We start from the raw sequence: 57,671 nt of genomic DNA, 5'->3' as shown, positions 1-57,671 counted from the left end.
AGTACGCCCCGGCTCCGCATGTGCTGCCGTTCGCCGTGGAAGTCGTACTGCTGGTACCGGCCGCAGCGGCGCTGGTCGCGCTGCCGGCCACACGCCCCGCAATGCGGTGGCGGCCCCGCCGTCCCGAGATCCCCGTTGCCATGCGCGCCACGTTCGCCACCAGTGGGACGGCCGGCTTCCTCGCCTTCGCCGTCATCGGCCTGTTCCTCACGCTCATCCCTCCCTACGTGGCCACGTTGGCGAACAGCAAGAACCTATTGCTGGGCGGTGCCACCGTGGCGCTGATGCTGGCCTGTTCCGTACTCGCCCAGCTCGTCGGCTACGGGAAGCCGGCCCGAAGCCTGGAGCTGACGGGGCTTCCGCTGCTGGCTGCCGGCCTCGCGCTGCTGGCCCTGGCCGGCGGACTGTCCTCGCTGACAGTACTGTTCGCCGCGACCGTGATCGCAGGAGTCGGCCAAGGTCTGGCGTTCCTCGGTGGCCTCACCGCGGTCAGCCAAGCTGCCCCGGCCGACCGGCACGCTGACGTGCTTTCCAGCTTCTACGTGATCCTCTACCTCGGGGTCGGCCTGCCGGTCATCGGAGTCGGTTTCCTCGCCACCATTGTCGGCCTGCTGCCCGCAGTGCAGTACTTCGCCGGCGCCGCCGCCGTACTGTGCACCACCGTGCTGATCGCCCTCGCCCGAGCGCGGCACCGCGCCGTCGTCTCCACCCCCACCGGCCCACACGGCCCCGTCAAAGGAGAGTGACAGCATCACCGGAACTCACCGGGCCGGGCACCAGCACCGTGGCCAGGGCATCGAGCCGGGAGTGATGCGCCTTCGCGATGGCTCGCAGTATCAGCGGGGAGTGCGGCAGATCCCGCTGGGCCTGATTGGTCATCACGCATCGCTCGCTGGAGCGCACGAACTCCACGCACAGGGTGCGCCCGATCCGTGCCGTGCATCCGAACCAGTCGTCCTCGGCGAACGGACGGGTACCCGGTGGGGTGCGTATCAGGAGATTCGGTCGGAAGCGCCGCTCGTCGACCGGGACACCGGGAACGGCCGCGCGCACCCAGTCGAGGGTGGCGGTGCTGAGAACACTGAGGGGAAGCTGATCGAAGTGGGAGATCTCCCGCTCACGGGCCAGTTCGACATCGTCCCGGCCAAGGTAGCGGCGAAGGAAGGCGGTTGGGTCCGCAACGACCGCGCCGTGTAGATCCAGCAGCTCGGGCCGCTCCGTCCCGTCCGGGTAGCGGGAACGCAACTCCAGTAGGCCAGGCATCCTGCGGAATCGCCGGGTGTTCTTCCCCGAGCCGAATTTGCCCTCGCCATCGCGCACCGCGAACAGCCGGTCCCCGGCGAGGCCCCGGGCGATAACCTCTGCCTGCTCCAGCCGCTCACCCCCCGTCGACTTGATCGGATAGCGCCATATGCGCTCCACCGTTCCCACCGTGTACGTCATTCACTGGATGCTACAAGAGCCTCCTGCCCGAATTCGGGCAGGAAGTGGGTAGTTGGCGACTCTGGCAGTACAGTGGCCGCTCAGTCGTTCCGCAACCGGATCCGGGCGGCGAGCTGAGAGCGCAACACCAGGTCATCCATGGTGTCCATGAGGCAGAGCTCGGACAGCGACAAGTGCACCGCGATGCTGCTCTGGTGGGTGGCGACGATGTCGCGGAGCTGCCGGTAGGAGTCGCCGGTGACATCGTCGGTGAGCTGCAGATAGCCGGCCAGGAGTGGACGATGGTCCGCGTGGGTCCGTAGGCGCAACTGCGCGAGCGCGGTCGCGGATTCCACGTCGGCCGCCTGTACCGGAAGGTAGATCCTTCCGGTATTGAATCGTCCGATCCATGGCCCGCGGACCCTCACTGCGATGCGTTGGGTCAGTTGAGCGGGGACTTCCGCGCCCTTTTCGAGTCCTCCGACGAGGGTGGCGTGCATGCGGTCGGCCCGCAGGGCAAGTCCCGGCCACCAAACCAGTGATGCTACGTCGCTACGGCGGAGATCGTCGACGAAGGCGGTGACGCCGGGATCGGCAGCCAACCGCCGGCTGTCGATCGGGATCACCGCTGAGCGGATCGGCGGCCAGTACTCAGCCGCGCCGATTTCGGGCCCGAGAGGCGCTCTGGCCCGGTTGTTGAGAAGTGGCAGTTGGCGCTCCCGATAGCGCGGGTCCAAGGTCAGTGCCTCGTTGGCCGCCCAGTCGTACGCGGCGGCTTGTCGGGACAGCTCCGCGAGGGGATCCAGCAGGGGCGTGATTGCTTCTCTCATCGACGGCCTCCGTGATCCGTAGTCAACCATCCCACCCGGAACGCCCCCTCCGTATAGCCGGATTGTCCCCGCGGGCGGCCTGAAGGCAGTGGGCCCCGGCGCCGGTGCGCCCTTCGCTTGTCTGCCCTTCACCCCGCACCCGGACGACTGGTTCGCGGAGTACGTCGAGCCCGCCGTACACGCCATGCTCGAACGCCCCCGTGTCTCCCCATTCCCCATCGCCTGGGTCACCACTGATTACGCCTTCGGGAAGGACGCGCGCCCTCTCCCGATTCGCGGGGATCGCAGACGTCAATCTAGTATCGCCCCTGCTCAGGCCATGTGACTACTGTCGTACCGAGCTGCCTGGCCCGGCACTCTCTGAAGTCGTGGCAGGTCGACACAAGCAGGGGTGCAGAGCTCAGCCGCCCCAAGGATGGACCCGATGAGTGGATACCTGGTCCCCGACCGTTTCGAAGTCCTCGCCTTCAACGGCGCCCAGCAGGCCGACACCGTCCTGCGCTGGGAGGGCGAGAACCACGATTTCACCGTGATCGCCGACGGCCCTTGGGGGCATGCCACCGGCAGAGCAGATGACTGCTTCGAGGCGCTCACCCGCATCCGCGAGCAGATCGAACCCCAGGGGTGGCTCCTGGGCGTCAACGGCTCGCGTCGCGACACCTGGCCCTCCGGGATGTGCCGTGGGCACGGGGGTTTCCTCGTCTACCGCCTCAGGCCCGGCCTTCGCCCCACCGGCGCCGATCGCATCCAGACATTCCAACCCGCACCCCACGAGACGCTGGCCACTGTCGCCGAGCAGATCGCCTTCGAAGAGCAGTGGAGCCAGTCGCTGTGACCACCCCGACCAACCCTGCCCCCGCCGTTCCCCCGGTCACCCAGGCTCTGCGCGCCCAGGCCGCACAGCAGCGCGGCGGCTACGTGTACGCGATCGACCCGTACTTCGACCGCGGCGAGGCCAGGATTTAAGGGTCAACGCCCATCGCCTGCTCCCAGCACTGTCGGCCACTGCCCGTGGAGCACGCGGATCGCAGCGCCCCTTTGTGCTGCCTGGTCGGTACCTCCGGCGTCGAACGCCTCCAGCAGTTCGCACAGACAGGCGGCGGACCGACTTCGTCACGGGCGTGCTTTCCGCCGAGTCGCAGCGGCGCGCGAGTGTCGCCGTTCGACGATCTCCAAGCCGCGAGCACCCTGGTCGTCGGCACCCTGGTGGCCAGCCGCGCCGAACTCACCGGGCCGACCGGCGGCCGGATCAGCGACGTCAACTGCGGCCAGGCGGCGAGGAGATGGGTATGACCGCTCAGGTTTCCGGTATGACCATCGAGCGGTACCCAGGCTCGAATAGGTGGTTACCGGCCCTCCAGGTCGTCGGCCGCCCGCTCGGTGGCCTCCTCCTCGGGGGCGCAGGGCGGGCGCGGCACAGTGATTGTCGCGCCCGCCCCGCGTAAGTACGTCGCCGTCTACGCGGCTGGTATGAGTTCGGCCCGGCCGAACAGCAGGGCGTAGCCGGTGGGGAGTTGTTGGAGGATGCGGGTGGTCAGGTCGGGGCCGGCGTAGGCGGCGACGGCGGAGAAGACGGAGCCGGTGTCCCAGCGGGTGGTGGCCAGGGAGGCGTCGCTGCGGGCGGCGAGGTCCTTGACGAAGGCCCAGCCGGTCAGCGGCTGGGGCGCGGGAATCTGCGCGGTCAGCACGCGGGCTGCTTGCGGGGGTAGGCAGCCGGCCAGTTCGACGCGTTCGTCGCCGGTCAGCTGGCGGCCCAGTCCGGCAAGAACCAGGCGGACGGCTTCGTCGGCTCTCTCACGGGTGGGGTAGGCGCCCTCATAGCGGACCTTCTCCAGCATCTGCTTGTATGCCGTCCCATACGGCTGCTGGGGCGGTGCGTGCCGGTCGGAGCTCACGGGGGTGGTTGCCCTTTCTTGCTGTGGCCGGTGCGCGGGCACCGGCGTGCGGGATGGTCAGGTGGGCTGGGGGCGGCCGAAGAGCAGGTCGTAGCCAGCGGGGAGCTGGAGCAGGATCTGGCCCAGCAGGTCCTCTCCGGCGGCGTCGGCGACGGTGGACAGCACGGCGCTGACGTCCCAGGAGGCGGTCTGCTCGGTGGCGCCCTCGATCCACGCCGCGGTTGCGCGGACGAACCGCTCCGGGGACAGCGGCTCGGCACTGGTCAGCGGGTTGAGCAGAATCAGGGCGTACGTCTCCGGCAGGCGCGCCGCCAGCTGGGCGCGGACGCCGCCGACCAGGTGCGCTCCGAGGAGGGCGAGCACCACACGGGCCGCGCGCTCGGCTTCCTCCAGAGTGTCGTACTCGCCGCGTTCCTTCACGTGGCCGAGGAACGCTTCGCGTCGCAGAGTCATCGCAGCCGCCACCCCTCCTTCTTCGGACTGCCCAGGGGTGCGGAGGGCGGGGTGAGGTGAGATCAGGTGCCCGCCCTGCGCACCCGTCCGGCCGGTGTCAGCCGGAGATCTCCTTGTGGCCGGATCCGACGCCGATGGAGATCTTGCGGGGCTTGGCGCGCTCGGCGATCGGGATGCGCAGGGTGAGCACGCCTGCGTCGCAGTCGGCCTGGATGTGCTCGGTGTCGAGGGTGTCGGCGAGCACGATCTGGCGAGAGAAGATGCCCAGCGGCCGCTCGGACAGCTCCATCTGCACGTCGTCGGCCTTCGTCACCGGCCGCCGCTCGGCCTTGACGGTGAGCATGTTCCGCTCGACGTCGATGTCGATCGCGTCCGCAGGGACGCCCGGAAGGTCGAAGGCCACCACATACTCGTCGCCCTCGCGGTAAGCGTCCATCGGCATCGCCGACGGCTTCGACCAGGTACCAGGGCCCACCAGCTGCTGCGCCAGCCGGTCCAGCTCACGGAAGGGGTCAGTGCGCATCAACATCGTGAAAACACCTCCAGCGGGTTCAGGCAGTTGCTGCCAATGCGCTTCACTGACACCGTTGTAACATGTCATCCAATGGATGACAAACACGATGTCGTCTACATGATGACAACGAGAGGGAGGTGCCCGTGACCGCAGCCGACCAGCCGTCCACGACCAGCACGAATACCCACAGCCCGGCGTCGTTCCTGGCCGCCGCGGCGGCCCTGCACGCCATAGACGACGCCCTCCGCGACGCTCGGCGAGAGACCCCGGACACCCCGGATGCGCCCGGCCACGGTCCGGAGCAGGCGCTGGCCTCCCTGCTGCTGCTGCGGCAGGTGCGCGAGCAGCTCGCCGGATGGGAGACCGGCCTGATCGAAACCGCCCGCGACGCGGGAGCGAGCTGGGCCGACCTCGCCCACCCCCTCGGCGTCGCCAGCCGCCAGGCCGCCGAACGCCGCTACCTGCGCGGCCGCCCCGGCCCCGCCGGAACCACCGGCGAACAACGCGTCCGGGCCACCCGCGAACGCCGTGCCACCGAACGCACCACCGCCACGTGGGCCCGCCACAACGCAGCCGACCTGCGCCGCGTCGCCGGTCAGATCACCGCCCTCACCGACCTGCCCCCCACGGCTCGCCTCCCCCTCAGCCAGCTCCATGCGGCCCTTGCCCACGACGACCCCGCCGAACTCATCCGCCCCCTCCACGACACCCGCCCCCACCTGACCGCCACCCACCCCGACCTCGCTGCACAAATCGACACCCTCACGCGCCCCTGAACCCACCCGTTCCGGCCCTCTGCTCCGTTCGGTGCTCGGGCCCCGGGGCGTGGGGGCACGCCAGGTCAACACTGACTGCCAGAACCTCAGGGCGAGGTCGATGCCTTAACGGCCGGTTCCGATGAGCCGGCAGGAGTGCCCCGCGTGGCCGAGGACCCTATCGCCCACAACGAGCTCGATGCGCCAACCCTCCGTGTCGAGGCGGTCGAAGATCGCGTCAACACGGCGGGTATAGGCAGGTCGGCAACTTCGCGGCCGTGACGCTGACTGACATACGCCTGCGCGCTCTCAGGGCCGGCCGGTCCCCTGCGCCGTACGGCTACATCAGGACAACGAGGGAGCTGCGGCTGCCGTGGAGGGTGGCGACGAACTCGACGTCTGTCGCGGACAGCGGTGCTCGGCCATCAGAACGCCGGTGAACACCGTGGGCCTTCCCTCGGCGCACCCCGGACCGGTGCGGACGGTGACAGCTACACCGGCTGTTCGTGTATCCGGCGCCGGCCGGCGGCCGTCGATGTCCTCTCGGTGTCGGCGGCCGACGCGCCATCGGCCGTCGCGGCCGGTGTGCGCGGCGTCCGCGACGGGCGCATGCGCCCCGGACGTCCGCCTCCTGCTGCGGTCGAAGTGGTGGGTGTTGACCGCGAGTCCGTTGGCGGAAATCACCTGCTCACCCACCGTCCCGACCAGGCATTGCTGTACGGTCCGTCACTGATCGGGTGCGTTCCGTAACGGGCCTGTGTGGGGTATCGATGGCTGCTTCAAGTGAGGCGAGTAGCTGGTCTGTTCTTTCCTTCTGCTGCGGTTCGGAGGCTGGGGCTCTGTGTCAGTACGTGTGGGTGACATCCGGGAAATCCTTGAGCAGGCGGCACCGGGGGGAGCGGTCGAGATCCCCGTATCCGTACTGGATGGCCACGTGCCCGATGTGGGCCTGGTCTTCCGTGGCGGCCGGATGCGGGTCGAGGGCGCGGTGTGTGATCTGACGGAGTTGCGGATCACCGGGCAGGCCGCGACGACCGCTTCTGCGTCTCCGGTGCCGGTGCGCATTGCCTTCACGGGCGATGGTGATCGGGTGACCGATACGGTGGCCGCCGCCGATCTCGGTGCGGGGCGCCGGCTGCTGCTGGTCGATGGCGCTGCGGCAGATGCGGAACTGCCGCCCGGGGCCTGGGTGGTGGTGGACGGTCGGGCCATGCGGCTGACCGTACGGGGCCGTGCGGCACATACCGATCCGGGCCGGCTGGACGGCCTGGGCCGCCCCCTGCCCCCGGCGCGCGTCCGGACTGCCGCCGAACGTGCACAGGAGCGCAGGCCGCAGGCGCTGGTCACCGAGCGCGGCATCTTCGTACCCCGGCCGACGGCGTACCGGCAGCAAGGGGTGCGGGTACTTGAGTCGCCGATGGTGCGTGGTTGGCAGCCGGTCGAAACCCCCATTGGCGGCGGCGGCATCAGCGTGGAGTACGAGAAGTCGCCGGTGCGGGTCGCGGGGGCGTTTACTGCGATGCCGATCCTGGCGGAGGACGGGCCTTTCAAGGATTACGAGGCAGCGTTCGGCGGGGCGCTGCTCTTTGACACCGGGAAATTCAACGGGTCTCTGATGGGCGCGTACCTCGAGCCCCGCACCAGCAGTGTTCGGCCGTCGTTGTTCGCCTACGGTTCGCTGGGCAGCAGTGTCACTCCGCCCCCCTTTGTCGTGCGGGGCGTCGCCCTCGGCGGCGGCTGGAACAGCCGGGTGCGGGTGCCGAGGGCGGAAGACCTGGGCGCCTTCCCGTTCCTCATGGCCCTGGACAACCCCGGTGCGATCGGAGCGGACGGCCCCTCGGTCGATCCCCTGAAGGTGCTGACCAGTCTGATCGGCCCGCCCAGACCGTGGGTGATTCCGCAGGAGGGCGACCTGTGGTTCGCCGCCGGTCTGGCCTTTGACTGCTTCAAGACAGTGCGCGGGCGCGCGATGGCTCTGGTGCAGACGGGATCGGAACTGACGATCAGCCTGCTCGGGGCGGGCGGCGCACAGCTGCCGACGCAGAGTGAGAAGAAGATCGCCCGGCTGGAGATCGGCTTCGAGGTGACGGTCAAGCCGGTTGTCGGGGAACTGAGCATCAGCGCCGGCTTCACCGAGAAGACCTTCCTCATCGACGAGAACTGCAAATTGCGCGGCGGCGTCGGGCTGAAGTTCTGGTTCGGCGAGCATCCCCAGGCGGGGGACTTCGCTCTGATCCTCGGGGCCCTCCCGCGGGCCCGCGAACTGCCGGGCCACTACCCGAAGTCGGAACCCGCCGGTCTGGAGTGGGGGATCGGCAACACGATCAAAATCAGCGGCACTGCCTATGCCGCTATGACGCCCAAGTCGCTGATGGCCGGCGGGAGTCTGGAAATCGTCTTTCAGGCCGGGATGGTGCGAGCCTGGCTCACTGCCAAGCTGGATGTCCTGGTGGAGTGGAACCCCTTCTACTTCGATGTGGGCATCGGGGTGCGGATCGGGGTCTCCGCCACCATCAAGGTGTGGTTCTTCCGGCTCACGATCTCCATCGAGATCGGGGCCAGTGTGCGGGTCTGGGGCCCGGCAGTGGGCGGCGAGGCCACCGTCCACCTGTGGTTCATCTCCTTCACCTTCGGGTTCGGCGCTGAGCGCCGCAGCGAGAAGCCTGCCTTGGGCTGGGGCGGCTTCCAGGGCATGCTGCCGCAGCCCAAGCACATCATCCGTACCGTCCCTGGTCCCGGGTACGCCGGCGAGAGCACCCCTGATGCTGCCGCCGACAGTGACGCCAAGCCGTGGCTGGTCAACAGCGGCGGCTTCACCTTCACCACCGACACCCAGGCCCCCGTCAGCACGCTGTACCTGGATCGCGACAGCACCACACCGGTCGACACCGGCACGGCAGTGGACATTCTGCCCATGCACGTGCAGGGCAAGGAGAGCGAACTGCGCGTGTGGTTCGACCGCGAGGGCCGTGACGAAACCCTGAGGCACTGGAAGCACACGCCGATCCGCGGAAACGTCGTCAACGCTCTGTGGGGCACGAGCCCGGACGGCGGTGGTGGTGACGGGCTGCTCCGTGAACGGATCATCGGAGTCCAACTCGTGTCGCCGCCGGTGAACTACGGGACCTCCACCGGGTTCATCGACGAGAAGGGGATCTCTTTCGATCCGATCGCGCCGGACGGCCGCCAGCCGCTGTCCGCGGACGAAGACTCCGTCGGCGCCGAACCGCGGCGGCCCGGCGGGGTGATCGAGAAGATCCACGACGGTATCGACGCGGCCGGCACCCGCAGCAACCGTTCCGCTCTCGTCGGCGCACTGGGACGTCTCGGTGTGGAACTCGGCCCGGTCGATACCGACTTGAGCGGTTATGCGGGTGCTGCGGGCACCGCCTTCACTGCGAGCCCGATGCTCGTTGCCGCCGGCTGATTCCCCCTGGTCCGTGAACGACTACGGGCCGAGCCTGCTCATCCCCTGCCGGCGTTCGTAGCTCCCTTGTCGAAAGGCACGCTCGTGACCACCACACCCGCCTCGGGGCCCCGGCCTTTCACCGTGCCCACGGCCAAACACCGCACCCGGTTCTTCGACTACCGCATTCCCTCGCTGTACGCCGGCCGCTACGAAATCCACGACCGGCAGATCCTCAAGGACGTCGACGGCGGCGACCGTGTCATTGACGCCACACCGCAGCCGTTCGACGTCATCGAGCCGCGGTTCAGCATCGACCCGGGCGGGATCAACGCCCGCTTCCCGGCGCCTGATGCCGTCGGCACCTACAGCCAGACCCTTCCGCACATCAACCTCGACGCCCCCGGCCTGCCCTGGAACCGGCCGCTCGGCCCGGAATATCCGAAACCTGCACCTCCGGAGCCCGGGGATCCACACCCCGAACCTCCCAAAGCGGTGCCGTGGATGGCCCTGCTGCTGTTCCGGGAGGACGAGCTGCCCGAGGACCCCGACGCGGTCGGCTCGGTCACCGCCGGCACGGTCCGCGAGCTCCTCTGCTCGCGACTGGGCCCCGGGCGTCCACCCGCCCTGCCGTCGGAGAGCCTGCGGGAGGAGGAGTACGAGGAGCGTTGTGCGACGGTTCTGGTCCCCGCCGACCTGTTCGACAAGGTCAAGCCCCTGCCCGTGGAGATGGGCTACTTCGCCCACGTCCGCGAGGGCGGTCGGCCTGATGCCACGGTGGCCGGGTCCGACCCGGCGCCGGACGAGAAGCAGCTCAACGGCGTCGTGATCGCCAACCGCTTCCCCGCCGCCGCGGGCGGCCGGCATGTGGTCCACCTCGTCTCCCTGGAAGGCTTCGACCAGAACCTGACCGCCCCCGCCCCCGCCGAGGGCGTGCGCCTGGTCTCGCTCACCTCCTGGACGTTCACCACCGAGCCTGACTCCGGTATCGGCTTCGGTGACCTGGCCCAGCACCTGGCCACCACCGACGGTGTCACCCCGCGCGACACCGAAGAACTGCGGCTGCGCCTGCCGGTCACCGCCCCGGCCGACCCGTCCGCCCCTCAGCGCGAGGCCCTCGACCGCATGGCGGGCGGCGCCGTCGCCCTGCCGCAGCGCCTGGAGACGGGCGAGCGCACCATCGCATTCCACCGCGGACCGCTCACCGCCCGGCCCGCCCGCGAGCTGCCCCCACCCGGCCCCGATGCCGTCCGGCTGGAATCGTCCGGCGAGGCGTTGATCTACCTGGAGAAGTACGGCGTCTTCGACACCGCCTACGGTGGCGCCTTCACCGCCGGGCGCCTGCTGGCCCTGTCCGACGCCGAGTTCCGCGCCGGTCTGCTTGAGTTCCGGTCCGCCGCCCGTTCCGCGGTGCGCCGTCTGGCTTCCCACCCCCAGCCGGCCGGCACCGTGGTCACGGCCCGGCAGCTCACCGCACCGCTGGCCTTCGAAGCCTTCGACCACCTGCTCCTCGACGAGGACGCCACCCGCTTCACCCGCGCCGTGGACCGGGCCGGCCCACAGCTGCGTGCCGGCCTGCGCCGTACTGCCAGCACCAGCGCCCGGCCGCCATGCACCGCGGCCGACCTGCGGGCCCTGGTAGGTCAGCCGGGCATCGCCAACCTCCTCGCCCAGGCCGCCGGCGACCGGTTGAGTACCGTGACCGGCTGGCTGGACCGGCTGCGACGCCTGGAAATGCTGGGCTTCGAGCACCTGGTACCGGACAGCCGGATGCTCCCGGAGGAGTCCATCCGCTTCGCCTACGTAGACCCCGAGTGGGTCCGCGCCGCCGTGGACGGTGCCCTCAGCGTCGGCGTCGGCCACGCCCTGGACGCCGACCTCAACAACCTGGCCACCAGCGGCGGACCGGTACCGGCCTGCGCCGTACTGATCCGCTCCGCCCTGGTACCCCAGTGGCCCCAGGCCGTCATCACCGCCTATCGGGGCGCCGGCGTCGTCGAACCGCTGCGCAGCGCCGTCTACGGCACCGACATCCGGCTGCTGCTCTACCCGCAGGTGATCGACCGGTTCGAACTGTGCGAGCCGCCGCGCGGCATCTGCTTCGGCATCGGCGATGTCGGCACGATCGAACTGCGCGAGATCAGCGGTGACCGCATCGGCTACCCCAAGGGCGAGTTCCCGCAGCCGGCCGGCTTCAGCCGCTTTCTGCGCCCCGGCGATGCGGACGTCCTCAACGCGTACGGCGACGGGGACGCACTGGTCCCCGCCCTGGCCGACGCGCACGGCGTCGAGGTCGAAGAGTTCTCCTCCGCGTACTTCGCCCTGCAGATGATCAACGCCCCGCAGGCACAGACCTTCTCCTACCGGCCCTGACCGGCACCCGCCACACCCACCCCCACACCGCAGCCACGCCGCGCCGCGCCGTTCATGAAAGGACCGACGGCCCATGTCCGTGGACAACACCCTGGTCGTGCCGGTCGAGGTGGCCGCCCTCGCCGTCAACCGGCAGACCCGCGACACCGGAAGCCATCACGTCATCCAGCGCTGGAACACCAACTTCAAAGGCATCGGGCAGGGCGTGGAGCCGGAGCCGAGGCCCTTTGACCACCTTGAGACGTGGACCGGCCGCGATGACCGCCTCGGCGTCTATCTCCAGTGGGAACTGCCCGCCGCGCTCACCCGCGGCCGGCACGACGACGAGGAAGGCGTCGGTGGCTTTCCCCTCGTCCCCAACCGCTGGCTGGTCGTCCGTCACGCGCACCTCGCCCGCACACTCAAAGCCTGGATCGTCGAAAGCGACTACCTGCACGAGAAGGACGGCACCGTGTCCTTCCAGGATCCGCACAGCGACGAGCCGAAGGCGACCCTCATCGGCAAGTGCCACGAGCTGTCCGGACCCTGGCGGAATCCCGACCACCCGCGGACACCGTTCCTGACCGCGATCGGGCCCGGCCTGCTCACCTTCTCCGTCTTCCAGCCCTACAACACCAACGTCTTCTCCCTGCACGACACCCTGGACGACCTCGCCGCCGAGCAGGAACAGCTGAGCTACTTCGTCGCCGGCTGGTACTCCGACCCGGCGAGCGACATCCTCGCCGGCCCCGAGGGGCTCCCCGAGCACCTCGCCCCACTCCTGCGGCGGCTGGAATGGACCCAGCCCGTCGGCTCCGGCAGCCGGATCCGCACCTCCGTCTACACCGGCACCGTCCTCGGCCTGGACTGGAACCTGACCGGCCCGGTCCCCGACTCCCCCTGCCCCCGCCGCGAGGACGTCACCGTGATGGTCGCCAACACCATGGCCGAGGCCGCCGCCGAACTCGGAACCCAGGCCGACGGCGAAGGGGCCTTCTCCGCAGCCGAAGCCGACCTCTTCCGCGCCTTCCTGCTCGGCGGCGTCGAGGGACTGGAAGAACGCGACCGTCCCGAAGCGGACATCCTCACCGACCGCCGCGCCCACGACACCGCCTTCGGCCCGGTCCCCGGAGGCTACCGCTGGTTCATCGGCGAACGCGGCGACGACCCCGGCCACATCCCCGCACCCGACGTCGCCGCCGCCCGCCGCTCCGCCCGCGTCGCCGAGGCCGACACCGTTGCCGAACTCAACCGCAGGCAGGCCGAACACGACGCCACCGAAGCCGAATTCGACGCCGCCCGCGAACGCCTCTACCACCTGTGGTGGCTCAGCCACCGCGAAGACCAGTCCGAGGAGTTCCGCGAACGCGTCCCCGGAACAGACGAAGGTGAACTCGACCTCAACAATCCCGACGGTGCGGCCGGCCAGGTCATCGCCCTCGCCCAGCGCCTGGCCGAGCAGCGCCGCGCCCTGCCCTGGGGCAAGACCGAAGCGGAGCTGGCCGCCAGTATCGATGCCCACTACTCCCCCTACGGCTCACGCGCCGACCGGCGGCTGATCCGCGTACCCGCCCAGGACTACGAATACTCCGCAGACCCCGTGCTCGCCCTGCAAGGCGCTCATCTGCACGCCCCGCTCACCCGCGACACCCCGCTGCCCTGCCGCACCCCCGACCGGCTGGTCACCCGCGCATCCGGCATCACCACCAGCGACGTCTCCGACCTCGTCGCCCAGGTGAACCTCAGCCACCTGCCCCCCTGCTTCCACACGCTGCTGACCGAATTCCTCATCCTCGACCGCGCCCTGGCCACCACCGGCCACATCCGCGACGTCACCGGCACGCTGCCCGAGTACGGCACCGACGCTTGGGAGATGCCCTGGCAGCCGCTGTATCTGATGTGGAAGGCCGAGTACTTTCCCCTGCCGTTCCGCGACGGCACCACCGCACACTGGGAGTTCATCGAGCGCTCCCGCTACCAGTGGCAGGGCACCGGCACCCCCGGCACACCACTGACGATCTCCGGACGGCAGATCCTCACCCCCGCCGCCGGACACGCTCTCGACGGCGCCCTCACCGCCTATGCCCGCGTGCGCGACCAGCTCCCGGCCGACAGCATCCAGCACCTGCACGCCAAGGTGCGCAGCACCGACCTGCTCTCACAGACCCTCGACGGCTTCGGCGCCGCCATCGCCCAACGCCGGCCCGACTCCGGTCTGCAACCCGCCGGCCCCCTCGCCGACCTCGTCGGCAACGGCAACTACCCCCCGCCGGACCCCGGCGGCCTCCCCTCCAGCGACTGGGATCCATGGCCCGAATCGACCTTCCAGGAACTGCGCGCCGGACAACTCGCCTTCCACGCACTGTCCGTCGTCGACCGCTTCGGCCGCGCCGTCAACCTCATCGGCGAGGCCGGCCACTTCCGGCCCGAAATGCCCCGCACCATGCGGCCCGCCCACCCCGTCAGCGGCCACGACAGCGAACGCCTCGTCGAACTCTCCCCCCGCCTCCTCCAGCCGGCCCGGCTCAACTTCTCCTTCCTCTCCGCCACCGACGACGACATCGACCTCATCCCCGGCGCCAACCCGGTCTGCGCCTGGCTGCTGCACAACCGCCTCGACCGCTCCCTCGTCGTCCACGCCCCCGACGGCACCTCGCTCGGCGAACTACGCGTCACCCTCACCACCGACGACCAGCGCACAGTCTCCTGGAGCGCACTGCCCGGCTCTGAGCTCCCTGACTTCGACCAGCTGGAAGGCTTCTCCCCGCACACCTACCGTCTGCTCAGCGCCGTCAAGTCCCGTGGCCCGCAGACCTTCGACGCCTTCCGCGCCACCGTCGACCGGGCCCTGCACACCATCGACCCCGACGGACCGGCCGACCCCGGACTCGGCTTCCTCCTCGGACGGCCCCTCGCCCTGGTCCGCACCCGCCTCACCCTGCAACTGCACGGCCCCCTGCGCACCGACGTCAGCTGGCAGAACCTCTTCGACCCACCCGAGCCGGGGCTACCCCGATACCCCTGGACGATCCGCCTCGGCGAAGCCCAGCAGACCGACGACGGCCTGGTCGGTTACGTCCTCGCCGGCGACTACGACCACTTCGAAACCGCCATCGACCCCGTCGCAGGCAGCGACGGCTACCTGCGACCGATCGGCGACAAACCCAGCCTGGAACTGGACTTCGGCGACCACAACACCACCGTCGCCACCGTCCTGTGCGACCCACGCGCCGCAGTCCACGCCACGACCGACATCCTCGCCACCAAACGCGTCTACGTCCCCCAGGAATTCACCGACCAAGCCATCGCCCGCATGACCGTGAACTTCCGCACCGGCCCCCTCCTGGCCGGCACCACCGAACTACTGGGCGCCCAGGACCAGGTCCGGGAGACCGTGCTCATGCCCGCACCGACCGGCATCACCGGCACCTGGACCTGGACCGAGAAGCGCGGCACCACCTGGGAGAACCTGCCCATCCTCACCCAGGATCCGCACGATCTGCCCCTCGCCGGATCCGAAATCCGCTCCGGCTACCTCACCCTCGGCAACGCCGCCGCCCCTACCGCCGAGAGCTGACCCCACCGCCGGACCCCATGCCGCGCCGGCAGCCGACCCCGGCGCGGCACACCCCCCTCGACCCGAGGAGCATCCTCATGGCTCTGGTCTCCCCCACCCGCACCACGGACGCCCCCGACCGTGAACCCCTGCTGTCCTACGGCCTCACCACCGACCCCGACCCGCTCAAGGCGTCCGAGGAAAACCCCTCGACGCCGGAGGAGAGGGGTGAGCTGATCATCGTCGGCTCACGGCGCCATCGCGACCCGGCCGATGTGGAACGGATCAAGGTGAAAGTGCCGGCCGGGACGTTGTCACCGGACCTGGCCGCAAACCTGTCCAGCGCCACCGCACGGATCAGCCTCGACCGCTGGACCGGCACACTGAACGAGTCATCGGACGAGTTCGTCTTCACCCCGGCAGGAAGCTACGAAACGATCGGGCCCGACACCGGATTCACCATCCAGCTGTCCCAGATCCCGATCAGCCGCAAGGTCGGCACCGCACCGGTCACCGTAACCGAATACTCGCGCACCAGCGGGAACGCCTTCCCTGCCCGCTCCACCACATTCGACGTCGGCAAATTCCCGGCCGACTTCTACATGCGCGACTTCATCGCCGATTCACTCGTCATCGACAACGGCGGCGAGGTCACCCTGACCTGGAAACGCTCCACCAACGCCACATACGAACTGCTCTACGGGGACACCAGCCTCAACGTCACCAACGAAACCACCCGCACCATCACCAACGTCACATCCGACACCACCTTCTACCTGCGCGGCACCACCAGCAGCGACCCCACCAACCCCGTCACCCGCATCCTCACCACCCAGGTCACCGTCCGCAAACCCGACCTCGACGTCGGCAACCTCACCGTCCATGGTGAAACCCTCTTCAACAACATTGTCCGCGCAATCTCCGACGTGACGGTCACCGGCGGCATGACCATCGGCGGTGCACTCACCGCCAACGGCGCACTCACCGCCAACGGCGACGTCAACGCCGTCGTGGTCGGCAAGAGCGTCCGAGTCGCCGACCTCCGTGGCCCCGCCGGCACACCCCTCAAGATCAGCAGTCACGTCAACGTCCCGACCGGCAACAACGTCACCATCGGTGGCGCACTCACTGCCAACGGGACACTCACCGCCAACGGCGACGTCAACGCCGTCGCGCCCGGCAAGACCATCCGAGTCGCCGACCTCCGTGGCCCCGCCGGCACACCCCTCAAGATCAACAGTCACGTCCACGTCCTGCCCGGCAACAACGTCACCCTCGGCGGCAGCGCGACAGTCGCTGGCACTCTGGTCGCCGGAGGAGCTGTGCAGTTCGCGACCGCCCTGTTCAGCGCGCGGCCCACGAGGACGAACTACCCGAAGGGAACAATCAAGCCCGGCGAAGGCAACAAATGGACCATGACCGCCGCCAAGGATGGCTTCCTTGTGGTCGAGGCCGCGAGTCATCAGTGGTTCACCGACGACGAGATGCACGGGCGCAAGCACCGGATCTTTGTCAGCACTCCGGGGATCACGTACTACTTCGACCTCGTCGCACAGGGAAAGAAGACCCAGCAGGCTTCGCAGGGAATCTGGGGAAACACGTCGGTCCCGCTGGCGAAAGGCTCCAACGTCTCCGTATGGATCGCCGACGTCGACAATGCGGGAAGCACGAAGGACTGGGTGGCGATGAACATCTGCTGGTACACACTCGGCGCGTGACACCGGCAGGGTCAGGTCACAAACGCGATGGAGGTCTTCCGAAGTCCGCACAAGCCCTGACCAGGCTGGAGTCTTCAGGCCGGCCAGTTGCTCCCACAGATCCGGATCGGCGGTGACCAGGAGTCCTGTTCGTCACCCGCTGTGCTCTGCTGTACTGCCCTGCGGCTAATTTGTGTGCAGGACAGGTACGCAGGCCCGTGGTGGCAGAGGTGCACGAGGGACCGGAGGTCGGGAAGAGTGTCGCTGCGCGCAGGTGATCCAGCCGAGATCGGCGGTTATCCGCTGGAGGCGCGACTCGGCTCGGGTGGCATGGGCACGGTCTTTCTGGCCCGTACGAGTTCGGGTCGTCCTGTCGCGATCAAACTGATCCACCCGCAGTTCGCGGCAGACGACGAGTTCCGCATCCGCTTCCGGCAGGAGGTGGCGGCGGCAAGGCGAGTGAGCGGCGCGTTCACCGCCGCCGTGGTCGACGCTGCCACTGAGGCCGAGCAGCCGTGGATGGCGACGACCTACATCCAGGGGCACACGCTCGCCCGGCGCATCGCCATGAAAGGCCCGCTGAGCGGAGCGGAGCTGCGGAGGCTCGCCATCGGGCTGGCGGAGGCGCTGCGGGACATCCACCGGGTGGGGGTCGTCCACCGTGACCTGAAGCCCTCGAACGTGGTGCTCTCGCCCGAGGGCCCACGCGTCATCGACTTCGGCATTTCGCGCGCCGTGGACCAGCAGACGCTGACGATTACAGGGCGGGTCATCGGTACGCCGCCCTTCATGTCGCCGGAGCAGTTGCAGGCGCCGCGCGACGTGGGACCGCGGTCCGATGTCTTCTCGCTGGGGACGCTGCTGGCGTACGCAGCGACGGGCCACGGGCCCTTCGACGCGGACAGCCCATACATCGTTGCGTATCAGGTGGTGCACGGGGAGCCGTCGCTGGAGGATGTGCCGGTGGCCTTGCGCACGGTCGCCGAGTCGTGCCTGGCCAAGGAGCCCAACGGGCGCCCCTCGGCGGACGAACTCCTCGTACTGCTCCGGGACCTGCCGACCGACCTCGACCAGATCGACGCGAGGGGAGCCGGCGCGGGCCGCACCCGCGACATGGTCACCGCGCATCACTTCGCGCCGCCGGCCACCCCGCGGCCGGCCACCCCGACACCGGCCACCCCGACGCCAGCCACCCCCACGTCGGCCACCCCGACGCCAGCCACCCCCACGTCGGCCACCCCCACGCCGGCCACCCCGACGCCAGCCACCCCGACACCGGCAGCCCCGACCACCACCCCGGCCGGTCCCGAGACGGGGAGCGCCGACACCTCCATCGGCCGTCGGTCGCGCCCCCGATGGCGTCCCGTGTTCGCGGCCGCGGTCGCGGTCACGGTGGCAGCGATCGGTGGCGGAGTCGCCGCCCTGACGGCGAACGGCTTCGGGGGGAACAGCGGCGGCGACAAGGGCAAAAGCCTCGCAGCACCGGGTGCCGCACTTCCGGACGGCTTCGAGCCGTGGCACAAGACCGTGCCCGGCGGTCGCCCGGACATCCCCGACGAGCTGCGTTGCGTCGTGCACGGCGACGCGCTGTTCTGCGGGGGCGGCAGTGTTGTCGCGACCCGTATCAGGGCCAGGGACGGCTCGCGGGTGTGGACGGCGAAGAGCCCCGGCGTCCCCGTCAACGGCATGCATCTGGTGGGCGCCACCGACGACACGGTGCTCGGTTACCGCTTCGCCGCCCAGGACGCCCCGCAGGACCCTCCGAGCGAGGTGGTGGCCCTCGACGCGCACAACGGACGGGAACTGTGGTCCGTGCCGTCCGGCGCCCAGTCGACGGCCGTCACGGGTCGGACTCAGGACGCCCTGGTGGTCGGTACCGACGTCGTGACGGTCGACGCTTCCAACTCCCGCTTCGAGGCCCGCAACGCGCACAGCGGTCAGGTCACATGGACGTCGCCATTCCCAGCGGGTACCCAGTGCGCTCCCGTCCCGGTGGGCCCACAGCTCGTCGCGATGTGCGCGAAGGATGCGGAGGTGAATGCCTTTTCAGTGCGCCACCCCACCCTGTACCCGGTCGACCGCGCCTCGGGGACACTGGGCAGGCCCATCGCGGTCAACGGCCCCGCCGTGCCGATGGGCGTCGCCAACGGCAGGCTCATACTCCTGCAAGTACACATGGAGGGAACGGATCCGGCCGGCTACAACGGGGTGGTGCGGGTCGACCCGGCCTCGCGGAAGGTCACGTACTCCCGACTGGCCAAGACATACGCGGGGACGCCCGGCATGGCGGACGGCACCGTATACGTGAGCGGGCAGACCGGTCTCGTCACAGCCCTCGACCCCGCGACCGGCCGGAAGAAGTGGTCGCGGCAGACTGGCGTGGAGGGCGCGTCGGGTCCTGTTGCGGGAGCCGACGCACGGTATTTCAGCTCGGCCACCGGCCGGGTGGTCGCGCTGTCGCCGGACGATGGCAAAATCCTGTGGACAACAGATCCGCAGGTCGATGGTTTGACGGGCGAGCAGGGCGCAAGCCCACGGGTGACTCTTGCGGGGCGTGCGGTGATCGTGGCCGCGGACAAGAACACTCTCTTCGCTTTCGACGCGCAGAAGCCGCCGAAGTCGGGCTGACCCGGTGGCTGGACGGCAGCAGGGCTGATGCTCAGACCGTCACCGACGCCCGCAAGCTCGATATCGACCACGCCGTCCCCCTCGCCGATTCTCTGCGCGCCGCGTTCCCCAGGTGCCGCCAGTTCCCCGAAGCGCTGGGGGCGAGCGCGCCCCCAGCGCTTCGTAGCACATCCGGGACGACCGCCGGTGTGTGGCGGGCCGGCGGAGAGGGCCGGGTGGCCCGGCCCTCCCGCCCGGCTCTGTTACGGCCAGCCCTGCTTCACCTCGGCGGGAGCGGTGTTCCAGCTCTTGGGTATGAACGTGATGACGTAGGCTCCGCGGTCGAAGTCCGCGTACCCCGCAGACCAGTTCCGGAACTTGCTCTCGTACACGTTCATGGGGCCCATGCCGCCATTGGGCGCGTGATAGTGGTTGGCGTGGGTCCATACGGTTTTGTCGGCGTCCGCTTCTGCCTGAGCCCCGAACCAGCCGTAGTCGAAGTTGACCCAACTTTCACCAGGTTTGGCGGGACTGCGCGGAATGTTCCTGTCCCTCGACATGTCTACCAGGCCGGTGCCCTGGTCGGGGCGGAAGGCATCCGGATCGCCGTACTTCCTCTTGTCGGAGGAGCCCCGCGGGTCCTGCCCGCTCCAGAAGTGCTTCGAGTAGACCACCGCCTTCATCTTGGATGGGTCGTAGTTGCCTCCATCCCTTTCCTTGAAGGACGGCGTATTCCTCAGCGCCGAGTAAAAGCTTGAGCGGCTGTCCTCGTAGAGCAGAGCGTCGTTTTTGTTCGCGAGCTCCGTCTTGAGGTGGTCGATGTACGTCCCCTCGTCGTGCGCGCTGTCCAGGGCCTTGTTCATGACGGACGCCACCTCACGCGCCCGCTTGAAACCCTTCCCCTCATCGAAACTGCCCTTGGCGATGCGCCCCTCGAACTCCGCCTGCGTCTCGTTGGGTTGCGGTCGGCTGTTTTCCAGATCGTTCTTGTACTTGTTCTCGTCGAAGAACGCGAACGCCAGTCTGTTCGTCGGGTAGGGGCCTGTATTGACCCAGGTGACGCCGACGCAGCCGTAGGACAGCTGTTCTCGCTGCTCTTCGGTCATCTGCTGCTGGTTGCCGCCGCGTTGACTGTAGACCTGCTGCCACTTGCGTATGTAGTTGTTGACGACCGTAGTGGCCCTGCCTCCGTAGGCCCGGTAGGCGTCAGGCATCCGGTTGAGCGGCTCGGCGGGAGGGGTCACCCTGTCATCGGCGGCGTCGGGGGCCCGGAAGAGCGCACTGGCGCTCGGCGGCAATTCCGCCGCAGAATTGCCGGGTTGACCCGCAGTCAGAGCTCTTTTGTTCAGTGCGTTGATGTTCTTGACATCCTCCGCCGTCAGGCCGTGCGTTTCGGCGTAGGACCCTTCCCATTCCCCGTCGCCGCGGCTGGCGGCATGGCTGACCGACGGCATGACTCCGGCGGCGCATATCACCGCACCCACAGTGGCGAAGGCGAGTAAACTCCGGCGTTTGTACATGAAAATCAGCAGCTCCCTTGTTGTGGATTCTCGTGAAACGGGGCATGCGAGCGAACGACGCAATGAGGGATGTGCGGTAAGCAGCGCACCGCAGCCGCGCTGCCCTGGGTCGCTGCGCCGGCGACAGGAGGGAACGCCGCCACGAGGCGGAAGGGGATACGGCAAAGGCGCGGGAGACGGCAGTGGCGGTGCGGTCGTCGCCGGCCATGACCTGGTGGCCGGCGGGCCGCACGGGCCGGGCGGCACCGGCGCCTCGCTACATCAGCGTCGCCGCCGAGGGGACGACGCGGGCCCGGGCCGAAGGGCCGGGGTCGCCGTAGCCGACCTCGACGCGCGGATGGGAGCGCATGAAGTCGGTGTCGACCAGGCGGACTTGGCCGGGATGGCCGACAGCGGCGGTCGCCGGGGCGACGGGGGCCGGGGCGGCCGCCTGGGCTCGCTGGGCGAGGGGCCGGGCGGGGGCCGCGGTGATGGCGACGGCAGGGAGAGCGCGGAAAGCGGTTGGGCGTATCACGTATCGGCTCCTGGATGAGTGATCAGGTTGATACGAGCAGTGATCATGTCCCCGCGCCGGCTCCCCGGCAACATCGCGGTTTTAAAGTCGGCCAATCTGTCACGTAGCCCGTATCCAGCCATGCAGGAGCCGGCCCGTGGGGAGGCGATGCGGCGGCGCTTCCCCTGCTCGTGGCGTGTGGTTCGCAGCGAGGCCGGTACCGATGTTGTCGGGAATCCCACGGTGCGGTGGAAGCCGTCGCCGCCGCCCGGGCTTCGAGCCGGCCCGCGGCAGGGCGATCTGGCTGAACGCCCCGCGGCGGGCGAGGGGTTATGGCTCGATGCTGAGGGGCTTCTGGGCGCGCAGATCGCTGACGAAGCCGTCCTTGACGACGCGGATCCAGTAGGCGTGCGTACGGTCCGCAGGGGGGATGTCGGAGTCACGCTCCAGCTTGCGGTCAATCGATGTGGCGCGGACCTGTACGTCGCGTTGGAACGTGTGGGGATGCCACAGTCCGACCTCGCTGCTGTAGAAGGGCTTTCGCTCCATCAAGAGGACCTGGTCCGGATGGTCCGCGGCCGGTTTCCAGGTGACGCGGACGGTGTCCGCGCCGAGGCGGTCGACAGACGTCATCGCCGGTGCCTTGGGAATCACCGAGGCGGCAGCGGGCTTGAGGGCGTCGCTTTGGATCGTCCGCGGTACGGACGGATCGTAGTGCTCCGGGTTCTCCAGCTTTCCTGTGACGCGGAGCATGGTGGGACGCTGCTCCTGCTCGCCCGCGCACGCATCGACTTGGGTGACCTTGCGCCAGTCGCCGGAGACTCTCACATCGTCCTCCGCCTGGATCTTCAGCTCGCGCGTGCCGCCGCCGACGGCCCCGCTCACGAAGTAGGCGTAGCGGGAGTCATGGGAGCGGACTATCTGGTAGCTGCACCGGTCGATGGCTGCGGCACGCGCGGTGATCGTCGACTCTAACGTCGGCGCGTCGCCGGCAGGCCCGGCGGGGGACGAGGGGGCGGCCGCGGCAACGCCTGCGTTCGAGGCGAGGACCCCGAGACTCAGCGCGCACGTGGCGATTGCGGCAGCGATACGAGAGGGCATGCATCCTCCGGTGACATCCAAGCAGAGCCGCTTGGCAGTTGACGTGCTGGGACAACCCCAGCCGCCTGTAGGGCCCGGGCACGGAACGTCTCCGATGCAGAACACCTCGGAGGTGCCTTGGACCCTGATCGGGGTCACCGATCAGGGCTGGACGCTACTGATCATCAACTGTAAAAGACGAGCAAACGAAAAGTAAAGCGGAGGTATGGCGTCAACTTGCCTCACCTGACGCTCCGCTGGAGGGCGATGGCGCTCCAGCCGCGCTCGCCCCGGCCGGCGGAGCCGAGCTGATCTCCAGCCTGCGAGAAGCGTCGTGGGGTCAGAAACCCGCACTGGACACACCGGGCGTCGCGCGCCGCTCAGCGCACGCGATCGAGCAGACCGGCAGGATCAGGCTCGGCCTGGAGGCCACGGAGCAGCAGAGTCCACAGGTCATGCAGGCGCTCCTCGATGTGCCGGCGTCCCTCCAGGGCGTCGGAGACGGTGTGCAGACCGAAGAAGGAGCAGACGATGCCGTGGGCGGTGGCGGCAGGTGGCACACCGGCAGCGAGTTCACCGTTACGGGCGGCCTCTTCGAGTAGCTGTGTAACGGCTTCGATCCAGCCGAGGAACGGTGCGGGGAGCTGGGCGTCGATGGCTTTGCGTTCGGCCCAAAGGCGGGCTCCGGCCCGGACGACGATGTCGTCTCGAAAGGCGCGCGCCACCTCGAAGCTCAGCCCGACGAGTTTCTCCAAGGCCGGCCGGCCCGGCTGCCGGTATCGGCTGATCAAATGCGGCCACGTGGCGAAATGTTCCTCGACGATGGCGAGGGCGAGCTTCTCCTTGCTGGCGTAGTGGAAATAAATGGCCCCGCTGGTACGACCGGAATGCGCACTGATGTCGCTGATGCTGGTACCGGCGTACCCTTTCTCGTCGAACAAGGTTGCCGCCGCCTCAAGAAGGAACCTGCGCGTCGTTTCCGCCCGGATCTGCACGTGCACCTCAAACGTCGTCTCGTTCCGCCGGAAGGCAACCTACCGCTCCCCGCGCCCCGGAATTCAAGGGTGCGCATGTTCGAATTTCGGTATTCCCTGGTCGTATGAGCACCTCAACGGTCAGGGCCGTCGGAAAGAGTGAGCCGCTCAGCTGGTCCCGTACCGTCGAGCGGGAGCTGGTGCACCGGACCTCGGTGGCAGAGGTCCTCCTTACGGAGGTACGGCCGACCCACATCCCGCACGTCTTCCTGGCTGCGGCGTCATGGCCACGCGCACATGCGACGTTCCCCCGCGACGGCTCGCAGCGGCACAGCCCGCTGATTCTGGTGGAAACACTGCGTCAGCTCGGTCTCTACATTCCCCTGCGCTTCTACGCGGTTCCGGCGGCCTTCCATGCGGTCATCACCGACCTGTACTTCCACCTCAGCCCCGCCGACGAGTTGCCGGCCCGCGCCGGAGCGACCGAAATCACCTGCTCGGCCCGGGTCAGCGCGGTACGGCGGGTGCCGGATGCGTCCGCCGTCGGACTGCGGCTGAGCGTCACCTTCGCCGCGTATGGGGTGACCTTTGGCCAAGGTGGCGGGGGCGTGCGATTCCTGGACGGCGCGCGGTTCACCGCCCTGCGTGCCAGGAGCACGGTCGGTGCCGTCCCGGCTCGCCGTCCGGAGGGCGGGTGCCGCCCGCCGACCGCACAGCTGACCGTGAATCACCCGCACGATGCGGTTCTCGCTCTCGACCAGGGCGAGCTGTTGGTCTCGCCGGCCGACCCGTTGCATCCGTTCTTCTTCGACCACCCCACCGATCACGTGCCCGGCATGGTGCTGTTGGAAGCCGCCCGCCAGGCCGCCTCATATTGCAGTCGGGGCAGACTGAGCCGACCCCTTTTCGGCCGGCTGAAGGCCTCCCGGTTCACCGAACTGACCCCACCCGCACGTGTGCTGTGCACCCGGCACGGCTCGACGTGTGCATTCCGCATCCTCCAGGACGGCACAGAGACGGCCCGCGGAACCTTTAGTTATACGTAGAGCACACAATATTGATATTTGCGAATTGATTGACCTCTCTGCGTCGCCGTCCGTAACATAACGATCGTTATTTTCCGGCTGGAGCGGAAGAACCCCTCTTCATGGGAGCCGCCCTGCCGGAATCCCTCAGCCCGGTGTCGGGCGTCCGTGAAACCGACGCTGCCCTGCCTCTCTCGCGACCGGTCGCATCGGCGCCTTCGGGCCCATCAGAACGGAATCTCGAATGACCGCAGACAGCATCCTTTCCTGGACCCCCGCAGCCGTCGTTTTCGACTGTGACGGCACGCTGATGGACACGGAACGCCACTGGGAGGACGCCCGTGACATGGTGCTGCACAGCTACGGCTGCGCACCCTCGGAGGATTTCGCGGAAAAGGCGCGAGGGCTGCACTACACCGAATGCGGCCGTTTAATGGCCGATGTGGCCGGGCGACCGGAACTGACCGGGGACATGACGGAATCGTTGCTCAAGCACTTCCGTGAACTCGTCGCCGCAGACCCCACCACCATGCCCGGGGCGCCGGAATTGGTGCATTCGGCCGTGCAGTTCGCCCCGCTGGCCGTGGCCAGTAACTGCCCGCTTGAAGTCGTCGAGTCCTGTCTCGGAATGGCTGGACTCCGGGATTGCTTCAGCCACATTGTGGTACCCAACGACACCACGAGACCCAAACCTCATCCGGACGTCTACCTCACCGCCGCCCAACTCTGCGGGGTGGAGCCCGCTGACACACTGGCCGTCGAGGACTCCCACTGCGGCATCCAAGCTGCCGCAGGCGCGGGCATGCGGGTACTCGGAGTCGGTCCCCGTCCCAGCGACAAGGAGACGGCATTGGCCGACTGGTGGGTCCACTCGCTGGCAGAGCCGGCGGTGCAGGGATGGGCCGACGCCCGCATCCCCGCCCAGGGCACTGGTCCCGCTGGGCCCGGCATCACGACGGCATGACGGCGGCCCGGCCCGCGGCAGTCTCCCTGACGGACCGCGGGTCCGCGGGCCGGGTGGCCATCCAGGGTGACCTGCGATGCGGGCGCCACCGCCTCGTCAAAAGCGGAGAGCCGGAGTGCAACAGTGCCCGAGCCGAGGTCAGAGCCTCATCCGGTGGCCCGCTTCGCAGCAGCCCCGTCCCCGGTCGAGGCCGGCCATCGGGCGGCCAGAAGGAGCTCGGCGGTTTTCCGGGCGGTCCGCGCGCTGGTTTTCGCGTGGTCGATGTGGGCGGCTGCGGTGGCGCCGTCGTGCATCCTGCTCGTGGACGCAGGATTGACCACGGTGGACGCCCTGCGCGCCGCCACCTCGCTTGCCGCCCGGCACTTCGGCCTGACCGATCGAGGGGCCGTCGAGCCAGGCCTGCGTGCCGACCTCGTACTCGTCGACGGCGATCCGATCGCCGACATCCGCGCCACGCGGCGGATCCGCCGCATCTGGTGCGGCGGCACCGAGCACACCCCGGCAGCCGACCACTGACCGAGCGTTTGAGAAGGAGATGCGGAGTGAGATGCGGAGTCTCCTCAAGCAGATGACGGTGCAGGCGAGTTCGTACGGCCCCTGTTGCAGATCAGCACGTAACTCGTAGCGAGTCGGGAGGCGTTTGAACAGGGTTCTCCGAAAGGCTGGGGAGCGCCGGCGATGATGGCGTCGGGCAGGGGCTGGGCTTTAAGGATGCGCGCCGGGTACCCCCATGCGATAAAGGAAATATGGCGGATGCGCTGAAGAACGCCGATGTCGAAGTCAAGATCAGCATGTTTGGTGAGGCGGCCGATTCCGCGTGCCGGACGCTCGGGCTGGAGGCCGACGACGGCAAGGGCCTCACGATTTACTTCTGGGACAAACCGTGGACGGGCGGTGACGACATCCGTCTTCCCCTGTCGGAGGCGGGAGTTGTTATCCGGCTGCGGAAGGCCGCGAAGGGCGATGTGGACGACCTGACCGTGAAACTGCGGCCGTGTGTCCCGGACGCGCTGCCGGCCGACTGGCAGGCAAGCCGTGACGGAAAGGACTGGGAGTTCAAGATCGAGGAGGACTGGACCGGCCGCAATCGCGCCTGGGCAGCCTCGCTGAAGGTGGAGGACGACTTCGACCGGCCCACCACCGAAGACGGAGACGGGGACGGGGACTCGCGTCGGCCCCGGCTGACCCGGGATCAACAAGAGCTGCTGGCGAGCGTCGAGATCACCGACGACGACCTGGACGACCTCGTGCCACTTGGCCCGGTCCAGGCCATCAAGTGGAAGCCGTCCCGTCGCGACCTGATCCACCCGCTCACCGCGGAATTCTGGAGCGTCGGCCCCGACCTGCGCCTCTTGGAGCTGTCGCTCCGGGCGCATCCTGCGGAAGCCTCCAGCGCACAGGACCTGCTGGAACGGACCCTCCTCGACCTGGGCCTCCAGCCTCCCTCGCCTCAGACGTCCAAGACCCGCAGCGTCCTCACCGCCCTCGCCCGCGCGCACCTGGAGGTGTGACATGTCCGAGAATGATGCGGCCACTACTCCTGCCCGCCGAGGCTGCGGCACGATGCCGGTGCACCATCTGCTGATGGCCGAGGACCCGGCATACGCCGCGAACCGCGTCCAGATCGAGAACCAGGCCTTCGCCTACGAGACCGGAACCGGGGCAACGGAACGTGTCGGCTTGACCCACATCCCGGTCGTGGTGCACGTGGTGTTCCACACCGCCGAACAGAACATCGGCGAGAGCCAGATCACCAGCCAGATCGACGTGCTGAACCAGGACTACCGGGCTCTCAATCCGGACATCGACAAGGTTCCGGAGGTCTGGAAACCGCTCGTGGCCGACAGCCGCATCGAGTTCCACCTCGCCACGCACGATCCGCAAGGACAGCCCACCGACGGCATCACCCGCACACAGACGCAGGCCACGAAATTCAACATACGGACCAACGCCGTCAAACACTCGTCGAGCGGCGGCCACGACGCCTGGCCCGACGACCGCTACCTCAACCTCTGGGTGTGTCCGCGCATCTTCGACCCCAAGGACCCCAACGAGATACTCGGCTATGCCCAGTTCCCGGGTGGTCCCGCGGAGACGGACGGGGTGGTCATCGGCCACCAGTTCTTCGGTACGACCGGTACCGCCGCCGCTCCCTTCAACGGTGGGCGCACGACTACCCACGAGGTGGGCCACTGGCTCAACCTGCTGCACATCTGGGGCGACGACGGCAACGGCTGCAACGGCAGCGACCTCGTCATGGACACCCCGAACTCCGGCGGTCCCAACTTCCAAGCCCCGCACTTCCCGCGGCTGTCATGCAGCAATGGGCCGGACGGCGACATGTTCGTCAACTACATGGACTACACCGACGACAAGTCCATGTTCATGTTCACCCAGGGCCAGGTAGCCCGCATGGAAGCCACCCTCGACAGCGCCCGGTCGTCCTTCAACGGCGCCTGAGGGGTGAGCAGTTCAGACCAGTGAGCAGCCCGTCTCCTTACTGAGGGATGGGTGCCCGCCGGGGCCGTCGATCCGTTGTTGCAGGGTCTTCTCACTCACCCGGCGTGCGGCTCGTTAGCGCGCCACCCCCACCCCACACCCCGCACCGCCTCGGCTCAGCGGTAAAAGCAGTCTCCAGGAGCGCCCGCCGGCGGCACCGCATCAATCGCTTGCGGAGAGCGGATAATCGCCTCCCGATCCGGATAGGGCCAAGCCTCCGCGGTTCTTAGGGTTTCGGAGAACTCAGTGCTCAGGAGGCATACATGGAGAGCTATCGCGGTGCGCGGACGGCCTTGATCGTGGGCGCGGGCATGGCCGGTCTCACCGCGGCATCAGCCATGGCACGCAGGGGGTGGCAGGTCGAGGTCGCCGAGATCGGCCCGGCCGGAGCGACGGCCGGCTGGGGGTTGTGTCTGACCGGCCCTTCGCTGCGTGCACTGGACGAGCTGGGGCTGGCCGACCCGTGTCTGGTCGCGGGCTACGGAATGAGTGTGATCACGCAGGTGGATGTGGACGGCGGGCTTGCGGCCGAGGTCCGCCTGCCACGTCTGATCGGCGCCGAGCGGCCGGCGATGGTCGGCATGGCGCGCCCCGCGCTGTACCGGACGCTGCGCGAGCAGGCCGATCGGTGCGGCGTGGTGGTGCACCACGGGCTGACCGCCGCTGCGGTGGACCAGGAGGGGGAACAGGTCCGCGTGCAGATGTCGGACGGAACGGTCAGGCGGGTCGCGCTGCTGGTGGGTGCGGACGGGATCCGCTCGACCGTACGGCGTCTGCTGGGCCTTGAGACCTCGGTCGAGTACCACGGGCAGATGGTCTGGCGGGCTCTGGTGTCCCGCCCACCGTGGGCCACCGGGATTCATCAGTTCGCCGGGAAGGTCAATACGGCGGGACTCGTGCCCATCTCGGACAGCCAGGCGTATGTGTTCCTGACGGAGAACGGAGTGGAGCGGAGCGTCCTGCCCGAAGTCCAACTCGTGCCGCGTTTATGGCAGTTACTGGAGGACTTCCCTGGCCGGATGGTGGAGGTCCGCTCCCTGGTGACCGGGCCCACGTCGGTGGTACGTCGCCCGGTGCTGACGGCGTTCTTGGACGGCGCCTGGAACCGGGGCACCGGTGTGGTCATCGGTGACGCCGCGCACGCACCCGCACCACAGATGGCCAGCGGCGCGGCCCTGGCCATCGAGGACGGGGCGGTGCTGGCCCAGGAGCTCGACCGTCACACGTCGATCGGCGCGGGGCTCGATGCCTTCGTCAGCCGACGCGCACAGCGGTGCCGGACACTCGTGGAGACCTCGGTGGCGATCGCCGACCTGGAGCAGGCGCAGCGCCACGCAGAGGCGTACCCGCTGGTTGATGCCTGTCACCGGCAAATGGCCGAGCCTGCATGACCATGACCATGCCGCGGGCACAGCGCGCTAACCGCCCGCTGCGTACGGCGTACAGCTCACGTCGCACGAGGAGCGTCAGATGCCTGCGGCGACTTCCCGACCTTGGCCACAGTGCCAAGACGGCCCGGATGTTCTCCGGCCGCCACATGGGCGAGGGCCCCGTCCCGCCACCATCGTCACCACCTGCCTGACACAGCACATCAGTTGACCAAAGCAGCGTGAGGGAGCCCACCATGGAAAACCACGGTCTGATCACCCACCTGCGGCACATCGATGTCGCCATGCCCAACTTCGCCGAGCAGCGGAAGTTCTACACCGAGCTGTGGGGACTGACCGAGACCGCAGGCGACACCGGCATCTCGTTCCTGGCAGCCGAAGGGTCGCCGGAGCAGTACGTGGTGCGGCTGCGCCAGGAGGCGCACAAGCGCACCGACCTCGTCGCCTTCGGTGCCGCCACGGCCGCCGATGTCGACACTCTGGCCGCACAACTCAGCGCCCAGGGCGTGCGGTTGACCAGCGAACCGCGGCCGCTGGACACCCCAGGAGGTGGCTACGCAGTCCGCTTCTTCGACAACGAGGGCCGCGTGGTGGAGGTATCCGCCGACGTCACACCACGACAGCACCGCAAGATTGAAGCCCGCGAGCCGATCCCCGTGCGGCTGTCACACGTGCTGATGAACTCTCCCACCCCCGAGGCCACGGTCGCCTGGTACATCAAGCATCTGGGGTTCCGCCTCTCCGACACCATGTGCCTCGGCAGCCGCGGCGAGATCATGTGGTTTCTGCGGTGCAACACCTTCCACCACAGCTTCGGCATCGTCCGCGGGCCGCACGCGGCCTTCCACCACGCCTCCTTCGAGATGCGCGGCATCGACGAGTTCATGCGCGGCACCGGCCGGATGCGGCGCCTGGGCATCGAGCGGCTGTGGGGCCCAGGGCGGCACCGCGCCGGTGACAACACCTTCAGCTACTTCCTCGACCAGGCCGGAAACACCGTCGAGTACACCACCGAGCTGGAGGTCCTGGACGAGGACACCTGGCACCCCCACCTCTACGACCTTCGTGAGCCCGCCAACGCGGATCAATGGGGCACGGCCAACGAGATGGACGAGTTCATCGCCGCCAAGTCCCACAACGACGTCGACCCCGGGCTGTTCGTGGCCCCGCCGATGTGAGCACGCCCCCGGGGGACCGCGTCACCTGCGGACGCAGAGCCGCCGCCGGCCAAGCCCGGGCGGAACAGCAGCAGTGACACACTGACAGCAGGTCCGGTCGCCGCCCGCACCACACGCCGTGGCGGCCGCCCCAGGGAGGTGAACACGTGCCGGCTCCGCTGCGCAATTTCCTCATCACCAAATCTCGCCACCCAGTCGACCTCCTGAACGCCGCCACCCGCCTCTTCGGCGGCTCCATCGCCACATCGCCGCTGGACGGCCTGTGCAGGGGGGATCACGAACTGCGCGGGGTGGCCGCGCGCGACTTCGCCGTCGGCTACTTCGCCTCGCCGCTCGACGTACGCGTCTCCTCGGCGGGAGGACGCAGCTCCTACTTCGTCAACATCGGTGTGTCCGGAGCGATCGCCGCATCCTGCGGCGGCCTGCACACCACCCTCGATACCGCCACGGCCGGAGTCGTCAACCCCGGAGACACCCAGGAGCTGCGCCCCGCGCGCCCCACCCCTTCACACTTCCTGGGCCTTCGGATCGACGCCGCCCTGGTGGACCAGGAATTCACCGCACTGACCGGGCGTCCGCCGGTGTCCACCGTCCGCTTCGACTTCGCCCTCGACCTGGTCAAGCCCAAGGGCCGGGCCGTACTGCTGCTGATCCGCTCCCTCCTGGAGCAACTGGACTCGGGAGACCCCCTGTTCCAGCGTGCCGAACTCCAGCGCAGCCAACTGCGCTGCATCGTCACCGCGCTGCTCCTGGCCCAGCCCCACTCGCACACCGGCGAGCTGCGAGACGGTCCTCAACCCGGCCACCCGCGCTCCTTGCGCGCAGCTCTCGCATTCATCGAAGCCAACCTCACCGAGCACCTCACCCTCGGCGACATCGCCACAGCCGCCGACTGCGCCCCGCGGACCCTCAGCTCCGCATTCCGCGACCGGCTCGGCCTGTCACCCATGTCCTACGTACGCAACCTGCGGCTGGACCGGATCCGTCAGGACCTCCTCACCACCACAGACAATGTCGGCACCATCGCCTACCGCTGGGGCATCTCCCACTTGGGCCGCTTCGCCGGCGACTACCACGGCCGTTTCAACGAGCTACCCTCCGACACGGCAGCCCGCCGGTAACACCACCGTCTGCCGGTCCGCACCATCAGGTCGATCGAGCTGCGCAAGCGATTCCCCGACGCGCGGATCGTGGGCCGGGTGGAAGTCCACTGTGGTGCCGAGCACACCGAAGACCTCGTATGGCTCCCGGACGGCACCATGTTCCACGCCTGCGGCTGGCCCGGCGACGAACCCTTCGTCGTCGCCGGGGACCCCCAGGCCGATGACCGCCCTCGGTACCGGTCAGCCGCGTCCGGTGAACTGTTGTCCGACGCCGAGTTGGCGCAGGTCGGTGAGGACCTTGGGGTCCTGGGCGTCGAGCCAGTCGCACAGCTGGCGGAAGGAGACCAGTCGGACGTCCTGGTGCTTCTCGTCGGCGATGTGCTTGATCGCGTCTTCGACGGCGTCCATGTAGATGCCGCCGTTCCACTGCTCGAAGTGGTTGCCGACGAAGAGGGGGGCGCGGTTCGTCTCGTAGGCCCGTTGGAAGCCGGCGATGTAGGCGTCGGCGGCCTGCTTGCGCCAGCGCGGGTAGTTGGCCGGCGGGCCCTTGGTGGAGTTCTGGGACTGGTTGTAGAGCATGTTGTAGTCCATGGACAGGACTCCGGCGGGGAGGTTGCCGAAGGGTATGGACTGGAGCGGGAAGTCCCAGATGCCTTGCTTCTTGGTGGGCCAGACCTGGAGGCCGCCGGGCGAGCTGGCGTCGTAGCGCCAGCCGCGCTTCTTCGCCGTGGGCAGCAGGTTCTCCTGGCCGAGCAGGCAGGGCGTGCGGGCGCCGACGAGTTCCTTGCTGTAGTCGAAGGGCAGCGGGTCGAGGTCGGTGAAGCCGGTGTTCGTCCGCCACTTGGTGACGAAGTCCATGGCCTGCTCTATCTCGGAGTCCCACTGGGCGGGGGTCCAGTGGGCGACCGAGCCGCTGCCGGTGCCGCAGAAGTGGCCGTTGAAGTGGGTGCCTATCTCGTGGCCCTCCAGCCACGCCGCGCGCAGGTTCTTCAGCGTCAGCTTGATGTGGTCATCGGTGAGGTAGTCGATGTCGGAGGCGCCGACGGGGTTGTTCGGCGGGCGGTACAGGCGCTTCTTCGATTCCGGCAGCAGATACAGCCCGGAGAGGAAGAAGGTCATCGAGGCATTGTGATCGCGGGCCAGCTTGCGGAACCGGGGGAAGAGGCCGTTGCCCACCTCGGCCGCGCCGTCCCAGGAGAAGACCACGAACTGGGGCGGCTTCTGGCCGGGCTTCAGCCGCTCCGGCTGGGGCGGCTGGTGGGGCTGCTTGCCGGTGTACGCGGTCGAGCCGTCGCCGATCGGCTTGCCCTTCGCCGTCTTTCCGTCCTCGCTTCCGACCTTGCCGGAGGCCGACGAACCGGAGGGAGAACAGCCCGCTACGGACAGAGCCGCCGCCGCTCCCACCCCGAGTCCGAGCATTCCTCGCCGACTGTAATCACGCATAACGGTGCCCATCGCATTTCGTTCGAAGTTCTGGTGTGGGGACCACCGGAGAAGTGGACGCCCAGAAGGGAGGGAGGGGGAGGCGGATGCCGATTTCCGCTTCGACCCCGGGAAGGAGGATTCTCAGTGGAGTGCTGCGGGCGGCCTGGTCCGCCCCATTTCTGTCTTCGCAGCCGTCCCGGCGCGAGCGTCGTTGTGCGGCGTCAGCTTTTGCATGTCGGTGCTCCCCCGTGCGATGGGCGGGGCAGAAGGCTGAAGGCCTCAGCAGCCCGCAACCAGCGCCCTTGGATGCACATGACTCTCACGGAGATCGCTAGTGCACCGGTAACGCCTCACTAACAGCCGATGCACATACGCAGCCTGCGCCGCTTTTGCACTGCGGGCCCGTGTCCGGCCGTGCGGAGTTGCAGGTCCGGAGGCATGGCGTGACGCTGGGTGGAGGCCGGAGGGTGAAGACGCCGGAGGCGTACACCGGAAGGACAGTAGCCGTGACCGACCCTGTACAGATCATGTGGACACCTGCCGGGATGGCCATGCCGTCGCTGGGCTCGCGCGCGCTGGTCGACGTACACGACGGGGATACGCCGTACGTCAAGATGCCGGTCCGCATGCTGTCCGTCGACACTCCGGAAACGACGGCGGATACGGCTGAGCAGGCCGAGCGGGTCGACAAGGAATTCAAGCAACTGGCCGCCTGGATGCGGGAGGGTATCGCGCCTATCTCCGATGATCTCGCCGAGTTCCTGTTGCCGAAGATTGAGACGGGGCACGCGGGCAGCCTGCAATTCGCCCAGGGCACGGCGGCAGCCGCGTTCAACACGGAGAACATCAAGAAGAGGCTGGCCGAGGGCAGGAAGCCCGGCAAGGAGCGCAGCATCTTCATCCGCACCGCCGACGACCACTTCGACGACAACAACCGCCTGCTCGCCTACATCGCGCCGAACTACTCGAAGAAGGAACTGGCCGACCTGCCACGGGAGAAGAGGCCGACCTTCAATCTCGATCTCATTGCCGAAGGATGGGCGGCGCCCTTCATCATCTATCCCTCCATCCCCGGCGAACTCGACCTTCCCCTCCTCCTCCGGGCCGCCGACAAGGCAGTCAAGGACAAGAAGGCCATCTGGAAGGACTCCAAAACCCTGCTCGCCTACGAGTACCGGGCCCTCGAAAAGCTTCACGACGTCACGAAGAAGAAGGCCGAGGGGCACGAGTGGGAGCCTGGCGAGGCATTCTCCTGGCGGACGAGGTACTGCGTGGATATGCGCAATCGTGAACTGCACGGACCGGAGGACTACTTCCGCGTCCCGCCGATCTACCGGCTGTGGCTCTGGCCGCAGGACGTGAAAGAAGCCATCGGTCAGCTCAATCTGACGCCGTCGCGAAGGCTCGCGGGAGCCGACAGCCGCGCACACTGACATCCCGAGCGCCGCCCGCCCCGTTGCCGCGTCATTCCTCCAGGGCTGCCGCGATGCGGTCGAGGTCGGTGAGGAGCGCTGCCATGCGCTGGGGCGGGATCGCCTCCACCATGCGCTGTTCGACGGCGTAGACGGCGGCCTGGACCACGGCCAGGCGTGCCTGGCCTTCCCCGGTGAGGTGGGCGGGCCGGGCGCGGCCGTGGTCGGCGGTGGCGGGGCGGGTGATCAGTCCCGCTTCCTGAAGGCCCCGCAGGACGACGTTCCCCGACTGCCGGGTGACGAAGGTCGCGCGGGCGAGGTCGGCGTTGGACATGCCGGGGTGCAGGGCCAGGAGTTCGAGAGTGGCGTACTGCGGCACGGTCAGTCCGTGCTCGCGCAGGACCTTGTCCATGGCGCCGCGCAGGGCGGCCTGGGCGCGTTTGAGCAGGTATCCCACGTGCTGGGTGACGTCCTTCGCGGGATGGGGCGACTCGGGTGGCGCGGACTCCTTCATGTCAGCATTTTGACATACGTGGACGCGTGGTCTTAGCGTCAGGGATGTCAAAGTTCTGACATTCGACGAGTGAGGAAGACCCATGCCTGTCACCATCGACGGCCCCGACTTCGTCGCCCTGCAAGTCCGCGACGTGGACGCAGCGGCGACCTTCTGCGAGCAGCACCTCGGCCTGCGCCGGGCCGCGGTCTCGCCGCCCCACGCGGTCGTGTTCGACACCAAGCCGACCCCGTTCGCCGTCCGCGCGCTGCTCCCGGGCATCGACCTCGCCGATACCGCACGGCCCGGCCTCGGCGTGGTGATCTGGTTCCGGACCGCCGACGCTCACCAGCTCCACGACCAGCTCGCCGCCGCCGGGATCAAGATCCTCACCCCCATGGCGAACAGCCCCTTCGGGCCGATGTTCTCCTTCGAGGGCCCCGAGGGCTACACCCTCACCGCACACGGAGGCTGACCGGGGCCGCCGTCTCCCTCACCCCCGCCGGGCCCTTCTCGCTCGCCGCCGGCATCCGGTTCCTGAAGGGCTTCACCCCCGCGAGCTACCACCACGCGGGCGACGGGATCCTCCGCCTCAGAACTTCACGGTGGAGACCGTGTAAACCACCGGATGCCCCGGCTCGTCATAGCTGACCATGATCCGCTGGGAGGGGTGTGGTGCCCGGTCCGTGGTGGACGTGCCGGCCCAGGGGCCGTCGCCGCCCAGGTTCCAGCCGACCTTGGCCGCCTGGCCGGGCGGGATGGTCGTCCGGTCCTTCTTGAGGGCTTCGGTGCTGGTGCCGACGGCCGCGAGGTAGTGGTCCAGGCCCCACTCGTTGGTGCGGAACTGCACGAACAGGGCGCTGGTCTGCCAGGAGTTGGTCTCGTAGTAGTAGACGGGGGTGGAGCCGACCGGGACCGGGACGTTGTAGATCCGCTGCTGGACCTTGGAGGGGAAGGCGTTGGTCAGGCCGGTGGCGGCGGCCTCCAGCTCCTTGCCCTCGCCGCTGTCGCGGCTCTGCTCAGCGGAGATGACGATATATCCGGCCGGGATCGCGATCAGCAGGAAGACGATCAGCGCCATCAGCAGCGGACGGCGGCGCTTGGCGCGCGGCGGCGCGGGCGGCTGGTGGTCGTCGTGCACGGAGTGCAGGTCGGTGTCGGTCATCGGCGGCCGGCCCGTTCATAGCGTTCATGGCGCTCGACGCGGCGCCGGTTGGCGCGCCGGAAGCGGCGGGCCACCAGGCGGGCCAGATCGGCAGCCCCGACCATGCCGGCCTCGGGGCCCAACTGGGCCTTGGCGATGGTGGCTTCGGGGCGGTAGCCGCGGCCGGTGAGCTGGCGCCGGAAGGCGTCCCTGGCCGGGCCGATCAGCAGGTCATCGGCGGCGCTGACGCCGCCGCCGATGACGAAGCAGGACGGGTCGAGGGCGGCGGCGAGGTTGGCGATGCCGACGCCGAGCCACTGGCCGATCTCCTGGAGGAGCTCGACGCACATCGCGTCGCCCTCCCGGGCCAGCTCGGTGATCAGCGGCCCGGTGATGTCGCCGACGCGGCCGCCGACCCGCTCGATGATGTTGTACGCGACCGGGGAGTCGGCGGCGGCCAGCTCGCGGGCCTCGCGTACCAGGGCGTTGCCGGAGCTGTACTGCTCCCAGCAGCCGCGGTTGCCGCACGGGCAGCGGTGGCCACCGGGGACGACCTGCATATGGCCGAATTCACCGGCCACGCCGTACTTGCCGCGCTTGACCGCGCCGTCCTCCAGGATCGCGCCGCCGATGCCCGTACCGAGCGTGATCATGACGAGGTGGTCCTGGCCGCGGCCGGCGCCGAAGCGCCACTCCGCCCAGGCGGCGGTGTTGGCGTCGTTGTCGACCATGACGGGGACGGCCAGTCGGCCGGCGAGACGGTCGCGCAGCGGTTCGTTGCGCCAGTTCAGATGCGGGGCGAAGAGGACCTTGGAGCGGTCCGCGTCGACCCAGCCGGCCGCGCCGATGCCGACCGCGTGGACGTCGTGCCGGTCGGAGAGGTCGAGCACCAGCTCGGTGATGGTGTCCTCGACGACCTTCGGGCTCTTGGACTTGTCCGGCGTCTCCGTGCGGACCTTCTCCAGGATGGCGCCGTCGGCGTCGACCACCCCCGCCATGACCTTGGTGCCGCCGATGTCGATGCCGACGGTGGGCACCCTGGGGGCGGTCAGCAGCGAGCGCCGCTCGCGGGTGCCGACCGTGCGCAGCACGGTGGCTCTGGCGGATCCTCGGTGCACCCGGTCCCGGTACATGCTCATCGACCCACCTCTTCGCCGGTACTCCCCCACTGCCCGAAGGGCGTGGGTGGTGCCCCCATGCGGCTGCTGCGTGCTCGCAAGAGTCGTCTCGTCCCTGCGGGTCTCGGGAGGCCGGGGCCTCGATGTGCTGGTTCGCTGCGATTGTGCATCACCCGCACCGTTCCGCGCACCGCGACGGAGAGTGACGCGCCCCGCGCGGCCCGGGGCCTGCGCGGGGCGCGGTGAAGATCACTCGGGCCGGTGACCGCCGGGGAATTCCGGTGTCGCGGTGCGGGCCAGCTCATGACTGAGCTGTTCCAGCTCGCTGCCGCCTGCCATTTGGCGGGTCAGCTCCTCCAGGGCGATCTCCGATTTGGCGTGGCTGCCGGCCATCGTGCCCCGCTTGAGCAGCACGAAGCGGTCGCCGACGAGATAGGCGTGATGCGGATTGTGGGTGATCAACACCACGCCGAGTCCGGCGTCCCGGGCGGCCGCGACGTACTTGAGGACGACGCCGGACTGCTTGACGCCGAGCGCCGCGGTCGGCTCGTCCAGGACGAGGACCTTGGCGCCGAAGTAGACGGCGCGGGCGATGGCGACGCACTGCCGTTCGCCGCCCGAGAGGGTGCCGATGGGCTGGTCGACATCGCGCAGGTCGATGCCCATCCGCAGCAGCTCACTGCGGGTGGTCTCGCGCATCGTCGTGACGTCGAGCCGCTTGAAGGGGCCGACGCCGGTGGTCGGCTCCGAGCCGAGGAAGAAGTTCCGCCACACCGGCATGAGGGGGACCACCGCGAGGTCCTGGTAGACAGTGGCGATACCGCGGTCCAGGGCCTCGCGCGGGGAGGCGAGGGTGGTCTCCTCCCCGTCGATGGTGAAGGAGCCGGCGTCGTGCCGGTGCAGCCCTGCGATGATCTTGATGAGGGTGGACTTGCCGGCGCCGTTGTCGCCGAGCACACAGGAGATCTCCCCCGCGTGCACCTCCAGCGAGACGCCTTCCAGGGCCCGGACGTTCCCGTAGTACTTGCTGACGTCGGTCAGCTCGACCAGCGCTGTCATGCCTTTTCCTCCGCCCGCTTGCGGACCCATGCGTTCAGGAGCGTGGCGAGCAGCAGCATCGCGCCGAGGAAGAACTTGTACCAGTCCGGATTCCACTGCGCGTAGACGATGCCCTTGCTGGCCATGCCGAAGATGAAGGCGCCGACGGCGGCACCGATCGCCGAGCCGAAGCCGCCGGTCATCAGACAGCCGCCGACCGCCGCGGCGATGATGTAGAGGAATTCGTTGCCCACGCCGTCGCCGGACTGGATCGCGTCGTACGAGAACAGCAGATGCTGGCCGGAGACCCAGGCGGCGAAGGCGACGCCCATGTAGAGGCCGATCTTGGTCTTGGTGACCGGGACACCCACGGCCCGTGCGGCGTCGGCGTTACCTCCCACCGCGAAGATCCAGTTGCCGACGCGGGTGCGCAGCAGGATCCAGGTGGCGACCGCGACCAGCGCCAGCCACCACAGGATGGTGACCTGGATGTCCACGCTGCCCAGGGTCAGATGCGAGGCGAAGAGCGTACGGGCCGAGTCGAAGCCCTCCATGTCGGCGATGGTCTTCGTCGAGACCGTGCCGCTGATCAGCTTGGTGAAGCCGAGGTTGAGGCCGGTCAGCATGAAGAACGTGCCGAGCGTGATGATGAAGCTGGGCAGTTTCGTACGGGTCAGCAGCAGGCCGTTGAACGCCCCGATGGCGAGGGTGACCAGCAGCGACACCCCCACGCCCACCCAGGTGTTGGCGGTCATCTGGTAGCTGACCATCGACGAGATCAGCGCCGAGCTGACGACCATGACACCGGCCGACAGATCGAATTCCCCGCCGATCATCAGCAGCGCCACCGGCACCGCCATGATGCCGATCGTCGAGGACGCGTAGAGCACGGTGGAGAGGCTGGCGGCCCGCAGGAACGGCTCGGCGACGATCGAGAAGAAGAGGAAGACCGCGGCGGCACCGACGACGGAGCCCAGTTCGGGGCGGCCCATCAGCCGTCGGGCGAGGGAGCGGTGCAGCAGCCGTTCGTCGCCGCCGCTCTTGGCCGGACCGGCCGGTTGCAGAGGTGGTGCGTCCGCGTGGCTCATCGGGTCCCCCGCTTCGTGTAGTCCTCCAGTGCGGCGGCGTCCTTCTTGGTGATCACCTGGGGCCCGGTGAGCACCGGCTTGCCCCCGCCGAGGACGTCGGAGTTGTACTTGTAGAGCCACAGCAGGTCGACGGCCTGGTAGCCCTGGAGGTAGGGCTGCTGGTCGACGGCGAAGCCGAGGGAGCCGTCCTTCAGGCCGGTCGCGACCTGGGCGTTGAGGTCGAAGGTGTCGATCTCGGCCTTGCTGCCGGCCTGCTCCTTGGCCTTGACGGCCGTGGCGGCGAAGGGGGCGCCGAGCGTGACGACGGCGTCGAGGGCGCTGTCCGACTGGAGCTTGGACTCGATCGAGGACTGCACATCGGGCATGTTGGTGCCCTCGACATACAGCTTCTGAAGATCGCCCTTGAAGGTCTTCTTGGCGCCGTCGCAGCGCTGCTCATGGCCGACATTGCCCTGCTCGTGCAGGACACACAGGGCCTTCTTGCGGCCGCGCTTGTTCAGCTCCTCGCCGACCGCCTCGCCGGCCACCGTCTCGTCCTGCCCGATGTGGCTGAGCGCCCCGAACGCCTTGGACTCCTCGGCGCCGGAGTTCACCGTGATCACCGGGATGCCGGCCTTCTCGGCCTTGGCGACGACATCCTTCATGGCATTGGGCTTGGCCAGCGAGACGATCAGCCCGTCGACCTTCTGGTCGATGTAGGACTGCACCAGCTGGCTCTGCCGCTGGGCCTCCTTGTCGTGCCCGTAGACGAACTTGATGTTGTCCTTGACGGCGGCCTGCTGGGCGCCGTTCTGCACGATGTCCCAGAAGGTGTCGCCGTCTCCCGAGTGGGTGACCATCGCAAATGTCCACCTGGGGGTGTTCACCGCGGCCTTGCCGCCGGCCGCCTTGGCGGCCCGCTCCTGCTCGGCGCGCAGACCTCCGGTGCTGCTGCATCCCGCCAGGGAGGCGCCCAGCGCCGCCGCCAGCACGGCGCCGATGACGCGTCCCCTTCTCCGAACCCGTGCCACGAGGACTCGCCCTTCCCGCTGATCTTGCCGTGTCGGCTGCGTTGGTTGTATTCGCTGTCCGGCCGGTCCGGCCGGCCGCTGTGTGGTGTGGTCCACCGGTACCGGCCGGCCGGGACCGACCGGCCAAGTATCCGTGACCGGTGATCTGTCCCGGTTCATGGGGTCCCGTCTTCCCTGGGGCGTCACCGGGTGCCTCGCCCGGTGTACTCGGTGAGCTTGGGTACGTCCTTCTCGGTGACCAGGGCGGGCCCGGTGAGCACCGGCTTGCCGCCGCCGAGCACATCGGCGTTGATCCTGTGGAGCCAGAGCAGATCCACCGCCTCGTAGCCCTGGAGGTAGGGCTGCTGGTCGACGGCGAAGGTGAGGTCCTTGGCCTTGAGCAGCTTGACGACGGCGGAGTTCAGGTCGAAGGTCGCGATCTGCGCCCGGCTGCCGGCCTCCTCCTTGGCCTTGAGCGAGATCGCCGCCATCGGCGCACCGAGCGTGACGATCGCGTCGATGGACGTGTCGGACTGGAGCTTGGCCTCGATCGACGACTGCGAGTTCGGCGCGTTGGTGCCGTCCACGTCGAGGTTCTCGACCGATCCGCGAAAGCCCTTGCGGACGCCGGCGCAGCGGTCCTCCAGCGACACATTGCCCTGCTCGTGGATGACACAGAGCACCTTCTTCGCCTTCCGCTCGTTCAGCTCGTCGCCGACCGCGCGGCCGGCCACCGACTCGTCCTGCCCGATGTGGGTGAGCGCCCCGTACGCCGCGGAGAACTCGCCACCGGAATTGACGGTGATGACGGGGATACCGCGCGCCACGGCCTTGCGGACGGCCGCCTTGACGGCGTGCGGCTTGGCGAGGGTGACGATCAGCCCGTCCACCTTCTGATCGATGTACGACTGGATCAGCGCGGCCTGCTGGGCGCCTTCCTTGTCGTGCGCGTAGAGGAACTTCACCTTGTCCTTGGCGGCGGCCTGCTGGGCGCCGTTCTGCACGATGTCCCAGAAGGTGTCGCCGTCGCCGGAGTGGCTGACCATGCCGATGGTCATGCGCGGGGTGCCGGCGTCCTTGCCGGCGGAGCCGCACCCGGTGGCGAGCGCGGCGGTCGCCAGTAAAGCGGCTGCGCTGCGCACAGCGACGCTGCGGACAGTGAGGGGGCCAGTCGTACGCACGCCGTTCATCGTGGGACCGCCTTTTCTCCCGGCCGCGGGAATGCGGCTGGAGGAGTTTGTAACGGCGCGCGCGGAGCCACGTCAATGGTTTGTCAGAACATTCTGACGAATGCAGGTCGCGAGGGGGCTACAGAACGGGACATTTCAGGCAATACGGCGCGCCCGGACGTGCTCAGGCGGACGGAATGACCGGTCCGGCAGTCGTCGGGGGGCAGTGCCCGCTCCGCTCAGGGCCGTACCAGCAGCTGGAACTCGAAGGCGTAACGGGAGGCGCGGTAGACGTGCGAGCCGAATTCGACCGCGCGCCCGGTGTCGTCGAAGGTGGTCCGCTGCATCGTGAGCAGCGGGGCGCCCTCGGGCTCCTCGAGCCGTACGCCCTCCTCCACGGTCGCGGCACGGGCCCCGACGGCCTGCCGGGCGCTGTGCAGGGTGATCCCGGCCGACCGCATCAGGCGGTACAGACCGGTCTCCTCCAGCTCGGCGGTCCTCAGCTCGATCAGTCCGGCGGGGAGGTGGTTGCGCAGATGCGCCACGGGCTCGCCATGGGCCAGCCGCAGCCGCTCGACCAGCGCGACCTCCGCCCCCTCGGCGATCCCCAGCGCGGCGGCGACCTCGGCATCGGCCTCGGTGGTGGTGTTGAGCAGCACCCGGGTGGCCGGCTTCTGCCCGGCCGCCTCCAGGTCGTCGTAGAGGCTGCTCAGCTCCAGGGGGCGCTTGACCTGACTGTGGACGACCTGGGTGCCGATACCGCGGCGGCGCACCAGCAGGCCCTTGTCGACCAGCGACTGGATCGCCTGCCGCACCGTCGGCCGGGACAGGCCGAGCCGGCCGGCCAGCTCGATCTCATTGCCGAGCAAGCTGCCGGGCGCCAGCTTCCCGTGCTCGATCGCCGCCTCCAGCTGCTGGGACAGCTGGAAATACAACGGGACCGGACTGCTCCGGTCCACGCTGAACTGGACAGGGCCGTCGGCGCCCAGGGCTTGTTCCGTATCGCGTTTCCCCACCTCGCGAGCGTATCCGCCCCGGCAGATGACGGGAAGTCCGGAGGTCACATTGTCCGGACAAGACGGACCACGCGGGCTCCCGTCGGCCCGCCCGGCCGGGAAACCGGGGCGCGGCGCGGCCGGTCGCGCCGTACGCCATCCCGTACAGACCGTCCCCTACGCCGGAATACTGGGCCGAGCACAGCCGTGACCGCACACCGGGCCGGGCGGCCCCGCCCGCGCCCCGACCAGCCGCACGTCCCGGAGGAGCACCGTGCCCATTCGCCGCGTCGTCCCCGACATCCACTCCGACGACCTGGACGGGAGCCGTACGTTCTACGGCCTGCTGGGGTTCGAGGAGGTCATGAACCTGGGCTGGGTCATGACCCTCGCCTCCCCCGCCAACCCCACCGCCCAGCTCATCTTCATGACCCACGACAAGACCGCCCCGGTCACCCCGGACATGAGCATCGAGGTCGACGACGTGGACGCGGCCTACGCCGCCGTCCTGGCCGCCGGCGCCCCGATCGTCCGCTCGCTCCAGGACGAGGAGTGGGGCGTCCGCCGCTTCTTCGTCCAGGACCCGAACGGCCGGGTCGTCAATGTCCTCGGCCACCGGCCGCCGGCGGGCGGCACCGGCAGCGACTGAGCCGGCGCCACCGACGCCCGGCCCGCTACTTCATCCAGGCGTTCTCGTACTTCCGGTACGTCCCGTCGTGCGTGGCGAGGTGAACCCACTGGTCCACATACGCCTTGAACTCGTCGTCGCCGCGGGGCAGGGCGTAGGCCTTCTCGGAGAAGGTGAAGGGCTTGTCCGGGTGGAGCGCGCAGAGTTCGGGGTGGATCTTGGCTTGGTAGCGGGTCTCACCGGCGTCCGTCATCATCACATCGGCGCGGCCCGCGATGATCTCGTCGAAGATCGTGGTGTTGTCCGGATGGACCGTGAGGGTGGCCCGGTGGATATGGGCGCGGGCGAACTCCTCGTTGGTGCCGCCCGGGTTGACGATGACGCGCGTGCCGGGCCGGTCGATCTGCGCCAGCGTCCGGTACTTGTCCTGGTCCGCGCAGCGCACGAGAGGCGTCTTGCCGTCGGTGCGGGTGGGTTCGCTGAAGTACACGGAGCGGGCACGCGGGAGGGTGACGGAGACACCGCCCATGGCGATGTCACAGCGGCCGGCCGACAGATCGCCGACGAGCCGGGCCCAGGTCGTGGCCACGTAACGCGGGGTGGCGTCGAGGCTCTTGGCCAGATCCCCGGCCATCTTGATGTCCACGCCGCTGTATGTGCCGGTCGCGGGGTCGCGGTGCGTGAAGGGGCGGTAGTCGCCCGTGGTGCAGACGCGCAACACCCCGCGCCGGGGGACGGCATCGAGGGCCGAGGGCTTTCCGGCGGCGGTGGCGGCTCCTCGTACGGCGGCGGGGGCGTCCGAGGCCGCCGGGGCGGCGGCGGTGACGGCGAGCAGACAGGCGAGGGCGGAGAGCGTGGCGGCGCGCTTCATGGGGACTCCTGTGACTCCGGTACGCGGCGACTCGGTCGCCTGATCGAAGCGCTCAGAGTGGCAGAGCCCGGGGGCAGGGAGAACCCCCCGACCGGCCCGTGGGATGGCCGGGAGGGCCGGGGCGGCGATCCATCGACGCGCCGTCAGTCCTCGTACGGCACGCGCGCTGTCGGTCCGCCCAGGGGCCGGGAAGGCGGCGCGCCGACACGCCGTCAGCCCTCCTGCCGCACGCGCGCCGCCGGTCCGCTCAGAAGTCCGCGGTGCCCCGGATCGTCGGGCGGTCCGGGGCCGCCTCCTCCAGGCGGGTCAGGAGATCGGCGGCGCGCTTGGCAACGGTCTCACGATCGCCGTCGGAGAGCGCCGCGCCCATGCCGACGGCGACGGCGCCCGCGGCGATCCACTCCGGCGCGCTGTCGACCGTCACCCCACCCGTCGGCAGCAGCGGCACCTGCGGCAGCGCGGCACGGACCTCCGTCAGCCAGGCCGGGTCGTGCCCCGAGGCGGGGAACAGCTTGAGCGCGTCCGCTCCGAGCTCCAGCCCGCGGACCATCTCGGACGGCGTCGACACCCCGGAGAAAACCGGGATGCCATAGCGGTGGGCGGTACGGATGACCTCGGCGTCCAGGCTGGGCGAGACCAGGAAACGGGCACCCGCGTCGACCGCCATCCGGGCCGAGACCGCGTCAAGGACCGTGCCGGCGCCGATGACCGCGTCGTCCCCCAGCTCCCGGGTGAGCGTGGTGACCGCTTCCAGGGCGAAGGGGGTGGTGAGGGATATCTCCAGGCTGGTGATGCCCGCGGACAGCAGAGTATCGGCGGTGGCGCTGGCCTCGTCATAGGTCCGGCTACGGACGATGGCGAAAACACGCTGCGCCAGTGCGGCCCGGGTGATTTCCCAGCGATACACGGCAGTTCGCCGTCCTTCCTTGTCTCCGACGCTCCATGCCGCCGCGCCTTGGCCTACAGCGGATACGGCATTTTCCGGGGCGTGCCGCAGCAGCTGACCACACATGGCCTTATGCCGCCGATGCCCGCCCGCTCCTCGTTTTCACCGAAACGCTACCGGGAGCCACTGACAATCCTCTCTCGGGGGTGCGCCCCGTGCGCCCCTTCTGCCGAGAATGGGGAGAAGAGGGAGGTCGGAGGGGGCGCACGGCGCAGGCGTGCAGCAGGGCCGCACAGCACGGGCGCGCAGCACGACGGCGGCCGGGGTGCGTGTGCACCCCGGCCGCCGCGGGTTCCGGGTCACGGGCACAGCCGGCCCGTCACCCCTGGTGTTCTGTTGTCCTGTTGTCGCGCGCCGGCCGGCCGCTCGGCCCGCCGGTCCGTCGGCCTCAGCAGCCGCGGTCGACGAGATCGAACGTCTTGTAGTGGTCGGCGGTGTAGTAGTCCTCGTTCTTCTTCTCGCCGGCCACGATGCGCCGCGCACCGCGGTCGGGCGAGCCCGGAGTGACGACGGTGAACTCGTGGTAGTAGCCGGTGCTCTGGGACGGCAGGATGCCCTCCCGGTTGTCGAAGACCGTGCCGTCCTTCGGGTACGGGTAGGGCCCACCCTTCTCGATCAGATCGAGGGTTTCGTGGGCCTGCGAAGGCAGCTTGGAGTAGCAGGCCTTGCCGACGTCCTGGACGTGCACGGACGCGACGTGCGCCGTCGTGGCGTACGAGGTGGCCGCGTGCGTCGTGGCGACGGCGGGGGTGGCGGTGACCGCGGTCCCGCCAATGAGAAGGGCCGAAGCGAGGGCGCCTACGGCGCCGAACCTGGTGATCCGTGGGGGGATTCTCATGCCTTCCAGAATGACGCGCGTAGACGTGATCCTGTCAATCCCAACAGGCGGAAGTTTCCCGCGAGTTCACAAGCCCGCCCCACCAACTCCCGCAAATTTCCGCATATCAGGGACCACGCTCACGCGGGTCGCCTTGCTGCGGACCGCTCGGGATGGAGCCGGTGCGGGGGGGGAGTGGCGGGCCGGGGTGGACCGTTCCCGTCGGTGCGGATCAGCCGCACCACGATCGTGGACGTCGACCGGTGAAGGCCGCGGGCCGGCCGCGACGGGAGGCCCCGCGGCACTTTGCCTCTGAGGCAAATCTTTTGCCCGTGAGGCGAAAGGTCGCTATACCGGGGATATGACCGAGCTCCCCGACGAGCCCGCCGGCGCTTCGCCGGATGAGCTGTCCACCGTTGCGCCGCGCCTGCGTGACCTGCGGCGACGCAGTGGTCTCACGCTGGAGACCGCGGCCCGGCTGGTGGGGCTTTCGCCTGCGCATCTGTCGCGGCTGGAGACCAATCAGCGCCAGCCTTCGCTGCCGATGCTGCTGGCGCTGGCCCGTACCTATGGCACCACGGTATCCGACCTGCTCGGCGAGACCGCTCCGGAGCGGGATCCCATCGTGCGGGCCGGGTGGGCGGAGCCGTCGGAGGCCGGGGGCTGGACGTACTGGACCGCCGGCGGCGCCGGGCGGGCGATGCAGGCGCTGCGGGTGCTGGTGCCGCAGCGGGCGCAGGGCGATCTGGTGCGGGTCCATCCGGGCGAGGAGTGGCTGTACGTCCTCAACGGGCGGCTGCGGCTCACGCTTGGCGCGGCCGTGCATGTGCTGGAGCCGGGGGACGCGGCGCACTTCGACTCGCTGACGCCGCACCGGATCGCCGCCGCCTCTCCGGGCGGGGCGGAGCTGCTGTTCGTCCACACGCTCCTCCAGAGCGGGGCAGCCGAGCTGTGCCTCGGCGATGACACCAGGCGCCGCGGGCTGTGAGCCCCAGGCACCGTTTTTGAGGGAAGGACCCACCGTGGTGCCCGATCAGACCGTTCCTGCCACTCCCCCGTCGTCGGAGCCGCTCGCCGAGGCGGCGCCTGACCGGAAGTACGTCGAGAACAAGCCACCGCGCGGGCTGTATGTGCGGGTGTTCATCTATGTCATCGCGACGCATGTGCTGCTGGCGATGATGAGCCTTGTGGTGATCGCCGCGAACAACCAGTAAGGGGCGCCCCTTGGCGGGCGCTGCGCGGAACGGTGGCAACGTCCATCGGAACGGTGGCAACGTCCATCACTTCGGTCCGAAAGTCCATTGCCCCGATGGGGTGGCCAGGTGAAGCCTGCTGGCGCGAAGAGGTCGCACGACTCCGTCCCTGAACCTCGCCGCACCGAGGAGGACCGAAGGATGCACCGTACGCGCACCGCGGCGGCCACCGCGCTGGCCATGGCCCTGGCCCTGATCCCGCTGACGGGCATGGCGGGGCCGCCGGGCTCCGGCGGGAAAGCGGGGCGGGACGGCGCCCGGGACCACCCCGGAGCCGCCGCGTCCCGGGCCATTTCGCCCACGCCCCGGTCCGTCCGGAGCCGGTCCGACCAGGTCGCCGTCACCCCGGCCGTGACCGTCGTCGCCGGGCCGCGCGCCGACGCGGCGGCGTTGGCCGTCGTCGAGACATCGCTGAAGGATGCCGGTGCGCAGCGGGTCGTGCGGGCCGAACAGGCGCCGGGCGGCGGGCAGTTGTCGGTGTATGTGGACGGCGCGGGCGCGGCGCGGGCGCTGGCGGAGCTGGGCGCGCGGGGCACCGACGGGTTGCCCGCCGAGGGGTATGCGCTGGCCGTCGGCGCGGGGCGGATCGCGCTGGCGGGCAAGGACGCCGCCGGGACCTATTACGCGGCGCAGTCGCTGCGGCAACTGCTGCCGCATGCGGAGCGGTGGGGCGCCCGGGTGCCGGGCACCGTCGTACGGGACTGGCCGGCCACCCCGCTGCGCGGCGTCATCGAGGGGTTCTACGGCACCCCGTGGTCGCACCGGGCCCGCCTCGACCAGCTGGACTTCTACGGTGCGCACAAGATGAACCTCTATGTGTACTCGCCGAAGGACGATGCCTATCTACGGGAGAAGTGGCGCGATCCGTACCCCGCGGACCAGTTGGCGCAGATCAAGGAGCTGGTGGACCGGGCGCGGACGCGGCATGTGGAGTTCACCTATGCGCTCTCCCCGGGGTTGTCCGTCTGCTACAGCTCCGACGCGGATCTCCGGGCGCTGACCGCCAAGTTCGCGACGTTGTGGGACATCGGCGTGCGGACCTTCGCGGTGCCGTTGGACGACATCAGTTACACGGACTGGAACTGTGCGGCGGACAAGGACCGGTTCGGGACCGGTGGCGGGGCGGCCGGTGCCGCGCAGGCGCATCTGCTCAACCGCGTCAACCAGGAGTTCATCGCCCGGCATCCGGGCGCCGAGCCGCTCCAGATGGTGCCGACCGAGTACTACGACGTGAAGCCGTCGCCGTACAAGAAGGCGCTGGCCACTCAACTGGACAAGGATGTGCTGGTGGAGTGGACGGGGGTGGGGGTGATCGCGCCGACGATGACCGTCGCCCAGGCCCGGCAGGCCCGGGAGGTCTTCGGGCATCCGATCCTGACCTGGGACAACTACCCGGTCAACGACTATGTGACCAACCGGCTGCTGCTCGGGCCGTTCAACGGCCGGGAGAAGGGGCTGCCGGAGCAGCTGGCGGGGATCACCGCGAACCCGATGATCCAGCCCGCGGCGTCCAAGCTCGCGCTGTACACCGTGGCGGACTACGCGTGGAACGACTCGGCGTATGACGCCCGGACCTCCTGGGGCGGGGCGATCGAGGAGCTGGCCGGCGGTGACGCCCGTACGGCACGGGCGCTGCGGGCCTTCGCGGATGCCCATTACGCCTCGTCGCTCAACCCGCGGCAGGCGCCCGAACTGGCCGCCGCCATCGAGAAGTTCGGGAAGGACGGCGAGGCGCGGCGACTCGATGCGGTACTGCGGAACCTTCAGGAGGCACCGGCGGTGCTGCGCGAACGGCTCACCGACCGGGGCTTTGTGCAGGACAGTGCGCCGTGGCTGGACGCGACCCGGGCCTGGGGCGTCGCGGCCCGTACGGCACTGCGGCTGATCGAGGCGATCAAGGCGGACGACGGCGCGCGGGCCTGGAAACTACGGCAGCAGATCCCGGAGTTGGTGCGGACGGCAAGGTCGTTCGTGTATGTGGACATGACCGGGAAGCGGATTCCGGTGCTGGTGGCCGACGGGGTGCTGGACACCTTCGTCGAGGGCGCGGTGGCCGCGCACGACCGGGCGCTGGGCGTCACCGGCCGCCCCGAGGGCTCGACGGATCTCTCCGTCTACCAGGACAACGCGGTCTCCCGTATGACTGACGGCGATGACGCCACGTACTTCTGGAGCGGCGCGGGGCCCAAGGCCGGTTCCTTCGTGGCGCTGGATCTGCACGCCGAGCGTCCGTTGGGGGCCGTCACTCTGGCGATGGGCAAGAGCGGCAGCCCGGACGACTATCTGCGGCACGGCGTCCTGGAGTACTCGTCGGACGGGAAGAGCTGGCAGCGGCTGGCCGCGTTCGACGGGAAGGCCGAGGTGCGCGTCGAGCCGCCGGCCGGTGTCCGGGCCCGGTACGTCCGTGCCCGGGCCACCCAGGCGCAGGACAACTGGCTGGTGGTGCGGGAGTTCGCGGTGGCCGGGGCCGACGCGGGCACGGTGGCCGGAGGCCCGCCCGCGGCGGAGGGCAGCGCGCTGCGGTCGGCGGCGGACGGCGATCCGGCGACCGGCTATCGCGCGGCACGGGCGGCGCAGCCCGGCGAGGCCCTGGAGTTCACGCCCGACGCACCCCGCGCGGCGCGGTCCGTGGTCGTACTGCGGCCGCAGGGCGCGCCATCCGGGGCGGCGAGGGTCGAGGTCCGCACGGGCGGCGCCTGGCGCACCCTCGGCACCCTGTCCGGCGCCTATACGCGCCTTCCGGTCGGTGACGGCGCGGTCGAAGGGGTCCGGCTGGTGTGGCGGGCCGGGACCGCGGCGCCCGAGGTCAATGAGGTGGTGGTGCACTGAGGGGCGACCGATGGGGACGGGCCGCGTGGTGCGTCCCGTAGCGCCCGGTGCGGGGCGGACGCGGCACGCCCGGCGGTGTGCCGCGTTCCCCTTCCGCGGACGACGGCGGTTCGCCCGTCGGCGTCGCGTCATCTCCCCCGCGGCGGCGGCCCCGCGCCCTAATCTGAGGTGCTGGCCACCGCCCTCGCCCCGGAGGAGACCGACTCATGGCCCGAACCGCCCCCGATGCCCCTCGTCCGACCGCGGCCGTCGTGCTGGACGACGCGGTCCGCGCGCTCGCCCCGGACTCCGCCGCCAACCGGCTGGTCGCACAGATCGAGGCGGGTGCGGCGCCGCGCTCCGTGTTCGCCACCTTCGCCCTCGAACAGCACCAGGTGATCGCCGCCGACCGGCTCAGCTTCCAGCATCTGGCGCGGCGGGCGGACGGCGACCCGCCCGTCGCCGACTTCTTCGATCTGCTCGCCCAGGGCGAGACGCGGGCGCTGAAGCAGCTGGCCGGGCTGGCGGACGCCTGTGAGCTGACCGAGCGGCAGATCGCGGCCTACCAGCCGCGGCCCGGCTGCCAGGCCTATCCGTCCTACGCGGCACGGCTCGCACTGGGCGGCGAGCCGGCCGATGTGGCGATCGCGCTGACCGCCAACTTCGCTGCCTGGGGCGGCTATTGCGCGACCGTGGCGGCGGCGATGCGCGACCACTACGGCTTCCCCGAGGCGGCCCGCGGCTTCTTCGCCCTCTTCGCCGAGCCGGCCCCGGCCGTCGAGGAGAAGGCGCGCGAGGCGGTCCAGCACGGCCTCGACACCGGTCAGGCGCAGCCGGCCACAGCACATCGCTACGGCCGTCTCCTCCAGGCGTACGAGCTCATGTTCTGGCACTCCGTAGCCGAGTGAACCGGCCGGGCGCCGGGGCGCCGGACCCGGCCCCCGGAACCGTCAGCCGCTCAGCTCGTCATGCCGCGCGACCACCCGCCGCATACTGTCCGCGGTCATGGGCGGTGCGGCCGTTCGAGCAGTTCGCCGGTGGGTTCGGTGAGGGTGGCGCCGTCGTTGATCCGGCGGCCGCGCAGCCAGGTGGACCGTACGACGCCGTACAGGGTCTTTCCGGCGTAGGCGGTGATCTTGTTGCGGTGCTGGAGGGCCTGCGGGTCGACGGTGAAGGTCTCCTCGGGGGCGAGGACGGTGAAGTCCGCGTCCCGGCCGGGCTCGATGGCGCCCTTCCGGTCGAGGCCGACCAGCGCCGCCGGTGCGGTGGCCATCCAGCGCACCACGTCGTCGAGGGTGTGGCCGCGCTCGCGGGCGTCGGTCCAGATGGCGGGCAGCCCGAGCTGGAGGGAGGAGATGCCGCCCCAGGCCGCGCCGAAATCGGCGGTCTTGAGGTCGGCGGTGGACGGCGAGTGGTCGGAGACGATGCAGTCGATGGTGCCGTCGGCCAGGCCCTCCCACAGGGCGTCCTGGTTGGCGGCCTCCCGGATCGGCGGGCAGCACTTGAACTCCGTTGCGCCGTCCGGGATTTCCTCGGCGGTCAGGGTCAGGAAGTGCGGGCACGACTCGACGGTGATCCGGACGCCCTCGCGCTTGGCGGCGGCGATCAGCGGCAGCGCGTCGCTGGAGGACAGATGCAGGACATGGACCCGTGCGTCGAGCCGCTGGGCGAGCACGATCAGCCCGGCGATGGCGTCGTTCTCGGAGATCCGCGGGCGGGAGGCGAGGAAGTCGGCGTACTTGGGGCCGTGCGGTTGGGGGGCCGCGTCCAGGTGGCCCGGGTCCTCGGCGTGCACGATCAGCAGGCCGTCGAAGCCCGCGATCTCGCCGAGGGCGGCGGCCAGTTGCCGCTGGTCGACCTCGGGGAACTCGTCCACGCCGGACGGCGACAGAAAGCATTTGAAGCCGAAGACCCCGGCGTCGTGCAGCGGGCGCAGGTCCTTGACGTTGCCGGGGATCGCGCCGCCCCAGAAGCCGACGTCGATATGGGCCTTGCTGCGGGCGACCGCGCGCTTGGTGTCGAGGTGGGCGGCCGTGGTGGTGGGCGGGAGGCTGTTGAGCGGCATGTCCACGAGGGTGGTGATCCCGCCGGCCGCGGCCGCGCGGGTGGCGGTCCAGAAGCCCTCCCACTCGGTGCGGCCGGGGTCGTTGACGTGGACGTGGGTGTCGACGAGGCCGGGCAGCAGGACGTCGTCACCGAAGTCCTCGACCCGCGCCCCGGCCGGAGCCCGGTCGTCGTACGGCAGCACCGCGGCGATCCTGCCGTCCTTGACGACGACGGACGCGGCGCGCGTGCCCTCTGGGGTGACGACGCGCCGGGAGCGCAGCACCAGCTCTGTTTCGGACACCCGGTCCCCTCCTCGTAGCTGTTCTCATCGTGGCGTGTGGGCGGGTGGGGTGCACGGCCGCCGGGGTGGCCGTGCCCTCCGGAGCGTGCCCTGCACACTCGGACGCCCCACCCATTCAACAATCTGTTGAACGAGTCTTCACTCCGGACCCCGGCCCGTCAAGACCCCTCGGCCGGCACCGGCACGACGACCGCCCCGGCTCCCTCCGACGCCACCGGCTCCCCCACCACAGCGGCGCTGACCTGCGACGGGATGATCCCGTCCGGGATCGGTCCGGCACCCGCGGTGGACCGGTCACGGCCCGGGAGCAGGGCGTAGAGCCCGCCGGCGAGTCCCATTCCGAAGACCCAGGAGAACGGCGCGACCACCTCGAAGACCGGGACCAGCGCGAGCGCGGCCGAGACCGCGGCGGCCGGCAGGAAGGCGAGCACGGCCCGCGGGTTGTAGCCCCGCCGGTAGAAATAAGCCCCTCGTGCATCGGCCGAGAACAGTGCATCGACATCGATCCGGCCCCGGCGCAGCAGGTAGTAGTCAACGAGCAGAATCGCCACCAACGGACCGAGGAAGGCGCCCAGCGCCCCCAGGAAGTACTGGATCACCAGTGCCGAGGAGTACAGCTTCCAGGGCATGACGACGACGGCCAGCACCGCGGTGATCATGCCGCCGCGCCGGAAGTTCAGATACTTCGGCGCGAGATTGGCGAAGTCGTAGGCGGGCGAGACGAAGTTGGCGACGACATTGATGCCGATGGTGGCGACGATGAAGGCCAGCGCGCCGATGACGGTGACCACCGGGTTGTCGATCTTCTGGATCACCTTCACCGGGTCGTAGATCGCCTCCCCGAAGACCGAGATGGTGCCCGCGGTGACCAGCACGGCGACCACCGCGAAGGCGGTGAAGTTCACCGGCAGCCCGATCAGATTGCCGCGCCGGTAGGAGCGGTGATCGGGCGTGAAGCGGGCGAAGTCCGCGTAATTGAGGACCAGGGTCAGAAAGGTGGCCACGGTCAGGCTGACCGCGATGAGGCTCTGTTCGAGCTGCGCGGAGCCGCTGAGCCCGGTGAGGCTGCGGGTCAGCGAGATGTCACCACCGGCCTTGACGACGAGATACACGGCGAGCGCCAGCACCACGAGCCAGACCACCGGGCCGGTCGCGAAGTCCTGCACCTTGCGGATGAACTCCATGCCGCGGGTCAGCAGCACGGCCTGAAGCCCCCACATCACCATGAACGCGATCCAGCCCAGGGTGGACAGCCCCAGCACGGAGTTGTGGTGATAGACCTCCAGGCCCGGCGCGAGCTGAAGGGTCAGCAGGACCACGGCGGTCGAGGCCAGCCAGGTCTGGATGCCGTACCAGGCCACGGCCATGATCGCGCGCAGCAGCGCGGGGATATTGGCGCCGTACACGCCCCAGCTCGCCCGGGCGAGCACCGGGTAGGGGACGCCGGTCCGGTGTCCGGCGTGGCCCATGCGGTTCATCAGCCAGTAGACGATCGAGATGCCGGCCAGCAGCGCGACGAACACCTCCCAGGCCGGCAGGCCGAGCACGAACAGGCTGGCGGCGAAGGCGTAATTGCTGATCGCGTGGGTGTCGGACATCCACAGCGCGAAGATGCTGTACGTGCCCCATTTGCGCTCGGGGGCCGGCGCGAGGTCCTCGTTGAAGAGGCGCGGGTCCGGCGGTGGGGGCTTCGGGGTGGTGGTCACGTGTCCTCCCAGGCAGATGGGGTGGAGCTCGGGAATTACGAGAATTATTTGTCAGATGCCTGATGTCTGTGCCGAAAATGCGGTGTGCCGTGGGGAGACCTGAGCGCGCCCCGGAGACAGATGGGCGCTCAGCGGCCAGGAGCCGATGACTTTCGGGCGGGGCGGCGCGAAACTCCGTCCCGTACTGGTGGTCAGCCCGAGGCCGACGACCGCCTCCGCGAACTTCACCGCCGCGGCGACACCGTCCACCACCGGCACACCCAGCGCCGCGGCGACCTTCTCCTGGAGCCCGGCCATCCCGCCGCAGCCCAGACAGATCACCTCGGCGCCGTCCCGGACGACCTCCCGGGCGGTCTCGATGATCACTTCGACGGTCCGCTCCGCGTCCTCCTCCAGCTCCAGGACGCCGAGCCCGGTGCCCCGGACCGCGGCGCAGCGCTGGAGGAGTCCCGCGGTCAGCAGCCGGTCCCGGATCTGCGGTACGGCACGGTCGAGGGTGGTGACGATGCCGTAGGCGTGGCCGAGCATCATCGCCATCTGGGCGGCGCTCTCGGTGATGTCCAGGACGGGTACGTCCAGCAGCTCCTGGGCGCCCTCCCGGCCCGGTTCGCCGAAACCGGCCATGACCAGCGCGTCGAAGGACAGGTCGAGGGTGGCGAGCCGGTCCAGGACGGCCGCGGCGCTGAGATACCCCTCGAAGTGGCCCTCGATGGACTCCGGCCCCCAGAGGGGTTCGGTGGCGATGATCTCGGTGCCCTGGGCGGCGGCTGTGGTGGCGGTGGCGCGGATCGAAGCGGTCATGGAAGCCGTGGTGTTCGGGTTCATGACGAGAATGCGCATGACGCTCCAGCGATTTGGAGGATTCCACAGAATGGACAGTATGTTTCGCGCAGCAGAACGTAGCTATGGCCACTGGCACCGTCAAGGGATCGGGGCCAGGTCTGCGCCCGCCCGTGACCCTCATGGGACAAAGCGGGCCTGACCGGCGGGAACGGGTGTGCGAGAGTCCATGTGTCAACGTAAGGGGACCGGTAGGCTTCTCCGGTCGGGCCCGGCGCCCGTACGCCCCAGCCGAGACCGGTCTGACCCGCCCGAAAGGAACGCTCCGTGCCGTCGTCCAGCGCCAGCCCCTCCGCCGCCGAAGCCAAGCCAGGCGCCAGCGGCGGCGTCCAGTCCCTCGAGCGCGCCTTCGACCTGCTGGAGCGGATGGCCGACGCCGGCGGCGAGGTCGGCCTGAGCGAGCTCTCCACCAGCAGCGGGCTGCCGCTCCCCACCATCCACCGCCTGATGCGCACGCTCGTCGCCTGCGGCTACGTCCGCCAGCAGCCCAACCGCCGCTACGCGCTGGGCCCCCGGCTGATCCGGCTCGGCGAGAGCTCCTCACGGCTGCTGGGCACCTGGGCCCGGCCGTTCCTGGCCCGTCTGGTCGAGGAGACCGGCGAGACCGCCAATATGGCGCTGCTCGACGGCGACGAGATCGTCTATGTCGCCCAGGTCCCGTCCCGGCACGCGGTACGGATGTTCACCGAGGTCGGCCGCCGGGTATTGCCGCACTCCACCGGCGTCGGCAAGGCCCTGCTGGCCCACCACCCGGCGGAGGAGGTCCGCGCACTGCTCGCCCGCACCGGCATGCCCGCCGCGACCGACAAGACGATCACCGACCCGGACCGCTTCCTGGAAGCGCTCGACGATGTCCGCCGCCTCGGCTACGCGGTCGACGACAACGAGCAGGAGATCGGCGTCCGCTGCCTGGCGGTGCCGGTGCCCAACTCCCCCACCTCGGCGGCGATCTCCATCTCCGGCCCGACCGGCCGCGTGACCGAGGCGTCGACGGACAAGATCGTGCCGGTGCTTCAGGACGTCGCGGCGCAGCTGTCGGTGGCGCTCGCGAATCAGACGCCGGCGTAGCGGGACCGGGCACACCCTTCGCGGGCCGGCAGGCGGCGTACGGCGCCGGTCCGCCCACCACTGCCGCGGCGCGCACTCCCCGTCCGCGAGCCCGTGCGGCACACCGGCGCGCCGGACTCAGGTCCGGGCTGCGCGGTGGTGGTCACCGGGCGCGCGGCAGCTGGCCGAAGCGGTCGATACCCTCGCGCACCTCTGCCAGCGCGAGCGACAGCGCACTCACGGAGCCGACGGCCCCGGCGATCAGCAGGAGCGAACGGCGCAGCCGGGGCACCTCGGGCATCCCGTGACTCACCATCGCGTCCAAGGCGGCCAGCTCGTCATCGGCGGCCACCCGATCCGGTAACTCCCCCGGAAGTACGGCCAGTTGGCGGCGCAGCCGGGCCACTGCCCCGCGCAGTTCCTGGACCCGTGGGTCGCCCTCGGCCCCGGTCACTCGTCGGTCCTTCTGAAGCTGTTCCACAACGACGGCGTCCTCCAAAGCCGTTGCCCGTTCCGCAATGCCGGACAGTTAACGCCACTCTGTGCTGATCGCGCCATACGGAGAGCGAAAAAACCGGATCACTGGGGGAATCGGGTGGGTGAATCGGGTGGGCGTGGCGGGGGCCTGATGGGGGCTTGGCTGAGGCGGGCTTTGTCACGCGGGCTTGGCTGAGGTGGCCCTGGCTGACGCGGCCTTGGCTGACCACGCCTTGGCCTGGCCTTGGGCAGCCTTGGCCTGGCCTTGGGCAGCCTTGGCCTGGCCTTGGCGTGACGGGGCCGTAGTTTTCCCCGCCGCCCACCCCCCTTCGGGGGGTGGGCGGGTGTAGTGACGAGGGTGCCCACCCCTGATGGGGTGGGGGAGGGGGCGGGGAGCCAGCGGCAAGGCTCAGGAACCAGCGGCCACAGGCCGCGAAGCGCACCCCTCCCCCACCGGATGCCGCCCTACCCCCTCAGGAGTCCTGCTCCGGCTCCACCGCGTTGCGCCATACCCGGACGCCGATGGTCATGTAGCTGCTGGGGTCGGACTTCGGGGCGTAGCCCTTGAAGGTGATCAGGGCGACATGGCCGTACTTGGTGGTGAGGCACATCTGGGCGCCCTTGGAGAGCTGCTTGGTCAGGATCTTGTCGGTGAACCGGGTCTCGTTGCGGCAGGTGGCGAGCGTGCCCTCCTGGCCGGCGTTGAGCAGCACCAGTTTGCCGGTCTCGGTGTCGACCTCGTCGTCCGTGTAGGAGTTGTCCGTGTACGAGAAGTCGATGTCCGTGTCGTTGTCCGAGTTGGCCGGACGGACCGGCTCGTCGGCCAGCGAAATGTGGTAGTCGGCGGGCAGGTTGATGGTCTTGTAGTCGACCGGGGTCGGGTCCTGCGCCGGGGCGTCGTCGTCGCCGTCACCGGGGCTCGCGGTCGGGTCCGCGGCGGGCGTCGGCGAGTCGCCCTTGTTCGCCGTCTTGCTGTCGCCGGTGGCCTGGTTGCCCTTCTTCTGACCGTCGCTCTTCATGACGGTGTAGACGGCGGCGCCGCCGGCGCCCGCGAAGGCCAGCAGACAGACCACCACCAGGGCCGCGATCAGCCCCTTGCGCTTCTTCTTCGGCGGCTGTGCGGCGGGCACCGGGGCGGTCGGGCCGGTCATCGCCGGGCCGGTGACCGTGGGCCCGGTGGCCGTCGGGCCCGTGGCCGTCGGCGCACCGGCTCCGGCGGCGGTCGGCGCGTAGGCCGCCGGGCCGAACCCGGGCGGCGGGGTCTGCGGGTGGTTCAGCGCGGTCGGCACCGGCGCGACCGGCGCCGCGGGCTGCGTCGGCGGCTGCGGCGGAACCGGGGCCTGAGCAGG

General features: G+C 69.5%; 51 protein-coding genes and 2 pseudogenes (2 of these 53 only partly in view). 27 read left to right on the top strand and 26 right to left on the bottom strand.

Translation table 11 applies throughout. The features are described from left to right. Nucleotides 1-746 carry the 3' portion of an MFS transporter gene (locus tag CP981_RS31055; protein ID WP_244329863.1) on the top strand. It extends 475 nt beyond the left edge of the window, so 746 of the gene's 1,221 nt are visible here — the last part of the coding sequence; its start codon lies off the left edge, out of view; it ends in the stop codon at nt 744-746. On the opposite strand, the gene CP981_RS31050 is transcribed toward CP981_RS31055, so the two are convergent. Both CP981_RS31050 and CP981_RS31045 read right to left on the bottom strand, forming a co-directional pair. Beyond that, nucleotides 733-1,443 (bottom strand): MOSC domain-containing protein, encoded by a 711-nt coding sequence (locus tag CP981_RS31050; RefSeq protein WP_085928148.1) that lies wholly within the window; start codon nt 1,441-1,443, stop codon nt 733-735. The genes CP981_RS31055 and CP981_RS31050 overlap by 14 nt on opposite strands. An 80-nt stretch (nt 1,444-1,523) precedes the next feature. Beyond that, complete coding sequence (locus CP981_RS31045) at nt 1,524-2,252, bottom strand: hypothetical protein (protein WP_085928147.1); 729 nt, start codon at nt 2,250-2,252, stop codon at nt 1,524-1,526. Between the two features lie 424 nt (nt 2,253-2,676). Here CP981_RS31045 and CP981_RS31040 point away from each other — a divergent pair, with 424 nt between their 5' ends. The 3 genes from CP981_RS31040 (at nt 2,677) to CP981_RS37920 (ending at nt 3,545) form a co-directional block, all read left to right on the top strand. Further along, nucleotides 2,677-3,087, top strand: a complete 411-nt coding sequence (locus tag CP981_RS31040) for a hypothetical protein (protein ID WP_085928146.1) — start codon at nt 2,677-2,679, stop codon at nt 3,085-3,087. Continuing rightward, the gene (locus tag CP981_RS39280) at nt 3,084-3,218 is read left to right on the top strand and encodes a hypothetical protein (protein WP_280117043.1); all 135 of its coding nucleotides are present in this window, start codon (nt 3,084-3,086) and stop codon (nt 3,216-3,218) included. The genes CP981_RS31040 and CP981_RS39280 overlap by 4 nt, the downstream gene beginning before the upstream one ends. Before the next feature lie 186 nt (nt 3,219-3,404). Beyond that, a complete protein-coding gene (locus CP981_RS37920) occupies nt 3,405-3,545 on the top strand; it encodes a hypothetical protein (protein ID WP_158092701.1) in 141 nt (46 codons plus the stop codon). Nucleotides 3,546-3,709: 164 nt separating this feature from the next. Here CP981_RS37920 and CP981_RS31035 read toward each other — a convergent pair whose 3' ends face one another. The 3 genes from CP981_RS31035 to CP981_RS31025 all read right to left on the bottom strand — a co-directional run bounded on the left by CP981_RS31035 (nt 3,710) and on the right by CP981_RS31025 (nt 5,129). Beyond that, nucleotides 3,710-4,147 carry a DUF2267 domain-containing protein gene (locus CP981_RS31035; RefSeq protein WP_085928145.1) on the bottom strand — a complete coding sequence of 146 codons (438 nt, stop codon included), beginning with the start codon at nt 4,145-4,147 and terminating at the stop codon, nt 3,710-3,712. Between the two features lie 57 nt (nt 4,148-4,204). Beyond that, on the bottom strand, nt 4,205-4,600 hold the full coding sequence (locus CP981_RS31030; RefSeq protein WP_085928144.1) for a DUF2267 domain-containing protein: 396 nt from the start codon (nt 4,598-4,600) through the stop codon (nt 4,205-4,207). Between the two features lie 97 nt (nt 4,601-4,697). Next, complete coding sequence (locus CP981_RS31025) at nt 4,698-5,129, bottom strand: Hsp20/alpha crystallin family protein (RefSeq protein WP_085928143.1); 432 nt, start codon at nt 5,127-5,129, stop codon at nt 4,698-4,700. 128 nt (nt 5,130-5,257) lie between these two features. Between CP981_RS31025 and CP981_RS31020 the strand changes: the two genes are divergently transcribed. The 6 genes from CP981_RS31020 to CP981_RS30995 all read left to right on the top strand — a co-directional run bounded on the left by CP981_RS31020 (nt 5,258) and on the right by CP981_RS30995 (nt 19,508). Then, entirely contained in the window at nt 5,258-5,890 is a 633-nt protein-coding gene (locus CP981_RS31020; protein ID WP_085928142.1) for a type III effector protein, read from the top strand. A gap of 820 nt (nt 5,891-6,710) precedes the next feature. Next, nucleotides 6,711-9,296, top strand: coding sequence for a DUF6603 domain-containing protein (locus CP981_RS38915; protein WP_150522378.1), 2,586 nt, complete (start codon nt 6,711-6,713; stop codon nt 9,294-9,296). A gap of 84 nt (nt 9,297-9,380) precedes the next feature. Next, nucleotides 9,381-11,648 carry a hypothetical protein gene (locus tag CP981_RS38235; RefSeq protein ID WP_208853004.1) on the top strand — a complete coding sequence of 756 codons (2,268 nt, stop codon included), beginning with the start codon at nt 9,381-9,383 and terminating at the stop codon, nt 11,646-11,648. Between the two features lie 73 nt (nt 11,649-11,721). After that, nucleotides 11,722-15,204, top strand: coding sequence for a hypothetical protein (locus CP981_RS38910; RefSeq protein WP_244329862.1), 3,483 nt, complete (start codon nt 11,722-11,724; stop codon nt 15,202-15,204). Nucleotides 15,205-15,281: 77 nt separating this feature from the next. Further along, nucleotides 15,282-16,901 (top strand): hypothetical protein, encoded by a 1,620-nt coding sequence (locus CP981_RS31000; protein ID WP_085928140.1) that lies wholly within the window; start codon nt 15,282-15,284, stop codon nt 16,899-16,901. A gap of 237 nt (nt 16,902-17,138) precedes the next feature. Then, nucleotides 17,139-19,508 (top strand): protein kinase domain-containing protein, encoded by a 2,370-nt coding sequence (locus tag CP981_RS30995; RefSeq protein WP_085928139.1) that lies wholly within the window; start codon nt 17,139-17,141, stop codon nt 19,506-19,508. Between the two features lie 242 nt (nt 19,509-19,750). Here CP981_RS30995 and CP981_RS30990 read toward each other — a convergent pair whose 3' ends face one another. From CP981_RS30990 to CP981_RS30975, 4 genes are all read right to left on the bottom strand, one after another. Beyond that, entirely contained in the window at nt 19,751-21,007 is a 1,257-nt protein-coding gene (locus CP981_RS30990) for a protein-glutamine gamma-glutamyltransferase (RefSeq protein WP_085928138.1), read from the bottom strand. 256 nt (nt 21,008-21,263) lie between these two features. Continuing rightward, a complete protein-coding gene (locus tag CP981_RS30985) occupies nt 21,264-21,521 on the bottom strand; it encodes a hypothetical protein (protein WP_085928137.1) in 258 nt (85 codons plus the stop codon). Nucleotides 21,522-21,830: 309 nt separating this feature from the next. Continuing rightward, the gene (locus CP981_RS30980) at nt 21,831-22,601 is read right to left on the bottom strand and encodes a hypothetical protein (RefSeq protein WP_143659059.1); all 771 of its coding nucleotides are present in this window, start codon (nt 22,599-22,601) and stop codon (nt 21,831-21,833) included. 359 nt (nt 22,602-22,960) lie between these two features. Further along, complete coding sequence (locus CP981_RS30975) at nt 22,961-23,581, bottom strand: ScbR family autoregulator-binding transcription factor (protein ID WP_085928135.1); 621 nt, start codon at nt 23,579-23,581, stop codon at nt 22,961-22,963. 98 nt (nt 23,582-23,679) lie between these two features. Here CP981_RS30975 and CP981_RS30970 point away from each other — a divergent pair, with 98 nt between their 5' ends. The 9 genes and pseudogenes from CP981_RS30970 to CP981_RS39275 all read left to right on the top strand — a co-directional run. Continuing rightward, nucleotides 23,680-24,600 (top strand): ScbA/BarX family gamma-butyrolactone biosynthesis protein, encoded by a 921-nt coding sequence (locus CP981_RS30970; protein WP_085928134.1) that lies wholly within the window; start codon nt 23,680-23,682, stop codon nt 24,598-24,600. Between the two features lie 223 nt (nt 24,601-24,823). Beyond that, a complete protein-coding gene (locus tag CP981_RS30965; protein ID WP_085928133.1) occupies nt 24,824-25,543 on the top strand; it encodes an HAD family hydrolase in 720 nt (239 codons plus the stop codon). Nucleotides 25,544-25,837: 294 nt separating this feature from the next. Beyond that, nucleotides 25,838-26,059: pseudogene (locus CP981_RS30960) on the top strand (amidohydrolase family protein); the annotation flags it as partial. A 230-nt stretch (nt 26,060-26,289) separates the two neighbouring features. Next, nucleotides 26,290-27,054, top strand: coding sequence for a hypothetical protein (locus CP981_RS30950; RefSeq protein ID WP_085928131.1), 765 nt, complete (start codon nt 26,290-26,292; stop codon nt 27,052-27,054). A 1-nt stretch (nt 27,055) separates the two neighbouring features. Beyond that, the gene (locus tag CP981_RS30945) at nt 27,056-28,003 is read left to right on the top strand and encodes a zinc metalloprotease (protein ID WP_208853003.1); all 948 of its coding nucleotides are present in this window, start codon (nt 27,056-27,058) and stop codon (nt 28,001-28,003) included. A gap of 302 nt (nt 28,004-28,305) precedes the next feature. Continuing rightward, nucleotides 28,306-29,433: an FAD-dependent monooxygenase gene (locus CP981_RS30940; RefSeq protein ID WP_244329861.1), complete on the top strand. Its 1,128-nt coding sequence runs from the start codon at nt 28,306-28,308 to the stop codon at nt 29,431-29,433. Between the two features lie 233 nt (nt 29,434-29,666). Further along, nucleotides 29,667-30,608: a VOC family protein gene (locus tag CP981_RS30935; RefSeq protein ID WP_085928129.1), complete on the top strand. Its 942-nt coding sequence runs from the start codon at nt 29,667-29,669 to the stop codon at nt 30,606-30,608. Nucleotides 30,609-30,754: 146 nt separating this feature from the next. Beyond that, complete coding sequence (locus CP981_RS30930; protein ID WP_085928128.1) at nt 30,755-31,729, top strand: helix-turn-helix transcriptional regulator; 975 nt, start codon at nt 30,755-30,757, stop codon at nt 31,727-31,729. A gap of 9 nt (nt 31,730-31,738) precedes the next feature. Beyond that, nucleotides 31,739-31,918: pseudogene (locus CP981_RS39275) on the top strand (DUF6333 family protein); the annotation flags it as partial. A 33-nt stretch (nt 31,919-31,951) separates the two neighbouring features. On the opposite strand, the gene CP981_RS30925 reads toward CP981_RS39275, so the two are convergent. After that, nucleotides 31,952-33,154 carry a polysaccharide deacetylase family protein gene (locus tag CP981_RS30925; RefSeq protein ID WP_208853002.1) on the bottom strand — a complete coding sequence of 401 codons (1,203 nt, stop codon included), beginning with the start codon at nt 33,152-33,154 and terminating at the stop codon, nt 31,952-31,954. Nucleotides 33,155-33,642: 488 nt separating this feature from the next. On the opposite strand from CP981_RS30925, the gene CP981_RS30920 reads away from it, so the two are divergent. After that, on the top strand, nt 33,643-34,569 hold the full coding sequence (locus tag CP981_RS30920; RefSeq protein WP_085927832.1) for a thermonuclease family protein: 927 nt from the start codon (nt 33,643-33,645) through the stop codon (nt 34,567-34,569). A gap of 31 nt (nt 34,570-34,600) precedes the next feature. Here the strand turns inward: CP981_RS30920 and CP981_RS30915 are convergent, their stop codons facing one another. Further along, nucleotides 34,601-35,062: a MarR family winged helix-turn-helix transcriptional regulator gene (locus tag CP981_RS30915; RefSeq protein WP_085927833.1), complete on the bottom strand. Its 462-nt coding sequence runs from the start codon at nt 35,060-35,062 to the stop codon at nt 34,601-34,603. An 82-nt stretch (nt 35,063-35,144) separates the two neighbouring features. Between CP981_RS30915 and CP981_RS30910 the strand changes: the two genes are divergently transcribed. Continuing rightward, a complete protein-coding gene (locus tag CP981_RS30910; protein ID WP_085927834.1) occupies nt 35,145-35,516 on the top strand; it encodes a VOC family protein in 372 nt (123 codons plus the stop codon). A 117-nt stretch (nt 35,517-35,633) separates the two neighbouring features. Here CP981_RS30910 and CP981_RS30900 read toward each other — a convergent pair whose 3' ends face one another. From CP981_RS30900 to CP981_RS30870, 7 genes are all read right to left on the bottom strand, one after another. Next, complete coding sequence (locus tag CP981_RS30900) at nt 35,634-36,206, bottom strand: hypothetical protein (protein WP_085927835.1); 573 nt, start codon at nt 36,204-36,206, stop codon at nt 35,634-35,636. Further along, complete coding sequence (locus CP981_RS30895) at nt 36,203-37,324, bottom strand: ROK family glucokinase (RefSeq protein WP_085927836.1); 1,122 nt, start codon at nt 37,322-37,324, stop codon at nt 36,203-36,205. The genes CP981_RS30900 and CP981_RS30895 overlap by 4 nt, the downstream gene beginning before the upstream one ends. Before the next feature lie 228 nt (nt 37,325-37,552). Then, the gene (locus CP981_RS30890) at nt 37,553-38,362 is read right to left on the bottom strand and encodes an ATP-binding cassette domain-containing protein (protein ID WP_085927837.1); all 810 of its coding nucleotides are present in this window, start codon (nt 38,360-38,362) and stop codon (nt 37,553-37,555) included. Further along, nucleotides 38,359-39,429, bottom strand: a complete 1,071-nt coding sequence (locus CP981_RS30885) for an ABC transporter permease (RefSeq protein WP_085927838.1) — start codon at nt 39,427-39,429, stop codon at nt 38,359-38,361. The genes CP981_RS30890 and CP981_RS30885 overlap by 4 nt, the downstream gene beginning before the upstream one ends. Continuing rightward, nucleotides 39,426-40,439 (bottom strand): sugar ABC transporter substrate-binding protein, encoded by a 1,014-nt coding sequence (locus CP981_RS30880; RefSeq protein WP_229894367.1) that lies wholly within the window; start codon nt 40,437-40,439, stop codon nt 39,426-39,428. The genes CP981_RS30885 and CP981_RS30880 overlap by 4 nt, the downstream gene beginning before the upstream one ends. 182 nt (nt 40,440-40,621) lie before the next feature. Then, entirely contained in the window at nt 40,622-41,608 is a 987-nt protein-coding gene (locus CP981_RS30875; protein ID WP_085927840.1) for a sugar ABC transporter substrate-binding protein, read from the bottom strand. A gap of 218 nt (nt 41,609-41,826) precedes the next feature. After that, nucleotides 41,827-42,603, bottom strand: a complete 777-nt coding sequence (locus CP981_RS30870; protein WP_085927841.1) for a GntR family transcriptional regulator — start codon at nt 42,601-42,603, stop codon at nt 41,827-41,829. 253 nt (nt 42,604-42,856) lie between these two features. On the opposite strand from CP981_RS30870, the gene CP981_RS30865 reads away from it, so the two are divergent. Next, nucleotides 42,857-43,231 (top strand): VOC family protein, encoded by a 375-nt coding sequence (locus CP981_RS30865; RefSeq protein WP_085927842.1) that lies wholly within the window; start codon nt 42,857-42,859, stop codon nt 43,229-43,231. Nucleotides 43,232-43,256: 25 nt separating this feature from the next. On the opposite strand, the gene CP981_RS30860 is transcribed toward CP981_RS30865, so the two are convergent. The 3 genes from CP981_RS30860 to CP981_RS30850 all read right to left on the bottom strand — a co-directional run bounded on the left by CP981_RS30860 (nt 43,257) and on the right by CP981_RS30850 (nt 45,865). Further along, nucleotides 43,257-44,081 (bottom strand): transporter substrate-binding domain-containing protein, encoded by an 825-nt coding sequence (locus tag CP981_RS30860; RefSeq protein ID WP_085927843.1) that lies wholly within the window; start codon nt 44,079-44,081, stop codon nt 43,257-43,259. Nucleotides 44,082-44,328: 247 nt separating this feature from the next. After that, a complete protein-coding gene (locus CP981_RS30855; RefSeq protein ID WP_085927844.1) occupies nt 44,329-44,988 on the bottom strand; it encodes a bifunctional 4-hydroxy-2-oxoglutarate aldolase/2-dehydro-3-deoxy-phosphogluconate aldolase in 660 nt (219 codons plus the stop codon). A 427-nt stretch (nt 44,989-45,415) separates the two neighbouring features. Beyond that, nucleotides 45,416-45,865 carry a guanyl-specific ribonuclease gene (locus CP981_RS30850; protein ID WP_085927845.1) on the bottom strand — a complete coding sequence of 150 codons (450 nt, stop codon included), beginning with the start codon at nt 45,863-45,865 and terminating at the stop codon, nt 45,416-45,418. Nucleotides 45,866-46,205: 340 nt separating this feature from the next. Between CP981_RS30850 and CP981_RS30845 the strand changes: the two genes are divergently transcribed. From CP981_RS30845 to CP981_RS30830, 4 genes are all read left to right on the top strand, one after another. Further along, a complete protein-coding gene (locus CP981_RS30845; protein ID WP_085927846.1) occupies nt 46,206-46,832 on the top strand; it encodes a helix-turn-helix domain-containing protein in 627 nt (208 codons plus the stop codon). 37 nt (nt 46,833-46,869) lie between these two features. Continuing rightward, the gene (locus CP981_RS30840; RefSeq protein WP_085927847.1) at nt 46,870-47,058 is read left to right on the top strand and encodes a DUF6126 family protein; all 189 of its coding nucleotides are present in this window, start codon (nt 46,870-46,872) and stop codon (nt 47,056-47,058) included. A gap of 180 nt (nt 47,059-47,238) precedes the next feature. Continuing rightward, nucleotides 47,239-49,926, top strand: a complete 2,688-nt coding sequence (locus CP981_RS30835; protein WP_085927848.1) for a glycoside hydrolase family 84 protein — start codon at nt 47,239-47,241, stop codon at nt 49,924-49,926. 206 nt (nt 49,927-50,132) lie between these two features. After that, a complete protein-coding gene (locus tag CP981_RS30830) occupies nt 50,133-50,813 on the top strand; it encodes a thiaminase II/PqqC family protein (RefSeq protein ID WP_085927849.1) in 681 nt (226 codons plus the stop codon). Between the two features lie 95 nt (nt 50,814-50,908). On the opposite strand, the gene allB is transcribed toward CP981_RS30830, so the two are convergent. The 3 genes from allB to CP981_RS30815 all read right to left on the bottom strand — a co-directional run bounded on the left by allB (nt 50,909) and on the right by CP981_RS30815 (nt 54,798). Continuing rightward, nucleotides 50,909-52,252 (bottom strand): allantoinase AllB, encoded by a 1,344-nt coding sequence (gene allB / locus CP981_RS30825; protein ID WP_085927850.1) that lies wholly within the window; start codon nt 52,250-52,252, stop codon nt 50,909-50,911. A gap of 158 nt (nt 52,253-52,410) precedes the next feature. Then, nucleotides 52,411-53,958: an NCS1 family nucleobase:cation symporter-1 gene (locus CP981_RS30820; RefSeq protein ID WP_085927851.1), complete on the bottom strand. Its 1,548-nt coding sequence runs from the start codon at nt 53,956-53,958 to the stop codon at nt 52,411-52,413. A gap of 51 nt (nt 53,959-54,009) precedes the next feature. After that, nucleotides 54,010-54,798, bottom strand: a complete 789-nt coding sequence (locus CP981_RS30815) for an aspartate/glutamate racemase family protein (RefSeq protein ID WP_085927852.1) — start codon at nt 54,796-54,798, stop codon at nt 54,010-54,012. 267 nt (nt 54,799-55,065) lie between these two features. On the opposite strand from CP981_RS30815, the gene CP981_RS30810 reads away from it, so the two are divergent. Further along, nucleotides 55,066-55,866, top strand: coding sequence for an IclR family transcriptional regulator (locus CP981_RS30810; protein WP_085927853.1), 801 nt, complete (start codon nt 55,066-55,068; stop codon nt 55,864-55,866). Between the two features lie 142 nt (nt 55,867-56,008). Here the strand turns inward: CP981_RS30810 and CP981_RS30805 are convergent, their stop codons facing one another. Beyond that, nucleotides 56,009-56,299, bottom strand: a complete 291-nt coding sequence (locus CP981_RS30805) for a DUF5955 family protein (protein WP_085927854.1) — start codon at nt 56,297-56,299, stop codon at nt 56,009-56,011. Between the two features lie 496 nt (nt 56,300-56,795). Beyond that, nucleotides 56,796-57,671: the final stretch of a serine/threonine-protein kinase gene (locus tag CP981_RS30800; RefSeq protein ID WP_244329860.1), read on the bottom strand. The gene runs 963 nt beyond the window's last position; the window shows 876 of its 1,839 coding nt (coding positions 964-1,839); the start codon falls outside the window, past its right edge — the gene reads right to left on this strand; it ends in the stop codon at nt 56,796-56,798.

This window comes from Streptomyces platensis, assembly GCF_008704855.1.
GTDB lineage: Bacteria > Actinomycetota > Actinomycetes > Streptomycetales > Streptomycetaceae > Streptomyces > Streptomyces platensis.
This window is presented reverse-complemented; position numbering and strand designations above follow the sequence as displayed.

Bases quoted from the DNA above. Each gene is read 5' to 3' on its own strand.
- CP981_RS31050 (WP_085928148.1), bottom strand. From the start codon at position 1,443: ATGACGTACACGGTGGGAACGGTGGAGCGCATATGGCGCTATCCGATC.
- CP981_RS31045 (WP_085928147.1), bottom strand. From the start codon at position 2,252: ATGAGAGAAGCAATCACGCCCCTGCTGGATCCCCTCGCGGAGCTGTCC.
- CP981_RS31040 (WP_085928146.1), top strand. From the start codon at position 2,677: ATGAGTGGATACCTGGTCCCCGACCGTTTCGAAGTCCTCGCCTTCAAC.
- CP981_RS31030 (WP_085928144.1), bottom strand. From the start codon at position 4,600: ATGACTCTGCGACGCGAAGCGTTCCTCGGCCACGTGAAGGAACGCGGC.
- CP981_RS31025 (WP_085928143.1), bottom strand. From the start codon at position 5,129: ATGTTGATGCGCACTGACCCCTTCCGTGAGCTGGACCGGCTGGCGCAG.
- CP981_RS38910 (WP_244329862.1), top strand. From the start codon at position 11,722: ATGTCCGTGGACAACACCCTGGTCGTGCCGGTCGAGGTGGCCGCCCTC.
- CP981_RS31000 (WP_085928140.1), top strand. From the start codon at position 15,282: ATGGCTCTGGTCTCCCCCACCCGCACCACGGACGCCCCCGACCGTGAA.
- CP981_RS30990 (WP_085928138.1), bottom strand. From the start codon at position 21,007: ATGTACAAACGCCGGAGTTTACTCGCCTTCGCCACTGTGGGTGCGGTG.
- CP981_RS30980 (WP_143659059.1), bottom strand. From the start codon at position 22,601: ATGCCCTCTCGTATCGCTGCCGCAATCGCCACGTGCGCGCTGAGTCTC.
- CP981_RS30970 (WP_085928134.1), top strand. From the start codon at position 23,680: ATGAGCACCTCAACGGTCAGGGCCGTCGGAAAGAGTGAGCCGCTCAGC.
- CP981_RS30965 (WP_085928133.1), top strand. From the start codon at position 24,824: ATGACCGCAGACAGCATCCTTTCCTGGACCCCCGCAGCCGTCGTTTTC.
- CP981_RS30950 (WP_085928131.1), top strand. From the start codon at position 26,290: ATGGCGGATGCGCTGAAGAACGCCGATGTCGAAGTCAAGATCAGCATG.
- CP981_RS30945 (WP_208853003.1), top strand. From the start codon at position 27,056: ATGTCCGAGAATGATGCGGCCACTACTCCTGCCCGCCGAGGCTGCGGC.
- CP981_RS30940 (WP_244329861.1), top strand. From the start codon at position 28,306: ATGGAGAGCTATCGCGGTGCGCGGACGGCCTTGATCGTGGGCGCGGGC.
- CP981_RS30935 (WP_085928129.1), top strand. From the start codon at position 29,667: ATGGAAAACCACGGTCTGATCACCCACCTGCGGCACATCGATGTCGCC.
- CP981_RS30925 (WP_208853002.1), bottom strand. From the start codon at position 33,154: ATGCGTGATTACAGTCGGCGAGGAATGCTCGGACTCGGGGTGGGAGCG.
- CP981_RS30915 (WP_085927833.1), bottom strand. From the start codon at position 35,062: ATGAAGGAGTCCGCGCCACCCGAGTCGCCCCATCCCGCGAAGGACGTC.
- CP981_RS30910 (WP_085927834.1), top strand. From the start codon at position 35,145: ATGCCTGTCACCATCGACGGCCCCGACTTCGTCGCCCTGCAAGTCCGC.
- CP981_RS30900 (WP_085927835.1), bottom strand. From the start codon at position 36,206: ATGACCGACACCGACCTGCACTCCGTGCACGACGACCACCAGCCGCCC.
- CP981_RS30895 (WP_085927836.1), bottom strand. From the start codon at position 37,324: ATGAGCATGTACCGGGACCGGGTGCACCGAGGATCCGCCAGAGCCACC.
- CP981_RS30890 (WP_085927837.1), bottom strand. From the start codon at position 38,362: ATGACAGCGCTGGTCGAGCTGACCGACGTCAGCAAGTACTACGGGAAC.
- CP981_RS30885 (WP_085927838.1), bottom strand. From the start codon at position 39,429: ATGAGCCACGCGGACGCACCACCTCTGCAACCGGCCGGTCCGGCCAAG.
- CP981_RS30875 (WP_085927840.1), bottom strand. From the start codon at position 41,608: ATGAACGGCGTGCGTACGACTGGCCCCCTCACTGTCCGCAGCGTCGCT.
- CP981_RS30860 (WP_085927843.1), bottom strand. From the start codon at position 44,081: ATGAAGCGCGCCGCCACGCTCTCCGCCCTCGCCTGTCTGCTCGCCGTC.
- CP981_RS30850 (WP_085927845.1), bottom strand. From the start codon at position 45,865: ATGAGAATCCCCCCACGGATCACCAGGTTCGGCGCCGTAGGCGCCCTC.
- CP981_RS30845 (WP_085927846.1), top strand. From the start codon at position 46,206: ATGACCGAGCTCCCCGACGAGCCCGCCGGCGCTTCGCCGGATGAGCTG.
- CP981_RS30835 (WP_085927848.1), top strand. From the start codon at position 47,239: ATGCACCGTACGCGCACCGCGGCGGCCACCGCGCTGGCCATGGCCCTG.
- CP981_RS30830 (WP_085927849.1), top strand. From the start codon at position 50,133: ATGGCCCGAACCGCCCCCGATGCCCCTCGTCCGACCGCGGCCGTCGTG.
- CP981_RS30815 (WP_085927852.1), bottom strand. From the start codon at position 54,798: ATGCGCATTCTCGTCATGAACCCGAACACCACGGCTTCCATGACCGCT.